This is a genomic window from Methanobrevibacter millerae, from assembly GCF_900103415.1.
Classification (GTDB): domain Archaea; phylum Methanobacteriota; class Methanobacteria; order Methanobacteriales; family Methanobacteriaceae; genus Methanocatella; species Methanocatella millerae.
Genome location: NZ_FMXB01000022.1, coordinates 1 through 50562, shown reverse-complemented (window position 1 = coordinate 50562; position 50562 = coordinate 1). Strand labels below are relative to the sequence as shown.

Annotated in this window: 53 protein-coding genes, 6 tRNA genes and 1 pseudogene; 36 read left to right on the top strand and 24 right to left on the bottom strand. The window is 39.5% G+C overall.

Annotated features, from left to right (window positions below; translation table 11 throughout):
- From F3G70_RS10580 to grpE, 5 genes and pseudogenes are all read right to left on the bottom strand, one after another.
- Positions 1 to 506: pseudogene (locus F3G70_RS10580) on the bottom strand (hypothetical protein); the annotation flags it as partial.
- A gap of 12 nt (positions 507 to 518) precedes the next feature.
- Positions 519 to 1334, bottom strand: a complete 816-nt coding sequence (locus F3G70_RS10575) for a tetratricopeptide repeat protein (protein WP_149732670.1) — start codon at positions 1332 to 1334, stop codon at positions 519 to 521.
- Positions 1335 to 1607: 273 nt separating this feature from the next.
- A complete protein-coding gene (dnaJ, locus tag F3G70_RS10570) occupies positions 1608 to 2753 on the bottom strand; it encodes a molecular chaperone DnaJ (RefSeq protein WP_149732669.1) in 1146 nt (381 codons plus the stop codon).
- A 131-nt stretch (positions 2754 to 2884) separates the two neighbouring features.
- Positions 2885 to 4768, bottom strand: coding sequence for a molecular chaperone DnaK (gene dnaK, locus F3G70_RS10565; protein WP_149732668.1), 1884 nt, complete (start codon positions 4766 to 4768; stop codon positions 2885 to 2887).
- Between the two features lie 46 nt (positions 4769 to 4814).
- Positions 4815 to 5366, bottom strand: coding sequence for a nucleotide exchange factor GrpE (gene grpE / locus F3G70_RS10560; protein ID WP_149732667.1), 552 nt, complete (start codon positions 5364 to 5366; stop codon positions 4815 to 4817).
- A gap of 291 nt (positions 5367 to 5657) precedes the next feature.
- Between grpE and F3G70_RS10555 the strand changes: the two genes are divergently transcribed.
- A complete protein-coding gene (locus F3G70_RS10555) occupies positions 5658 to 6230 on the top strand; it encodes an ArsR/SmtB family transcription factor (RefSeq protein ID WP_149732666.1) in 573 nt (190 codons plus the stop codon).
- Between the two features lie 20 nt (positions 6231 to 6250).
- On the opposite strand, the gene F3G70_RS10550 is transcribed toward F3G70_RS10555, so the two are convergent.
- Together F3G70_RS10550 and hypF are read right to left on the bottom strand one after the other, a co-directional pair.
- Positions 6251 to 6505, bottom strand: a complete 255-nt coding sequence (locus F3G70_RS10550) for a hypothetical protein (RefSeq protein WP_149732665.1) — start codon at positions 6503 to 6505, stop codon at positions 6251 to 6253.
- Between the two features lie 123 nt (positions 6506 to 6628).
- Positions 6629 to 8863, bottom strand: coding sequence for a carbamoyltransferase HypF (gene hypF, locus F3G70_RS10545; RefSeq protein ID WP_149732664.1), 2235 nt, complete (start codon positions 8861 to 8863; stop codon positions 6629 to 6631).
- A 74-nt stretch (positions 8864 to 8937) separates the two neighbouring features.
- Between hypF and larB the strand changes: the two genes are divergently transcribed.
- A complete protein-coding gene (gene larB, locus F3G70_RS10540) occupies positions 8938 to 9723 on the top strand; it encodes a nickel pincer cofactor biosynthesis protein LarB (RefSeq protein ID WP_149732663.1) in 786 nt (261 codons plus the stop codon).
- On the opposite strand, the gene F3G70_RS10535 is transcribed toward larB, so the two are convergent.
- From F3G70_RS10535 to gatB, 4 genes are read right to left on the bottom strand one after another with little or no spacing between them, the layout of a single operon-like run.
- On the bottom strand, positions 9698 to 12298 hold the full coding sequence (locus F3G70_RS10535; protein ID WP_149732662.1) for a bifunctional glycosyltransferase/CDP-glycerol:glycerophosphate glycerophosphotransferase: 2601 nt from the start codon (positions 12296 to 12298) through the stop codon (positions 9698 to 9700). The two genes, larB and F3G70_RS10535, sit on opposite strands and share 26 nt — an antisense overlap.
- 11 nt (positions 12299 to 12309) lie before the next feature.
- Positions 12310 to 12600: a phosphoribosyl-ATP diphosphatase gene (hisE, locus tag F3G70_RS10530; protein WP_149732661.1), complete on the bottom strand. Its 291-nt coding sequence runs from the start codon at positions 12598 to 12600 to the stop codon at positions 12310 to 12312.
- On the bottom strand, positions 12590 to 13393 hold the full coding sequence (locus tag F3G70_RS10525) for a CBS domain-containing ParB/RepB/Spo0J family partition protein (RefSeq protein WP_149732660.1): 804 nt from the start codon (positions 13391 to 13393) through the stop codon (positions 12590 to 12592). Before F3G70_RS10525 ends, hisE begins: the two co-directional genes overlap by 11 nt.
- A gap of 12 nt (positions 13394 to 13405) precedes the next feature.
- Positions 13406 to 14758, bottom strand: a complete 1353-nt coding sequence (gene gatB / locus F3G70_RS10520; protein ID WP_149732659.1) for an Asp-tRNA(Asn)/Glu-tRNA(Gln) amidotransferase subunit GatB — start codon at positions 14756 to 14758, stop codon at positions 13406 to 13408.
- 529 nt (positions 14759 to 15287) lie between these two features.
- Between gatB and F3G70_RS10515 the strand changes: the two genes are divergently transcribed.
- Positions 15288 to 16592 carry an AAA family ATPase gene (locus F3G70_RS10515; protein ID WP_188118165.1) on the top strand — a complete coding sequence of 435 codons (1305 nt, stop codon included), beginning with the start codon at positions 15288 to 15290 and terminating at the stop codon, positions 16590 to 16592.
- Between the two features lie 8 nt (positions 16593 to 16600).
- Positions 16601 to 17296 carry a hypothetical protein gene (locus F3G70_RS10510; RefSeq protein ID WP_149732657.1) on the top strand — a complete coding sequence of 232 codons (696 nt, stop codon included), beginning with the start codon at positions 16601 to 16603 and terminating at the stop codon, positions 17294 to 17296.
- A gap of 47 nt (positions 17297 to 17343) precedes the next feature.
- Here F3G70_RS10510 and F3G70_RS10505 read toward each other — a convergent pair whose 3' ends face one another.
- A complete protein-coding gene (locus tag F3G70_RS10505; protein WP_149732656.1) occupies positions 17344 to 18324 on the bottom strand; it encodes a radical SAM protein in 981 nt (326 codons plus the stop codon).
- A 197-nt stretch (positions 18325 to 18521) separates the two neighbouring features.
- Between F3G70_RS10505 and F3G70_RS10500 the strand changes: the two genes are divergently transcribed.
- From F3G70_RS10500 to F3G70_RS10465, 8 genes are all read left to right on the top strand, one after another.
- Positions 18522 to 18594, top strand: a tRNA-Asn gene (locus F3G70_RS10500).
- An 8-nt stretch (positions 18595 to 18602) separates the two neighbouring features.
- Positions 18603 to 18676, top strand: a tRNA-Ile gene (locus F3G70_RS10495).
- 23 nt (positions 18677 to 18699) lie between these two features.
- Positions 18700 to 18774 (top strand) — tRNA-Glu (locus F3G70_RS10490).
- Positions 18775 to 18833: 59 nt separating this feature from the next.
- Positions 18834 to 18916 (top strand) — tRNA-Leu (locus F3G70_RS10485).
- A 33-nt stretch (positions 18917 to 18949) separates the two neighbouring features.
- Positions 18950 to 19025, top strand: a tRNA-His gene (locus tag F3G70_RS10480).
- A gap of 28 nt (positions 19026 to 19053) precedes the next feature.
- Complete coding sequence (hjc, locus tag F3G70_RS10475) at positions 19054 to 19461, top strand: Holliday junction resolvase Hjc (RefSeq protein ID WP_149732655.1); 408 nt, start codon at positions 19054 to 19056, stop codon at positions 19459 to 19461.
- Between the two features lie 50 nt (positions 19462 to 19511).
- A tRNA-Trp gene (locus F3G70_RS10470) sits at positions 19512 to 19659 on the top strand.
- Between the two features lie 49 nt (positions 19660 to 19708).
- A complete protein-coding gene (locus F3G70_RS10465) occupies positions 19709 to 20317 on the top strand; it encodes an MBL fold metallo-hydrolase (protein WP_149732654.1) in 609 nt (202 codons plus the stop codon).
- Positions 20318 to 20319: 2 nt separating this feature from the next.
- Here F3G70_RS10465 and F3G70_RS10460 read toward each other — a convergent pair whose 3' ends face one another.
- Positions 20320 to 20970 (bottom strand): potassium channel family protein, encoded by a 651-nt coding sequence (locus F3G70_RS10460; protein ID WP_149732653.1) that lies wholly within the window; start codon positions 20968 to 20970, stop codon positions 20320 to 20322.
- Positions 20971 to 21026: 56 nt separating this feature from the next.
- Positions 21027 to 22460, bottom strand: coding sequence for a TrkH family potassium uptake protein (locus F3G70_RS10455; RefSeq protein ID WP_149732652.1), 1434 nt, complete (start codon positions 22458 to 22460; stop codon positions 21027 to 21029).
- Positions 22461 to 22543: 83 nt separating this feature from the next.
- On the opposite strand from F3G70_RS10455, the gene F3G70_RS10450 reads away from it, so the two are divergent.
- A complete protein-coding gene (locus F3G70_RS10450) occupies positions 22544 to 23596 on the top strand; it encodes a UPF0104 family protein (RefSeq protein ID WP_149732651.1) in 1053 nt (350 codons plus the stop codon).
- 81 nt (positions 23597 to 23677) lie between these two features.
- On the top strand, positions 23678 to 24562 hold the full coding sequence (gene fhcD / locus F3G70_RS10445) for a formylmethanofuran--tetrahydromethanopterin N-formyltransferase (RefSeq protein ID WP_149732650.1): 885 nt from the start codon (positions 23678 to 23680) through the stop codon (positions 24560 to 24562).
- 6 nt (positions 24563 to 24568) lie between these two features.
- Here fhcD and F3G70_RS10440 read toward each other — a convergent pair whose 3' ends face one another.
- A complete protein-coding gene (locus F3G70_RS10440) occupies positions 24569 to 25705 on the bottom strand; it encodes an NAD-binding protein (RefSeq protein ID WP_188118164.1) in 1137 nt (378 codons plus the stop codon).
- A 70-nt stretch (positions 25706 to 25775) separates the two neighbouring features.
- Between F3G70_RS10440 and F3G70_RS10435 the strand changes: the two genes are divergently transcribed.
- Both F3G70_RS10435 and sfsA read left to right on the top strand, forming a co-directional pair.
- On the top strand, positions 25776 to 27296 hold the full coding sequence (locus F3G70_RS10435) for an NAD(P)H-hydrate dehydratase (protein ID WP_149732648.1): 1521 nt from the start codon (positions 25776 to 25778) through the stop codon (positions 27294 to 27296).
- A complete protein-coding gene (gene sfsA, locus F3G70_RS10430; RefSeq protein ID WP_149732647.1) occupies positions 27283 to 28002 on the top strand; it encodes a DNA/RNA nuclease SfsA in 720 nt (239 codons plus the stop codon). Before F3G70_RS10435 ends, sfsA begins: the two co-directional genes overlap by 14 nt.
- On the opposite strand, the gene F3G70_RS10425 is transcribed toward sfsA, so the two are convergent.
- The 4 genes from F3G70_RS10425 to F3G70_RS10410 are packed head-to-tail and all read right to left on the bottom strand — an operon-like array spanning position 27997 to position 31111.
- Positions 27997 to 29481, bottom strand: coding sequence for a DEAD/DEAH box helicase (locus tag F3G70_RS10425; protein WP_149732646.1), 1485 nt, complete (start codon positions 29479 to 29481; stop codon positions 27997 to 27999). The two genes, sfsA and F3G70_RS10425, sit on opposite strands and share 6 nt — an antisense overlap.
- A gap of 3 nt (positions 29482 to 29484) precedes the next feature.
- Positions 29485 to 30195 (bottom strand): NAD-dependent protein deacylase, encoded by a 711-nt coding sequence (locus F3G70_RS10420; protein WP_149732645.1) that lies wholly within the window; start codon positions 30193 to 30195, stop codon positions 29485 to 29487.
- Between the two features lie 18 nt (positions 30196 to 30213).
- The gene (locus F3G70_RS10415; RefSeq protein WP_149732644.1) at positions 30214 to 30654 is read right to left on the bottom strand and encodes a hypothetical protein; all 441 of its coding nucleotides are present in this window, start codon (positions 30652 to 30654) and stop codon (positions 30214 to 30216) included.
- Positions 30647 to 31111 carry a DUF3990 domain-containing protein gene (locus F3G70_RS10410; RefSeq protein WP_223166076.1) on the bottom strand — a complete coding sequence of 155 codons (465 nt, stop codon included), beginning with the start codon at positions 31109 to 31111 and terminating at the stop codon, positions 30647 to 30649. The genes F3G70_RS10415 and F3G70_RS10410 overlap by 8 nt, the downstream gene beginning before the upstream one ends.
- Positions 31112 to 31222: 111 nt before the next feature.
- Between F3G70_RS10410 and F3G70_RS10405 the strand changes: the two genes are divergently transcribed.
- Positions 31223 to 32869 carry a helicase C-terminal domain-containing protein gene (locus F3G70_RS10405; RefSeq protein WP_149732643.1) on the top strand — a complete coding sequence of 549 codons (1647 nt, stop codon included), beginning with the start codon at positions 31223 to 31225 and terminating at the stop codon, positions 32867 to 32869.
- 13 nt (positions 32870 to 32882) lie between these two features.
- Here F3G70_RS10405 and F3G70_RS10400 read toward each other — a convergent pair whose 3' ends face one another.
- Both F3G70_RS10400 and F3G70_RS10395 read right to left on the bottom strand, forming a co-directional pair.
- Positions 32883 to 34058, bottom strand: a complete 1176-nt coding sequence (locus tag F3G70_RS10400) for an argininosuccinate synthase (RefSeq protein WP_149732642.1) — start codon at positions 34056 to 34058, stop codon at positions 32883 to 32885.
- A 72-nt stretch (positions 34059 to 34130) separates the two neighbouring features.
- Positions 34131 to 36047, bottom strand: a complete 1917-nt coding sequence (locus F3G70_RS10395) for an IGHMBP2 family helicase (RefSeq protein WP_149732641.1) — start codon at positions 36045 to 36047, stop codon at positions 34131 to 34133.
- Positions 36048 to 36098: 51 nt separating this feature from the next.
- Here F3G70_RS10395 and F3G70_RS10390 point away from each other — a divergent pair, with 51 nt between their 5' ends.
- Together F3G70_RS10390 and F3G70_RS10385 are read left to right on the top strand one after the other, a co-directional pair.
- On the top strand, positions 36099 to 36839 hold the full coding sequence (locus F3G70_RS10390) for a succinylglutamate desuccinylase/aspartoacylase family protein (protein ID WP_149732640.1): 741 nt from the start codon (positions 36099 to 36101) through the stop codon (positions 36837 to 36839).
- Between the two features lie 70 nt (positions 36840 to 36909).
- A complete protein-coding gene (locus tag F3G70_RS10385) occupies positions 36910 to 37611 on the top strand; it encodes a metal-dependent hydrolase (RefSeq protein ID WP_149732639.1) in 702 nt (233 codons plus the stop codon).
- A 475-nt stretch (positions 37612 to 38086) separates the two neighbouring features.
- On the opposite strand, the gene F3G70_RS10380 is transcribed toward F3G70_RS10385, so the two are convergent.
- From F3G70_RS10380 to F3G70_RS10370, 3 genes are all read right to left on the bottom strand, one after another.
- The gene (locus tag F3G70_RS10380) at positions 38087 to 38359 is read right to left on the bottom strand and encodes a hypothetical protein (protein WP_149732638.1); all 273 of its coding nucleotides are present in this window, start codon (positions 38357 to 38359) and stop codon (positions 38087 to 38089) included.
- A 91-nt stretch (positions 38360 to 38450) separates the two neighbouring features.
- Positions 38451 to 39413: an arsenic resistance protein gene (locus F3G70_RS10375; RefSeq protein ID WP_149732637.1), complete on the bottom strand. Its 963-nt coding sequence runs from the start codon at positions 39411 to 39413 to the stop codon at positions 38451 to 38453.
- 68 nt (positions 39414 to 39481) lie between these two features.
- Positions 39482 to 39775 carry a hypothetical protein gene (locus F3G70_RS10370; RefSeq protein WP_149732636.1) on the bottom strand — a complete coding sequence of 98 codons (294 nt, stop codon included), beginning with the start codon at positions 39773 to 39775 and terminating at the stop codon, positions 39482 to 39484.
- 587 nt (positions 39776 to 40362) lie between these two features.
- Here F3G70_RS10370 and F3G70_RS10365 point away from each other — a divergent pair.
- Genes F3G70_RS10365 through F3G70_RS10285 form a run of 17 tightly spaced genes read left to right on the top strand, consistent with a single transcriptional unit; the run spans position 40363 to position 50220 of the window.
- Positions 40363 to 40677 carry a monovalent cation/H+ antiporter subunit E gene (locus F3G70_RS10365; RefSeq protein ID WP_149732635.1) on the top strand — a complete coding sequence of 105 codons (315 nt, stop codon included), beginning with the start codon at positions 40363 to 40365 and terminating at the stop codon, positions 40675 to 40677.
- Positions 40678 to 40725: 48 nt separating this feature from the next.
- The gene (locus tag F3G70_RS10360; protein ID WP_149732634.1) at positions 40726 to 40989 is read left to right on the top strand and encodes a hypothetical protein; all 264 of its coding nucleotides are present in this window, start codon (positions 40726 to 40728) and stop codon (positions 40987 to 40989) included.
- Positions 40989 to 41411 (top strand): cation:proton antiporter, encoded by a 423-nt coding sequence (locus F3G70_RS10355; RefSeq protein WP_223166075.1) that lies wholly within the window; start codon positions 40989 to 40991, stop codon positions 41409 to 41411. Before F3G70_RS10360 ends, F3G70_RS10355 begins: the two co-directional genes overlap by 1 nt.
- A 1-nt stretch (position 41412) precedes the next feature.
- Complete coding sequence (locus F3G70_RS10350) at positions 41413 to 41646, top strand: hydrogenase subunit MbhD domain-containing protein (protein WP_149732632.1); 234 nt, start codon at positions 41413 to 41415, stop codon at positions 41644 to 41646.
- Complete coding sequence (locus tag F3G70_RS10345) at positions 41646 to 42032, top strand: cation:proton antiporter subunit C (protein WP_149732671.1); 387 nt, start codon at positions 41646 to 41648, stop codon at positions 42030 to 42032. Before F3G70_RS10350 ends, F3G70_RS10345 begins: the two co-directional genes overlap by 1 nt.
- Entirely contained in the window at positions 42025 to 43482 is a 1458-nt protein-coding gene (gene ehbF / locus F3G70_RS10340; RefSeq protein ID WP_149732631.1) for an energy conserving hydrogenase EhbF, read from the top strand. Before F3G70_RS10345 ends, ehbF begins: the two co-directional genes overlap by 8 nt.
- Positions 43479 to 43814, top strand: a complete 336-nt coding sequence (locus F3G70_RS10335) for a hydrogenase (protein WP_149732630.1) — start codon at positions 43479 to 43481, stop codon at positions 43812 to 43814. Before ehbF ends, F3G70_RS10335 begins: the two co-directional genes overlap by 4 nt.
- Positions 43807 to 44082 carry an EhbH gene (locus F3G70_RS10330; RefSeq protein ID WP_149732629.1) on the top strand — a complete coding sequence of 92 codons (276 nt, stop codon included), beginning with the start codon at positions 43807 to 43809 and terminating at the stop codon, positions 44080 to 44082. Before F3G70_RS10335 ends, F3G70_RS10330 begins: the two co-directional genes overlap by 8 nt.
- Positions 44079 to 44549: an MnhB domain-containing protein gene (locus tag F3G70_RS10325; protein ID WP_149732628.1), complete on the top strand. Its 471-nt coding sequence runs from the start codon at positions 44079 to 44081 to the stop codon at positions 44547 to 44549. Before F3G70_RS10330 ends, F3G70_RS10325 begins: the two co-directional genes overlap by 4 nt.
- On the top strand, positions 44550 to 44798 hold the full coding sequence (locus F3G70_RS10320; RefSeq protein WP_149732627.1) for an energy-converting hydrogenase B subunit J: 249 nt from the start codon (positions 44550 to 44552) through the stop codon (positions 44796 to 44798).
- 13 nt (positions 44799 to 44811) lie between these two features.
- Positions 44812 to 46212, top strand: a complete 1401-nt coding sequence (locus F3G70_RS10315; protein ID WP_149732626.1) for a 4Fe-4S binding protein — start codon at positions 44812 to 44814, stop codon at positions 46210 to 46212.
- Positions 46213 to 46704, top strand: a complete 492-nt coding sequence (locus F3G70_RS10310) for a 4Fe-4S binding protein (protein ID WP_149732625.1) — start codon at positions 46213 to 46215, stop codon at positions 46702 to 46704.
- A complete protein-coding gene (locus F3G70_RS10305) occupies positions 46705 to 47151 on the top strand; it encodes an NADH-quinone oxidoreductase subunit B family protein (RefSeq protein ID WP_149732624.1) in 447 nt (148 codons plus the stop codon).
- Between the two features lie 9 nt (positions 47152 to 47160).
- Complete coding sequence (locus tag F3G70_RS10300; protein ID WP_149732623.1) at positions 47161 to 48288, top strand: hydrogenase large subunit; 1128 nt, start codon at positions 47161 to 47163, stop codon at positions 48286 to 48288.
- Between the two features lie 4 nt (positions 48289 to 48292).
- Positions 48293 to 49291, top strand: a complete 999-nt coding sequence (locus F3G70_RS10295; protein WP_149732622.1) for a respiratory chain complex I subunit 1 family protein — start codon at positions 48293 to 48295, stop codon at positions 49289 to 49291.
- 13 nt (positions 49292 to 49304) lie between these two features.
- A complete protein-coding gene (locus F3G70_RS10290; protein WP_149732621.1) occupies positions 49305 to 49568 on the top strand; it encodes an energy-converting hydrogenase B subunit P in 264 nt (87 codons plus the stop codon).
- A complete protein-coding gene (locus F3G70_RS10285; RefSeq protein WP_149732620.1) occupies positions 49561 to 50220 on the top strand; it encodes a DUF5612 domain-containing protein in 660 nt (219 codons plus the stop codon). The genes F3G70_RS10290 and F3G70_RS10285 overlap by 8 nt, the downstream gene beginning before the upstream one ends.
- Positions 50221 to 50562: the final 342 nt, after the last annotated feature.

The window sequence follows — 50562 nt, the reverse complement described above, 5'->3', positions numbered from 1 at the left end:
AGCTCCAGTGATTCATTATTCATGTATCTTTGAAGCAATCCTAAAGTAACGCTGCCGATATTATGGTCTTCCCAGATATTTGTTCCCACAAGCTGTTCAAGTAAGCTGTAGGCGAATGAGCAGGTAAAACGGAATTTCCAAATGTCCTCAGCATTACCTGCTACAGTCATGCCCATGCTGTGGTCTGATTCGCCTGTAATGTATAAACAGTTATAATCATTGCATAATGAAAAGCCAACAGGTGAAGTTCTCTGCCAATTAACATTAAACGCTTCAGCTGCTAAATCAGCAACATAATCATGTTCATATAAAAAAATCAAATCTGTTAGGAAAGTTCCATATGCTGCTTTCATTAAGCCCGGTGCATAATCACTGCTTTTATTCAACCAATATTGCAAATCATCATCGCCAACTTTAGATGTTGCCAATGCAAAGCTTCTCATTCCTTCATAACCAATGCGTTGTTTTTCAGAAATTAAATTATAAGATAATGTAGTTGTTGACATAGTAAATAATCATTAATCTTTATTTTCTTCTTCTAAATGTTCTTTCAACATTTCTTTAATCCTTAAAAAGTCTTCATCATCCTCATATTCTTTTAAATTTTCTTCAATGAAATCATTTGCTTCACCATATCTTCCAAGACCTATTAAAGACAAAATCTTTCCCCTTACCGCATAGGCCAGCACTTCATCAAGCTCAGTTTCACATGCCTTTTCATAGTAGCACAATGATTTTTCATACTCTTCTTTATTCAAATAGATCGCACCAAGTTGTGCGTAAATAACGCTTTTGCTATGAGAATTTGACTCATATGTTAAGCATTTTTCGAGATTAAAAATTGCTTTTTCATATTCTTCAGTTTCAATAAAATTATGTCCATTAATTAGATATGACTGATAATAGCCCCCTAAATAATTTGTGCAGAAATTGCATAATTTTATCGAATAATCGTATTTTCCTTTTTCGGTTAAGAATTTTGCTATATTAACAATAATGTTTGGCAATAGGAACCATGATAAGAATATAAAAAAGCCCAAATCAACGATAAAACCAAAGACATTTTGAATCATTAGATAATTCCATATTCTAAAAAGCAATAATATCATAAATATGCAGGAAATTGCATATAATATCTTGTTGTCCCAGATTCCAGAAAAAATATAAAATAAAGTTATTATTACTCCGGATTGATATATTAGTTGAGACAGGAATTCATAATTAAATGGATATGAATAGATTTCAGGGTAATGTCCCTTAAAAGTTGAATAAGCTAGTATAAAATTGCCTATAAGGACTAAAACTAAAATAAAATATTTGTCTTTATTATCCATTTTTATCAAACATACTTTATTTTTTATCCGATAAATAATTAATGAATAATATCAAAAAGAGAGGGATATGGCTATTTATTTTTATTATCTTCAATTGTTTTGTTTTTGCGAACAACTGAAATTATTCCAATTATTCTTTTCAACTGTTCGGGATTTAATTTCATTTATTTTTAAAAACAGGATTTGAATAAATTATTTGAGTTGTCAAAATTTCTTTGACAACTGAATTTTAACTAAAAAAAGTGGGATAATTAGCTATAATGTGGAATATAGCTAATTGAATACTTCCTTGAATTTGTCTTTAAGGCCTTTGTCAACGCGCTTTATCTCTTCACCGCTGACTTCGGCAAATTGGGTTAACAGATCCTTCTGTTTTGAATTTAATTTTTTAGGAACGACAACTGTTACGGTAACGTAGAGGTTTCCTCTTGCTGAATGCCTTACGGAATTCATACCTTGGCCTCTCAGCTTAAACACTGTTCCGCTTTGCGTTCCGGGAGTGATTTTGAACTCTACCTGCTTGCCTTCGATGGTAGGTATGCTTATGACATCACCCAGCGCAGCCTGCGGGAAACTGATTTGCTGTTCGTAGTACAAATGATCTCCTTCACGTTCAAAGAGCTTATTTGCCTTGATGTGAACGGACACTATAAGGTCTCCTTCAAGACCCGGTGCCTCTCCGCAGTTTCCTTCGCCGGATACCCTTAAGTGATTGCCTTCGTCAACACCTTCAGGTATTTCAAGCTTGATTGTCTTGGTTTTCCTGACGTGTCCTTTTCCATGACACTTTTCACACGGATCGGTTATAATCTTTCCGGTTCCTCCGCACTGGCGGCATGGCCTTACGTTAACCATCTGGCCTAAAAAGGTATTGCTGACTTCCTTAATCTGGCCCGTACCGTTACAGGTAGGACAGGTTTCGGGGTCATGGCCCGGCTTTGACTTTGTGCCGTTACAGGTAGGACAGATTTCACTTCTCGTAATCTTGATTTCCTTTTCGCAGCCGTTGTATGCCTCTTCAAGGGTTATCTGAACTTCAGTGTAGATGTCTGAGCCCCTTTGCGGGCCTGCTCTTCCGCCTCTTGTGCGTGAGCCTCCGCCGAAACCGAACATGTCAAAGATATTTCCGATGTCGAATCCCTGGAAGATATCCTCGAAGTTCACGTTCTGATAGAAGTCTTCGGCGGTGAATCCTTCCATTCCGGCATGGCCGAACTGATCGTATCTCTGACGTTTTTCACTGTCGGATAATACTGCGTAAGCTTCACTTATTTCCTTGAATTTCTCTTCAGAGCCTTCCTCTTCACTTACATCCGGGTGGTATTTCATAGCTAGTTTACGATAAGCCTTTTTAATTTCCTTTTCATCGGCGCTCTTGTCGACTCCAAGGACTTCATAGTAATCTCGCTTGTCTGCCATTAACTCACCTTAATAATCATTTAAGAATAAATCAGATAAAAAAAATAAAAATGTTTCATCTCCGTTAGCTAACTTTTTGATTCTGATTTTTTTGATACCTACGCATGAGATAAAACATTTATTCAATAAATCTAATCATCCTTTACTTCGTAGTCCGCATCGATGGTATCGTCATCGGCACCTGGGTTGTTCTGAGCTCCTGCGTTAGGATCCTGGCCTGCAGCCTGCTGGGCCTGTGCTTCAGCCTGTGCCTGCTGATAGATTTTTGCGCCGATTTCCTGAACCACTTTTTCAAGCTCTTCGGTTTTTGACTTGATGGCGTCGATGTCGTCACCGGCTATGAGTTCCCTTAACTCGCCGACTAATTTTTCGACGTTGGACTTTTCTTCTTCGGAAACCTTGTCTCCAAGTTCCTCGATTGTCTTTTCGGATGTGTAAATCAGTGAGTCTGCGTTGTTTCTGATTTCGATTTCTTCCTGTTTCTTCTTGTCAGCTTCAGCGTTCATTTCAGCTTCCTTGATTTTCTGTTCGATTTCCTCATCGGACAGTTTGGTTGAGGAAGTAATCGTAATGGCCTGTTCCTTGCCGGTTCCCTTGTCCTTTGCGGTAACGTTGATGATACCGTTTGCGTCAATGTCGAAGGTAACCTCGATTTGAGGAACGCCTCTTGGTGCAGGTGGGATTCCGACTAACTGGAAACGTCCTAATGAAGTATTGTCTGCAGCCATTCTCCTTTCACCTTGTAAAACATTGATATCAACTGAAGGCTGGTTGTCTGCAGCGGTTGAAAATATCTGGCTTTTCTTTGTAGGAATCGTAGTGTTCCTTTCAATAAGAGTAGTTGAGACTCCGCCTAAGGTTTCGATACCTAATGATAAAGGAGTAACGTCTAAAAGAACTAAATCTTTAATTTCACCGGCCAGTACTCCACCCTGGATAGCTGCTCCCATGGATACACATTCCATTGGGTCGATTCCCCTTTCGACAGGTTTTCCGATGAACTTTTCAACGTAGGCCTGTACGCATGGCATTCTGGTAGGTCCTCCGACCAAAATGATTTTATCGATTTCGCTTTTGGACATTTTAGCGTCATCCAATGCCTGCTGCATAGGCTGGCCTGATTTCTGAACGATTGAATCGACAAGCTCTTCGAGTTTAGCCCTTGTCAAGCTGATGATTAAGTTTTTAGGGGTTCCGTCTGATCCCATTGCAATGAAAGGAAGGTTGACTTCAGTAGTTAATGTGGTGGACAATTCGATTTTTGCCTTTTCTGCAGCTTCCCTTAACCTTTGAACTGCCTGGTCGTTGTCCCTTAAGTCGATTCCTTCTTTTGCCTTGAACTCATCGGCCAAGTAATTTAATAAAACGTTATCCATATCGGTACCACCGAGCTGGGTGTCTCCGCTGGTTGATCTTACTTCAAAGACTCCTCCGCCGAACTCCATGATGGTTACATCCAGGGTACCTCCACCTAAATCGTATACCATAATATTAATGTCGTCTGCGTCCTGCTTGTCCAGTCCGTATGCAAGACTTGCTGCGGTCGGTTCGTTAACGAGCCTTACTACGTCAAGACCTGCAATTCTTCCTGCGTCTTTTGTAGCGGTCCTTTGGTTGTCGTCAAAGTAAGCAGGTACGGTAATAACTGCCTTTTCGATTGGTTCTCCGAGGAAAGACTCAGCATCCTTTTTGATTTTCTGCAAAATGAATGCGGAAATTTCCTGAGGAGTGTACTGTTTTCCGTTAGCGGTAACCTTTTTATCTGTACCCATAAGCCTTTTGATTGCGCTTATTGTGTTTTCAGGGTTGGTTACTGCCTGCCTTCTTGCAGGTTCACCGACCAGCATTTGTCCGTCTTCAGTAAATGCAACATAGCTTGGGAATGATTTACCGTACTGGCTGGCCCCTTCGGCTGAAGGGATAGTGCTTGGCTTTCCTCCCACAAGCACGGATGCTGCTGAGTTACTTGTACCTAAGTCAATACCGATTATTTTTTCTTTTTTATTATCTGACATAAATATCACCATTTTTTTTTATTTGAATAATTTATATAAACATGATTTATTTTTTACAGACAATTACTTTTGAATATTTAAGTACCTTGTCCTTGTATGTGTATCCTTTCATCAATTCTTCTATAATGTATCCGTTTTCAACGTCTTCGCTTTCCTGAACCATAAGTGCCTCATGTTTGTTGAGGTCGAACTTCTCGCCCTTGGCAGGAATCACTTCAACGCCTTCCTTGGCCAGGATGTCTGAAAACTTGTTGTATATGAGTTCAATGCCCTGCCTGAAATCCTTGTCATTTTCGATTGCAAGTGACCTTTCAATGTCTTCGTAGCAGTCAAGGAATTCCACTAAAAGATTTTCATTTGCAAATTTCACGATTTCAACATTTCTTTTGTCGGTAATCTTTTTGAAATTCTCGAAATCAGCCTGAAGTCTTTGGGACAGTGAAACGTATTCCTGAGTTTCGGCTTCCTGTTTTTCAAGATCTTCTGTAAGTGAAGATATCTCTTCATCCTTTGAAGCTAACTCCTCAAGCAGTTCATCGTATTTCTCTTGAAGATCTTTAATTTCTTCTTTTTCTTCTTCTTTTTTCTTTTTTGCCATTCACTCACCTTTTCACTTCTTAAAAACTCTTTGTAATAACTCTCCAGCAGAGAATCTTAATTGAAACTTTAAATATTTGGCCTTAAGGAATTTATGGACATATAGGAAAATGGTTCATCTTTCGGAGTTATTACTTCGAGTTTTCGAAACCAAATATTAAAGTAACAAAAAGTTATCTTTCTCCTACATTATTATAGTAACAAAAGGTTATATAAATGTTTCGATTATTTTCTTACAAATTGTAATAAAAATCAAATACTTTAAATATGCTTTCTGATATATTATATAATCATGACTGATACAAGCGATATTAAAAAAAATGCCAAATTCCAAAACAAAGGTAATTCCTCCAGCGAAAGCATAGAGCTGCGGGGATCTTACGGCGCTGATTTGGATGAAATAGATAAGGAAGACATCCTTGACGTAATGGGATGTAAAACGAGAAGAGACATAATCGACCTCTTAAGGCAGGAACCGATGTTCGTCAGTGAAATATCAAACGAGCTCAACGTCGGCCAGAAGGCAATCATCGCCCACCTGAGGGCCATGGAAGAAGTGGGAATACTCAATTCCTCCTACAAAAAGATCCTGAGGGGAAGGCCGAGAAAATACTACGACCTGCACAATGAAGTCAAAATCCAGATTACCATCAATAAGAATTCATTCGACGTAAACTTCCAGGACACCCGTGACACCCTGCAGCTGCCGTCCGGTGACGAATGGTCAAAGCTTTTGGATATTGAAAAAAGACTTGACAACGGCCAGATGGAAGCCTTGGAAGAGCTTAAAAATCAGATAAGGCTCTACGACAATTTAAAGGCAAGGGCGGAATATATCCTCGAGAGAACTTTAAAGAACAGGTAATCGCTGTTAGTTTGTATTAGTTATTCATTATCCTTTTTTTCAAGTATTTTTATTCTTTGATTTAGGATTTGTGATAGTTCTTCTGCTGTAATATCTGGATTTTTGTTAATGATGTCTTTGAGATATCGGATAGTTTTGAGTTTTCCTTTTTTATATCCTATTTTAAATCCTAATTCATATCCCATTTGATATGCTTTTTCCATTCCTTCGTTGTATTCAAGTTTTGCGCATTCTCTTATTATATCATCAGATTCTGATATGTATTCATCATTCATTTTATCACTGGTTAATGTTTTTTTGGTTAATTTGCGTGTAGTGTTTCATCTTATTGATTTTTCAATTATGTAATGAAACTTTCTTAAAGATTAAATGGTTAATTTCACAGGTTAATTAATTATCTAAACATTCCTGGTTTTTGCAACGATGGCCTGGCCTAAACTGACTGATCCGTCACCGCAGCAGGTATTTTTATGCTGAATGAAATTGTAGCCGTTTGATTCAATGCAGTTCTTAACGGAGTCCGTTATCGCCTCATTGTAAAAGACTCCCCCAGTTGCTCCAATGTCTTCAAGTGACTTCTTATCGGCTGATTTGATTGCAAGCTCACTCAAGCCTCTGGCAACGGTCTTTTGAGCGGCATTTGCAATGTCTGCCTTTTTATGGCCTTTCAGGTATAAATTGACAACCTCTTTTAGGATTTCAGTGGTATTCAGGGTATTGCCTTCAATTATCATAGGCAGTTCCAATTCATTCGTTGAATAATATGCGGCAGATTCAAGCTTCATTGAGGATTCTCCCTCATATGTTCTCTCGCTGCATATTTCCAAAGCCGCAGATACTGAATCGAGAACCCTTCCTGTACTTGTGGTAACGCCAACGTTAATGCCGGCTTCAAGCTGCCTGAAGATGTTTTTGATTTCGGTTTCGCCGTATTTGAAGTATTTGATGTAATTTTTAATCATTTCCTCATCGTTTAAGATGCTTAAAAGCATTCGAATCGGGTACCTGGTTGCAAGGTCTCCTCCGGGCATCTTCTGTCTTTCAAGATGAGCCATCCTTTCATAGCCTTTGATGTCGGTATAAAGGATTTCTCCTCCCCAGCTTGTATTGTCATCGCCGTAACCTGTTCCGTCGGCAGCTATAACAATCATTTCATCGATTTTATGGTCGTTTGCAAGGGCCACCGCATGTGCGTGGTGGTGCTGAACCGGTATCACGTCCACTCCGAATTCATATGCCATTTTCGTCGTGAAAAAATGTGGGTGTAAATCGCATGCAACTGCATCTATATCGCATATCTTGGTAATTCTTTTCATATGCTTAATCGATTCTTTAAGGAAATTAAGTGTCTTTACCTTATTTGTATTTCCGATATGCTGTGATGGGTATGCAATCGTATCAGTTGCAAGACAGAATGTAACATCAAGCTCGGGACCCAGTGACAGCACGTTCAATCCATTGACGTCATAATTAATCGTATATGGTTCCGGCGTATAGCCTCTTGACCTTCTGATGAATGACAGTTCATTGTTCCTGAAACGGATTACCGAATCGTCACACCTGTTAAGGATTTTTCGGTTGTGAACTAATGAATAGTCGCTGATGCCGTTAATTATCTCGGTGTTTTCAATCATCATTGGCTCTCCGGGGATATTTGCCGAAGTCATGACGTAAGTGTCGATATCTCCCTCATCGAAAAGCAGATAATGCATCGGTGAGTATGGAAGCATCACTCCGATGTTGTGAAGTCCTGGAGAGAGGCTTTCCGGGAAATTATAGTTATCATTTTTCTTTAAGATAACGATAGGTCTTTTGTTTGACGTTATCGTTTCGATTTCCCTTTCAGATAGCTTAGCATATCTTTTAACAGCATCCAAATCGCTGCTCATTACCGCAAATGCCTGATTCGGTCTGTTCAATCGGCGCCTCAATTCACTTACGGCACTGTCATTGTAGGCGTCAACGACAAGGTGGGTTCCGCCGATTCCCTTAATGGCTAGGATTTTGCCTTCTTTAAGCTTATCCGCACCTAATTTTATTGGATTGTCACATTCAATTAACTTATCCTTCTTATAAATTGCCATTTGAGGCCCGCATACGCTACAACAAATTGCTTCGCCGTGATATCGCCTGTCTAAAGGCTCTTTATATTCAACAAGGCAGTCGTCACATAATGGAAACTCATCCATTGACGTCTTGTCCCTGTCATATGGAACGGAGTCGATGACGGTAAATCTCGGACCGCAGTCGGTACAGGCATTGAAAGGGTATTTGTAGCGCCTGTCAGCCGGATTTCTAATCTCAGCTAAGCAGCTGTCACAAATTGCAATGTCTGGCGGAATTACGCTCAGCCCGGAATAAGAATCGGAACTTTCAATGATTTTAAACTCATCATAACCCTTTTCATCAATATCGATTACTTCAATTGAGTCAATTCTTGCAATCGGCGGCAGTTCGCTTTGAAGCCTTTTAATAAAAAGCTCAATATCGTCGCCTTCAATGATAATTTCCACAACATTGCCTAAATTTCTAACGTAGCCTGTTAAATCCAAGCTTGTGGCCAATCTGTATACGTAGGGCCTGAATCCGACACCCTGAACAATTCCTTGAGTTAAAATCTTTTTTGCGGTCATAAATATTATAGTATTTGGGCCTAATAATTAATAAACATAAGTTTTTTTAACATCTTCAATCTTAAATTACTATTATGAGGGAAATTCTTGAGAAACTGGTCAATAATGAAATAACTCTGGAAACTGCTGAAAATCTTTTAAAGTCAAAAAACATTCTGGAAGTTGATGAAATCGCCAAATTCGACGGCGAACGCCAGTCAAGAACAGGTTTTCCCGAAGCGGTTTTTGCTTTAGGAAAGGACTATGAGGATTTATTATTAATAATAAAAAAATATTTTGAAAGCGAAAACCCTCAAAATCTAATCATTACCAAATTATCAGATGAAACCTACAGCAATCTTTTAAATGATCTAGACTACCTTAAAAACGAAGGTTTCATTTTTGATTACAACAAAAAAGCTAATATATTAATCATAAGGGTTAATGAAAACAAAAGCGAGCCGATTGCAAAGATAGGCATCTTAACCGCCGGAACCTCAGACATTAACATCGCCGAAGAGGCAAGAGTCATTGTTGAGGAAGGGGGCTGCGAGGCGATATGCTCCTATGACATCGGAGTTGCCGGAATCCACAGGCTCTTCCCGCAAATCGCCTATATGGTAAAGGAAGGCGTAAAACTGTTCATAGTATGTGCAGGAATGGAAGGGGCTCTTCCTTCAGTCGTTGCAGGTCTTGTTGATGTTCCGGTTATTGCCGTTCCGACATCAGTGGGCTATGGCGTCGGCGAAGGCGGAAGGGTGGCACTGGATTCTATGCTTCAGTCATGTGCGCCCGGGATAGCTGTGGTTAACATTGACAACGGTTTTGGAGCTGGCGTTTTTGCCCTGACCATAGTTAGACTTTGCGGGGAAGCCTTCTAATCGCATTATATACTCTCATGCAGTTGTTTTTGTCGTTGAAAAGGAAGTAGGCTTTAACCCTGTTTTCATATATTTCCTTCATTTCGCATCCGTTTTTCATGTATTCGATAATGTAGTCGACCAGCTGGTCTTCAATGCGGCAGACCTCACCGAATCCCATGGTATCATAATCGAAATAGCTTTCGTTAATGTTGAAGTGATAGTCCCTGCTGTACTGGTAATAGAGCACGGGCTTTCTGAGGTAGGCAAAATCAAATGCAACGGAAGAGTAGTCCGTAATCAGCAGTGAGCCGTGATTGAAGGCTTTCTGATACTTTTCATGCTTATAGTCGATTTTGACGTAGTCGTTTCGGTCAAACAAATCAATGTATTCATAAACGTTTGGGTGGGGCTTGAAAATCAGCTCGTAATCGTATTTCTTTGCCGCCTCAATCAGCCTTTCATTGTTGATTAATGAATTGAACCTGTTGAAATGCTGTGAGTTTAAAATGTACTCGTTTGACTTGAACCTCAGATACCTTCTCCAGGACGGCATTATGAAAATCTGCCTTTTATCCTCTTTTCTCTCCAGGCTGTCGAATCTTGGAAATCCTAAAAGCTTTATCACTTCCCTTTTGTAGTTGTATGGGTATTCGAAAATTGACTTGTATTCATGCTTTGATGAGGTCAGAAACATCATCAGGTGCTTGTCGTATCCGTTAAGCCATGTGGAAACGTTGTCCTTTGTTATTCCGTGCTGCAGAAATATGGTTGAGGACTTTAAAAGCCCCGCAAAGAAAGGATAGTTTCCCCAGAACGGATAGATGATGTTGTTGTCGGGGTGTGACGTGATTATCTTTTCGGCATAAAGAGCCAGCACACGGTGCTTGATTGACTTGTACTGTATTACCTTGCCTATTCTTTTCATGTCATACCAGTCCTTGCTGTCCTTGTCTAAGGTGAAGTACTTTATGATGTTTTTATCCTGGTCCTGGGCATAGGTGAAAAGGTGCCTTGCATTGTCGTCTGCCATGTCCGGCAAATCCATGAACATCCAGATTCTCTTGTTTCTCATGAACGGATAAATCAGATGATAGATTATCCTGATTGGAACGCCGGTCTTGAATCCTTTCTTGTGCTCCTTAAGCATGCCGTAAAGGGTTTTTATTTCCCTTTTAATCCATTCGACGTTGTTTCTCCTTTTGATAACGATCTTGTCATCTTCCAGAAATGAGAGGTAATCTCTTGTTTTGGCATATCCTACGGTTTTTGAAAAGTTGCACGGCCTTGAAAAGTCAATATGGAGTTTTTCAAAAGTCTTGCTGTCGGATTTGAATTCGATTTCATATTCTTCGCCCCTTTTCAGGTCTATTTCAGCTTCAAAGGAGTAATTCGTTGAGTATTTGTGGCTCAATGAGTATTTGTCCCTTTGGGGGAACTTAATCTGCTTGGTTTTCACTTCCTTGCCGTTGACGAAAACCATGGCTTTCGTGCCGAACATCGTCGGCAGATCCGCCAGAATGTATAAAACGTCATCTATTATCTCATAAACGTCAAGATAAATCGTATTCAGATTCAGCCTTGATACGACTTTCCTTTGAACCTTCACGTATTCGTCGGTGTTTTCAAGGTTCTTGTACTTGAAAAATAAAATGTTTCCCTTAAGGATGTCGGGAATGTTTTTCTGTTTGAATATCACTTCATCGTCAATGTGCTGCAGGATGTCAAAAAGCTTTTTTCTAACGTCTATAAGCTCGTCACGGGTTAATATGTTGTTGACCGAGCTTATGTCAAAAAGCCACTGCAGGTCATACATTATCGTGTACTGGATAAATGAGGGCACCTCGCCGTACTCCTCAATGCTTCTGTCAATGAGGAACTTGAAATAGTGGTCGACCCTGTTTGTGAAATACTGCTTTTTAAAGGGTGAGCTGTCGATAAGTGATGAGCGCTCTTCCCTTTTTCTGTAGTAATACTTTCCGCCGCTGCAGAATCCGATTTTAGGGTTTTTTAAAAGCAGCTGGTTAATGAAAACCACGTCCTCCGAAACGGAAATGTTTTCATCGAATTTCAGGTCTTTTATTGCTTCGTGCCTGAAAAAGGATGATGCGCATGACAGCTGGATATGGTCCGGATGCTCAAACAAGTCAACGACACGGTTTTCGCCGTATTTGAAGTTGAGGATGTGCTCTCCCTCCTTATCGCCGAAGAAGTGTATCGGAATGGATACAATGTCTATTTCATCTCCATGCTGTGTAAAAAAGCTTGAAATGCTTCTGAAAGTCGGCTTTGAAATGTAATCGTCACTGTCAAGGAAATTGATGTATTTTCCCCTTGCCTGCTTGAGGCCAAGGTTTCTGCTTGCTGAAGGCCCCATATTCCTGTCATTGGTGATGATTTTAATGTTTCTAGGATATCTGGCCTTGTACTCCTGACAGATTCTGCCGGTATTGTCCGTACTTCCGTCGTTTACGATAATGACCTGGATGTTATCTTCAAAATCAAGGGTCTGATTAATGAGACTGTTTAATGTTTTTGAAATCCATAAATCTGAATTGTATGCTGCAATAATTACTGAAAATTTGAATTCATTCATGCAAACCAGTTTTATTTTCTTCTTCTTTCGAATTCCTCAAACAATTCGTCGATGTCGACGCCCTTATAGACAAGCAGGAGCATCGTGTGGAAAATAAGGTCAACTGATTCATAAACCAGATTTTCATCGTTTTTACTGGCAATCAACACTTCTCCGGCCTCTTCGGCAATCTTTTCAAGTATCTTGTCTTCGGCCTTCTTGTCGCTGTCCTGCATTATTTTTGAAGTGTATGAGTCAATGGGACTGTCCCTTCTCGTTTCAAGGACTTCCCACACCTGCCTTATTATCTTATCATTCGCCACGTGCTTCACTGTCCTGAATGCTTTCTGTTATTGCTATCAACGGATGCTTGTCGTCATCGATAATCTTGATGTCTTCGAATTTCCTGATTCCTGCCTTGTCGGCCGTCTTTTCCATACCGAGCTTGATGTCCCGGCCCAAATCGACAACGTATGAATCCACGGTCTCGCAGCCCATCTGCTTTGAGGCAACGGCTCTGTGGTGTCCGTCAACCAGTATCCATCTGTCTCCGGTCTTTACGACAATGGCAGGTTCAGCCAGTCCTTTTTTAAGCTCGTAGGTTCTTCCTTCAAGTTCGTCGGCGTAAACCCTGTCCTGGGTCGGTCTCAGCTTGTCCGTCGGCACCTTCATTCTTTTAAGCGTTGTCTTTATTCCATAGAGCTGTTCCATGGTGGTCTTGAAGTAATCAACCTTGTTCGGGGTTGACCTTTCGATGTGGGACCTTACCATATCCGTATTCGTGATGATTCCCACCAGATGGCCGTCCTCGTCAACGACAGGCATTCTGGAGATTCCCCTTCTAAACATTACCCTTGAGGCGTCGTTGATTGAGAGGTTTTCATTTGCCACAACCAGCTTTGTACTCATCATTCCGCTGACATGGTCACGCCAGTCCTTTGCGACAATATCGAATGCGGTTACCATTCCCACTAGCCTGTCGTCCTTAACGACCGGATAACTGTTGTGGTGTGATTCCTTCATTAATGTAATAATCTGTTCCGTTGGAGTGTCCGGAGAGACGCTGATAACATTCTTTGTCATGTAGTCCTTAACGAATGATTTTTTCTCTGCCATAGTGGAGTACCTCTATTCTATGTTTTCTCTTAAAAGCTTTACTGTTTCACCCGGATCGGCTTTTCCACGGGTTATTCTCATTACCTGACCGACAAGGAAGTTGATTGAAGCCTTCTGACCGTCAAGATAGTCCTGAACCGCCTTAGGGTTTTCGTCAATTGCCTGTTTTACTGCAGCCAGGACTTCATCGTCCTTGACTACACCCAAAAGACCCATCTCTTCTGCAATCTCTTTAGGTGACTTTTCATTGTTCGGCATCTGCTCGATGATTCTCTGACCGGCCTTGGTTGTGATTTCCTTGTTTAATAGCATGTTAAACAGTTCCACAAGGCTTTCAACGCCGATTCCACTTTCCGCAAAGTCAAGCTTGTTGTATGACAATACCCTTTTGAGCTCGTCTCTCATCCATTTGGCCGCAAATATCGGGTCGATTTCCTTAACGACCTCTTCATAAGCTATTGCCAAATCAAGCTCTGAAGTAAGTACCTTTGCTGATTCCTCGTCGATGCCGTAGTCCCTTACGAACCTGTCAACCTTGTGGTGAGGGGCTTCAGGCATGATTTCCTTTACCCTTTCGATTAATTCATCCGGAATTTCCATTGGAGGAAGGTCAGGATCTGGTATGAATCTGTAATCGTCAGCATCTTCCTTTAACCTCATTCTTGTTGTAATCATCTGGCTTTCGATATAGGCACGGGTTTCCTGCTGGATTTCAACGCCCCTTTTGATGAGGTTCTTTTGCCTTACTATCTCGAATTTCAAAGCCCTGTAGGCACCCTTGATTGAGTTAACGTTTTTCATCTCCACCCTGTTTCCGCCGTTTAAGGAGATGTTAACGTCTGCTTTCATTGAATTTTCTCCACGTGCGGCTCCGCTGTACTGCAGGACACGGATGATTTCTTTTAAAAAGTTTCTTGCCTCTTCAGGGGAGGTAATGTCCGGTTCGGTTACGATTTCAACCAAAGGAATTCCTGAACGGTTGAAGTTAACGATACCTCTGTCTGGCTTGTACTGGCCAGGGTCTTCCTCAATGTGGATTTCCCTGATTCTGATTCCGTTCAATTCTCCTTCATAACCGATAGGAACAGAAGTCCTCTGATATCCTGAAGACAAGTCCGGATAATCGTAATGCTTTCTCATGAAATAGGTAAATCCCTGATCAATCTTACAGTTCAGCATCAGTGAAATCATCAGCGCGTTTTCTATTGCGTGAATGTTGGTCGGATGCGGTTTGGCCCCCGGCTGATTTAAACAGACAGGACAGATGTTTTGGTTTATAGGTGCCTCATTAAAGTTAGTTGGGCAATCACAGAATAATTTTGAATCAGTTTCTAATTGTACGTGGATTTCAAGTCCACACATCATACTAAAATCGTCACTAATAATAATTCCTCCATTTGGAAATTTTTTTGATAATAATTTATATTATAATTATATATATAGCAGGGGACTTATAAAGATTGTCAAAAATAGGGTTTTTGGAATCTGTGGCTGTTGCCTGCTTTGAAGTTATTCTTCATTAATGATGGGAGGTTTTGCTGTTAATATTATTATGGAGAGAATACATTCATTATTAACGTCTTAAAAATCAAATCAGGTAATTTATAACGATTATTATTGAAAAGACGATTTCAAAGATTCAATCATCGCTTCACTTAAAAACTCCAATAAATCCCTTGCAACTGCTAACTGATTAATCAAACAGGATAACATTCACTATTTATAAAGCAAGAATATCGCTTCAATAGAAAAAAACACTCATAAAATCATTATTTCTACGGTTAAAGCAATATTGCTCTCATAATGTAAAAATTATCTCATTATAAACAAAAAATATTTAAATAAAGACCAACAAACTCTATTTTAACTTTTAAAAATGAAACTTGGTGAAAAAATGTCAGATTTAAACATTAATATCCATTGTTTCGGACCGATAAACCATGCCAATATTGAATTAAAAAAACTTAATGTCATTGCCGGAATCAATGGAAGCGGAAAAACAACTTCAAGTAAATTATTGTACTGTTTTTTGGAATCCAATTCAGGTAATGGAGATTATTTGGCTAAGGTGAGCATTAACAATAGGTTTGAAATGATGATAACTGCTTTAGAAAAGGAACTTCCACCAGATTCACAAAGCTTATTGGAAGTTGAGGAATTATCAGACAATCTTCCGGATTTAAACGATAACGGATTCAATGCAAAAATGAAAACAGCCATCAACAAACTGAAAATGATTGTGGACGATTCCCAGATTCCGAATAAGGATGAATACCTTAAAAAAATTACGGATATGGATGAATCTCTGGAATTAAGCAATGATGGATGCAGAATGTTTTTCGAGATCAGCAATGTATTATTAAGGTCAGAATTCAATATTGAAGATTTGAAAATTGATGAAAATACCGATGTTCAGTTCTATGCTGATAAAAACAATTGTAAATTTTCCTCTAAACTTGATTCAAACGGCTCCAAAATGGGATTTAAAATCAATGATGGAAATTTAAATTGTCTGGATAATAAAAATGTCCTCTATATTGATTTGGTATCTGCTTTTGACCTTAAAAACTTGTCTAGAACATACTTAAAAGATGCTCCATTTCATTTAAGAGTTTTATCTGAAAGCCTATATTCAACTAAAGATAACGGGGATGTTTTCGATCCGTTATTCAATCAAAAGGTTGATGAATGTTTGAATAAGGTTAATTCATTGCTTGGCGGTTATATCTATTATGATGTTGATGAAGGGGAATTCATATTCAAAAGAAACGGCGACGAATATCATATGAGAAATACCGCATTCGGAGTTAAGCAATTGGGAGTTGTGCAGGTATTGCTGTCAAATGGGATATTGAATGAAAATTCATTTTTAATAATGGATGAGCCTGAAACCCATCTTCATCCTGAATGGCAGGTGAAATTAGCGAAATTAATTATCCTGCTGATAAAAGAACTGAATATCTCAGTATTCATCAATTCGCATAGTCCTCATTTCATTGAAGCTTTAGAAGTTCTTTCCGGAAAATACGGGCTCGTAGAAGATTCCATGTTTTATTTGTCTGAAGAATCAGAAAATAACCTGTTTAACTTTAGAGAAATTGAAAGAAGAAATTTAAACGTATTGTATGATAATCTGGGAAATTCCTATGATGAAATTGATGAAATTAGAATAGAAAACGCATTCAACGGTATTGAATAGGTGATTAAATGCAGGATTTAAACAATTATCTGATGGAAAACTTTGGAAAACCTGCTGATGAAATATCAAAAACAGGCTATGATAACCCGGTAATTAATCATGATTTTGAGATGATTTCATTTGACGATGTTGCAGAAGACTTCAATAATAGAAATAAGGAGTTTAATGGTGAATTTGCAAGTGCTGATGGATTGCTCATTATTGAAAAAGAGAATAAAAACAGAATATTCTTTTTTGAATTCAAAAATATTGATTATTCAAAGGATGAGGATAGGCAAATGAGCATATACTATTTACACAGATATTTGGAGCTAATGAAAGAATGCGAACATGAATGTAAAGTATATGATAAAATTAATGCCATTTCCGAATATTTGGTTGACAGATCACATCTCTCATTAAGAAGCAAGCCTTCAGATTCCATTTCCCTTCTTTATCAGGTCATGAAAGATTTTTATGGGAAGGAAAATGGAGAAATCTGCATTAAGAAATTATTTGAAACAGAAAAATTTTTCTTTTTGGTTTCAAAAACGCAAGCGCAATACCTTCCATTCAAAAATAAAAGCAATAGGCTGAATAATATTATCAAACCCTTGGATTTTTTGAAAAGGTTTGTTCCATATCATTACAATATGGTGCTGGCCGTTAATGAAAATGGTTTTGATAGGTATTTCTATAAAAGAAATGAAGAATATTTCAACTAAATTCATTTCTTTTCCTTAAAATAAACCCTTGCGGCATTTAACAAGTTTCAGTACTTGTTTTTCAGGGATTCCTTGATATAGCGTTTAATGAATTTATCCAAATCCGGTGAAACTTCACTTTTAGGTTCTCCCAGCCGGCTTTTATCAGAGAATGTTCCTTTCAATCGGCGTCCTGCCCACTTGACTTCCTCTTCTACTCTAACGCCGTATTTTGTTGCGAACATTTTAAAAAGAGGGAATTTGGTGATTCCGTTGGCTCCGCTTAAAATCAGGATTCCTATGTTTGCCAGATTGTCAATCCACGTTCCGCATATGATTTCAATTTCCGGAAACTCCAGGCGTATCCTTGAGACGACCTCGGCATAGTAAAGTGATGCAGGCTGTGACTTGTCGGCGTAAATCGTTTCCTTGTGGGAATTTAGGGAGTAGAAAATAACTCTGTCAATATCGTGCTCTTTAATGTAGTCAATCACGTAATCGACGTCATCCAGGGTTTCTCCAAGCCCCAGTATTATCGTAATGGCTTTCTTAAAGCCCAGATCTCCTGCGGTATCGAGCATGTGGCCGATATCCTCCAGGCTTTTTGAGGGACAGACGTTATTGTGGATTTCGGGGTTTGCCACCTCAACGGCTCCGGTGATTCCTGTAATTTCAGATCCGTATTCTGACAGCTCATCGGTGATGCCGGTATTAAGCCAGACTCCGTCGCCCGTTATGTTTTTAATGGTGGAAGCAATCTCCTTGATTTCCGATGTTGTAAAGGATTTGTATCCTCCGGATAAAAACTCGATGTTCCATCCCAGACGCCTGCACATTTCAGCTTCGGCATAAATGTTGCTGACATTACGCCTTGCCTTTTTTGGATCTTTAATCTTGTCCTTTTGCGTGGACATGTAACAGAATGCGCAGTCCCCCTTGTCACACCACCATGATAAGAAAATGGCCCTTTCAAGAGTAACCTCATCGCCGTGATTTTTCAAAGTCACTTCATTGGCATTTTTTATCATGTCAAAAAATTCGGAATTCATCGTATAAACTTTGTTTGATTAAATTTATATACTTGTTCGTACCAATTATTTATTAGCATTTTTTCATATTTTTTCGTAAAATGTGGGAAAAATCATAATGTTTATATACTAGTAAAAATAAATAAAAAAATACTGTTTAAAGTCTTTTGATTTTTAAACATGGGTTTTATTTGGTTAAGATAGTGGGTTATTAACATGCCGTCGTAGCTCAGTAGGTAGAGCGTTCGGCTGTTAACCGATTGGTCACAGGTTCGAGCCCTGTCGACGGCGCTTTTAAAGGGCCCATAGCTTAGCCAGGTAGAGCGTCCGGCTCATAACCGGAAGGCCATGGGTTCAAACCCCATTGGGCCCATGTTACTTAAACTTTTATCATTTGCTCCGGTGGTGTAGTCCGGCCAATCATTTCGGCCTTTCGAGCCGAAGACTCGGGTTCAAATCCCGGCCGGAGCACTTTAAAAAAAACTTGTTAAGATTTTTAATGGTTTCTAGTTTCACTTTCGTTTTCATAAGCGGGGGTGCCCGAGAGGCCAAAGGGGACAGGCTTAGGACCTGTTGACACAGGTCTTCCAGGGTTCGAATCCCTGCTCCCGCATCTAACAATTTTTTTTGACTTTTATTCATTTCTGCCGGGGTAGGGTAGGTGGTCATCCTCCGGGACTGTGGATCCCGGGACTCGGGTTCAAATCTCGGCCCCGGCCCCATTTATAAACTATTTTTTTGGTGTTATTCTTGGCTAAGAAAGGTTCTGCTGAAGAAAGAGATTTAGTGCATAAGCTGTGGGAGAGAGATTTTGCAGCTATGAGGGCTCCCGCTTCAGGTGGAGCTACCAAAAGACCGTTACCGGATGTTGTTGCAGGAAATTCCAAACTGTATTTGGCCATTGAAGTAAAGACTACAACCAAGGACAAGGTCTACATCGACACCGAACAGATTGACGCACTTCTTGAGTTTTCCAGGATATTCGGCGCTAAGGCCTATATCGGCGTGAAATTCAAATATACCAAATGGCTGTTTCTTGAGCCGGATAAAGCCGAACGTACAAGAAATGGTAATTATAAGGTCGAAAAAGATTATATCTTGGAGAAAGGCCTGGAAATCGATGAAATTACAGGCATCGACAGACAAATGAAATTTTAACAATAAACTTTATATATTAATAAAGATATAATAATTATAGTATGTTATGTGGGGTTATAGTGTAACCAGGCATCATCTGGGACTCCAGTTGTCTTTGAAGAACTATACGCGTAACTGAACAGTACCTGTTGTGATGATCAATTGGAGTACTGAGGCAAGAGACATCCCAGGATCGGGGTTCAAATCCCTGTGACCCCATTTACTTTTCAAAAAACTTTTTTTACTACTTTTAACCATAATTAATTTCATGAGTTCCAATAGCATTTTATTTATTCCGGGTTACAACATGGATTCCAACTGTTATCTGATTGACGACATGCTTGTCGATACCGGAACGGGTTTGAACGCAGAGAATCTCCTTTCACGCATTGAAAGCCACGGCGTTAAAAGGGAGGATATTTCATTAATAGTCAACACGCACTGTCACTTTGACCATATCGGCGGCAATTACCTTTTTGAGGACGCAGATATTGCCGTTCATGAAATTGATGCAATGTCCATGAGAAACAGGGACGATTTGGGCACTTCAATGAACGCCTTTGAAAATCCCTTAAACTCAAGGGTTGACATTGACTTGAAAGATGGTGATACCCTAAGAGGATTTAAGGTCATTCACACTCCCGGCCATACCGGCGGAGGGATATGCCTGTGGGACGGTGTTAACTTGATTTCAGGCGATACGGTCTTTTCCCATGGCGGAGTCGGAAGATGGGATATCGGCGGAAATTTCGACGATTTGAAAAATTCGGTTTATAAGTTGACTCAGCTTGATGTGGTTAATCTCTTTCCGGGACACGGCCCTATAGTTGAAGGAAATGGGAAAGAACACATTAAAGCGTCTTACTCCCAATTTTAATATTATTTTTCAAGTTTTTTAGCTACTTTGGAAAATGATCCTCTTTTTACAAGAACGGTTACCTTTTCGCCACGGGCAAGGACATTGTCCTTTTGAGGCACTACAAGCTTTCCGTTAGGGTAAGTAGCTATTATGATATAGTCTTTGGTTGGTGAAATGTCTTCAATACGTTTTCCAACTACCTTATCGTTTGTAATGGTCATATCAAAGATTTCAGCATCCCCTTCACCGAGCTGAATCAAATCGGCTACGTTTGGCCTTGTAACCAGCTTTTCCAGAAATCCTGCAGCGGTAATTTCAGGGCTTATTACGTTATCGATTCCGACTTCCTTGAAGGCTTCCTCGTGGTCGGGATTGCTCACTCTCGCAATGATGTTTGGAACGTTGTACTTTCTCACCAGAATACAGGACAGGAGATTTGCCTCGTCGTTTCCTGTTGCTGCAATGAAAAAGTCTGCGTCTTCAATGTTTGATTCTTCAAGCAATTTTGAATTGGTTCCGTTTCCACAGATTACCAGTGTATCAAGCTCTGCTGCAGCTTCGGAGCATAGTGCTTCATTGTCATCGATTAATGTGAGGTCATATCCGTCGTCTATCAGCAGACTTGCAAGGGACAGGCCTACACGTCCAAGACCCATTATCACAACATACATCAAATCACATCCAAAAAGTTTTAATAATCAATATTGTATTTTTGATAAATATAAATCTATCTTTTGAATACTTCGAAAATTGCCCTGAAGGTAATCAGAACCGGGAATATTTCAAGCCTTCCAGTCCACATGTTGAATATGCTTATCAGCTTTAAAGGCGTTTCCGTGGTGTGTGCAATCTCACCAAGCCCCAAACCGACATTACCTTGTATGGACATTGTATCGAAAAGGCTTCTGAATGGGTCGTGGCCAAACAGACAGAATAGGAGCCATGTAAAGAGTATGCAAATCATATAGAGGGTTATGTAGTTTCCACTTTGTGAAACGGCTTTTTCAGGTATTTTCTGTCCTGAAATCTGGAGTGGAATTACCCGGCCTTCGGGAGACATGATTTCACGGATGTATCTGTAAACTCCTTTGGTGAATGTAATCACCCTCATTAATTTGAGTGCACCTACGGTTGAGCCGCTTGAACCGCCTATTGTCATCAGTGCCATTAAAATGATAAGTACAAATGACGGCCATGCTGCCATTGCTTCCGGGCCCTGAACGCTTGCTCCGGTTGTGGTAACCGCCGAAACGACGGTAAACAAGAGCTCAATCGGAACGATATTTGAAACGAAATACAAAACGATAGTTGAAATGGCTATTAAACTGATCATCACTTTAAATTGCAAATCATGAATAAGCGACTTTCCTTTTGTCTTGATGACCTTGTAATGGACCAGAAAGCTCGTTGCTCCAAGAATCATCAATATTATCGAAATGAAATAGATGACATCATTGTGATAGTATCCCATATTCGCATTCTTTATGCCCATTCCTCCCGTTGAAATGATGCTGAATGTATTACACACTGAATCGAAAACTGGCATTCCCGCAAGGAGATACAAAACAATTCCTGCGGCGGTATAAATCAGATAAATCTTGATGGTCTGCTTGATTGTGGCTTTTGTTGATGGCTTGATACGCTCTTCACGGGCTTCTGACTGGTATAGTTTTGCGGATGTGGTTCCTGGCTTTGTTAAAATGGCCAGTATCATCACGACAACCCCCAGGCCTCCTACCCACTGCTGGATGGATCTGAAAAATAAAACGCTCTGCGGCAGGATTTCAACGTCTGGAAATAGCGTGATTCCGCTTCCGGTCAAAGCGGACATGCTTTCAAAAACGCAGTCTATAAAGCCGACATGGGTAATGAGCATCATTGCAAGCCCGCAGATGATTGCGGCCCACAGCCACGCAACTGATGATATAATCATTCCATGCTTTAAACGCATCTTGTTTGATGAGTACTTCTCAAAGCCCTTGATGCATAAAAAACCAACGCCAATTGATATTAACGCAGGTATAAGAAAATAAAGTGCATTGAACTCGAAATATATTAAATCGACAATAATCGGAACCAGGCACATCGCTCCAATCCCAACCATCAGCATACCAGAATTTCTGGCCACTATAAACAAGTCTGTCTTATTAATATACCTCATCTCAATCCCACAAATAAATTTTGAACAAATAAATATATAAATTTTTAACCCAAATATAATAAATTAACTACTAGAGGTTTTCCATGGATAAAAAAACTGTAATTTTTCTCGGTATCAGCATTCTCATATTGCTGGTAATGCTTTATTTTGTAGGTATAGATGACGTTATAAAGTCATTGCAATTTGCCGATTTGCGCATAATAGCTTTGGCAGTTTTACTTCAGGTTTTCACATATTATTTATACACTTTAAGGTGGAAAATACTCAACAATATTGCAGATATGGACTCAAGCATCACCAAGCTTCTGCCAATGGTTCTTGTGGGCCTTGCGGTCAACAACATCACTCCGTCCGGTAGGGGTGGGGGAGAGCCTGTAAGGGCATACATCTTATCCAGAGAGGAAGGCTATCCCATGGAAGAGACATTTGCCGCAGTCGTTGCAGACAGGGCATTGGACACCTTCCCGTTTGTCGTTCTGGCGATAATAACAATCATTGCCATGACATTCTACTTCGACTTTCCGGTTTGGCTCATTGTCGTCATGACCACTGCGGTAATAGCTATCGTCATCATTTTAATCGCTCTCATTTACATGTCAATCAATCCGGATTTCGGAGAGAGGGTTGACGGATGGATTATCGGTTTGGTGAGAAGATTCTACAAGAAAAACTCTGAGGAACTTGAAGATAAAATCCACAGCGCAATCAGGGGTTTTCAGGACACCATGAACCTCGTAATCCACAACAGGAAAGTGATGTATTATGCCCTTCCGTTATCATTCATAATCTGGATATTTGAAATATTCAGGGTCTATCTGGTCTTTCTGGCCTTCGGAGCCAGCGTTAATGTCATTTTAATCGGAGAGGTCTTTATCGTGGCCAGTCTTGTGGGCATGATTCCGCTTCTTCCGGGAGGCCTCGGTGCCGTCGACGGAATAATGATTGTTTTCTATTCGGCTGCAGGGGTAACGGCTTCCGTTTCAGCAGCAGCTACGGTTGTTGAAAGGCTGATTTCATTCTGGATGGCCACAATTATAGGTTTGGTCATTTTACCTTATTACGGTTCATCAGTTCTTGATAGGATTTCCACAGGTTCGGATTCCGAAGAAATTTCAGATGAAAGTGAAGATGACTAAATAGAAAACTTTATTTTATTTTTTTTTAATATATTCTAATAGCAAAAAATTAATTTTTTGTACTATATAATTGGTGAAATTATGGAAATTAATGGTGTAAAAATACAAGATACCTTTGCTGAAGGTTTCGGAATTAAAGTATCTAGATTAATTATTACTGCAGCTACTAAACATTTAGCTAAAATTGCAGCTACTGAAGCTACTGGATTTGCTACTTCAGTTATCGGATGTCCTGCAGAAGCAGGTATTGACCAATATATTCCTCCAACTGAATCCCCAGATGGAAGACCTGGTTATGCAATCATGATTTGTCACATGGCTAAAAAAGCTCTAGGTGAACAGATTATGGATAGGATTGGACAATGTGTTTTAACTGCTCCTACTGCAGCAGCATTTAATGCTCTTGAAAGTGAAGAATCCTTCCCAACCGGAAAGCAACTCAAGTTCTTCGGTGACGGATTTGAAACTGAAAAAGATGTAAATGGTAAAAAAATGCATGTAATTCCTATTATGTCTGGTGACTTCTTAGTGGAAGATGAAATGGGATGGAAAGATGGTGTAGCAGGTGGAAATTTCTTCATCATGGGTGACAGTCAAATGACTTCTATTGTTGCAGCTGAAGCTGCTGTTGATGCTATTCATGCTATTCCTGGTGTAATCACTCCTTTCTCTGGTGGTATGGTCGCTTCTGGTTCAAAAACAGGTTCCAAATACTCTTTCATGAGTGCATCTACCAACGAAAAAGAATGCGTAACTTTAAAAGATCAAGTAGAAACTGAATTACCGGAAAATGTATTCGGTAATATGGAAATCGTTATTGATGGTGTGGATGAAGAATCCGTTAAAGCTGCTATGAAAGCAGGTATTGAAGCTGCTTGTCAAGTGCCTGGAGTTATTGAAATTGGTGCAGGTAACTATGGCGGAAGTTTAGGTCCTTACCAAATTCACTTACAAGAATTATTCTAGAGAGATTTACTCTCTACTATTTTCTTTTTTTGTTATTTCAGCTATTTCCTCATTTGTGAGGTTTTTACCGATAATCTTTTCATGTTCTTCCAGGTCTCTCACCAGATTTTTAAGTATTTTCCTGTTCGGACCTGAAATCCAGTGGGAATGGATATTGTTGACGCCGTTGTAGAGGTTTTCAAGAGCTTCCTTTGCATCCTTATTGCGCTTTAGATAATCATCGTATTTTGTTCCGTCCTTAAAGTCGCTTGACTGAAGCTTTCGGCTCAGCGGTGTTTTTATTCCTGGAATGTGGTAGTCGACGTTTTCAAGCGTGCAGCCGTGTTTGGTGATGACTTCAAATTCGCTTAAAATCTCGTCTGGGCCGTGCTGGACGGTTAATCTTAGGAGGTGGGGCATTGCGGATTCAAGATATAAATCTTTTCCTCCGATGAGTTCCGGTGAAACGAGCTTGTCCGCTCCGGCCTTTCTGAGGCGACTGAAGTTTTCGGCCTTGCTTACTCTTGAAACGATCCATGCGTCGGGATTGCTTTCCCTTATCGTCAGGACAATAAAGAGGTTGGTAACGTCATCTCCGGTACTTATGATTACGCTTTTGCACTTTTCACTGGCCAATTCAGCTATCGTACTGTCTTCGGTAGCATCCTTATTTAAAACCACAGTAGAGTGGTTTTCCTTAATGTCTTCGCTTATCTCCTCATTCTTTTCAAAAATAATCACGTTCTGCTGTCTTTTGTTAAGCTCATCATAAACCACTTTTCCAACTCTTCCATAACCGCAAAGGATATAATAATCGTCCATTTCGTCAATCGCTCTCATTCGTCTAGCCCCTTTTGAATATTTACTCATTCGCTCCTGAAAACTCGTTAAAATAATATTGAATACGTAAGCAAGCAGCGCAACTCCTCCCAATGCGAGGGTCGTTGCAAATATCTTTTCGATTCCGGTTTTGGGAACGTAATCTCCATAACCGACCGTTGCCATAGTACTGACTGAATAATAAACAGAATCGACAAAATTCAAGCCCATAATGAAATAGGAACCGATAATTCCATATGCAAAAAGCAGTGCAATTAGTATTATTCCGTTTGTCACGTGTCTCGTGGGCATTTTTGTCAATAGTTTGAATGTTATTTTTCTCATATGCTTTTTCCTTAAATTGGGATAATTATATTTATTTATAACTATCATATTAAAATTTAGGTGAATTAATATGGATCCGATTGATATGATGGTTACCGATGCAAACTGCGAATACCTGGGATTGTCAAGGCTGTGCCTGATGGAATCCGCCGGAAAGTCATTGGGCGATGAAGTGGCTAAAATAGCCGTGTTTACTTTCTCAAAGCCCGTAAAGGTAGTGATGTTTACGGGTTCCGGTGGAAACGGCGGAGACGCATTCGTTGCAGCACGATATCTGTTGAACAGGGGCTATGACGTTGACATTTACATGCTTAAAAGCAATATACATTCCAAAGAGGCAAGGATAAACTATGAACTGTTGGTAAACATGAAGCCGAGACTTTCAAGGTTAACCATTCATGATTTGAGCAATGTTGGAGACTTTAGGCTTGAAAGCGATGAGGACTTCATAATCGTTGACGGCATTCTTGGTACAGGAATCAAGGGAAATCTTCAGGAAAATGTCAGGAAGGCCATTGAGGTAATTAACGAGTCCCGAGGCCTTAAGATAAGCATTGACGTGCCGTCAGGAATGGATCCACTTACCGGCGATATTAATGACGTGGCGGTTGTGCCTGACTATACCATAAGCTTTCACAAAATCAAGACTGGCGTTCGCGATGCCGATGAGGAGCTTGTCGGTGGACTTGTTACCGCAGACATCGGAATTCCTTTGGAGGCGGAATATTTCATTAATTACGGTGATTTTTTAAGGCTTAAAAAGAGAAGCGATTCATCACACAAGGGAAACAACGGTTCCATATTGATTATCGGCGGAAGCGCGGACTATCACGGAGCACCTGCGCTTGCGGGAATGGCAGCTTTTAAAAGTGGAGTCGATTTGGTTTACGTTGCAACGCCTGAAAGCGCTTCAACCGCAGTCAAGTCAGCCTCTCCCGATTTGATAGTCAAGGCTTTAGATGGAGATTATTTAAGCTTAAGCCATCTGGATGATATTTTGGAGTTAACGGATAAGGTCGATGCGGTATTGATAGGTCCGGGCTCAGCCATTAACGATGAAACATCAAAACTGTTTAATGTTTTAGTTACTAAAATCAAAAAGCCTATAGTTCTTGATGCGGACGGATTGAAGCAGGTTGACTTGTCACTGATTAAAAATAAGGATAACATCGTACTGACGCCTCATCTGGCCGAATTCAATAAATTCTTTAAAACGAATTTAAAGCTGGATTTGGACAGCTATGACTTCAATAAGGTTAATGACAATATAACTGAATTTCAAAGGGTCATTAAAGAAATTAACGGCTGCGTGGTCGTTAAGGGAAAGAATGATTTGATTTTATCAGGCAATAAATTCAGAATCAATCGCTCTGGAAATGCCGGAATGACCGTTGGGGGAACCGGAGATGTTCTTGCAGGCATTATCACGGCATTAATGTCTAAAGACTTGACTCCTTTTGACAGCGCATGCCTCGGAGTCTTCATTAACGGCCTTGCAGGTGAAGAGGCCTATAAAAATAATGGAAACGGCTTTTCAGCAAGCGACCTTGTTTCATACATCGGATTTGTGATTAAAAATGGAATGCGTTAAGGGAATATTTAAAAGAAGACCGAACCGCTTCATAGCTGAAGTTGAAGTTGACGGAAAGCTTGAAATAGCTCACGTTCCAAACACAGGACGTTGCAAGGAGCTTTTGGTGGAAGATGCGGTGGTCTGGCTTGAGCCTTCAGACAATCCGAAAAGAAAGACGAAGTTTTCACTTCACTTCGTTGAAAACCGTGGTGAGCTCGTATCAATTTACTCGCAGGAAGCCAACAGCATTGTATATGATGCAATTAAAAGTGGTAAAATAAAGGAGCTTTCAGGCTATTCATATCATCAAAGGGAAAAGACAATCGGAAATTCACGCATAGATATATACTTGGCAAACGAAGTTGACGACTGCTGCGGAATGAGCTTTTTAGAAGAGCCGTGCTTCGTTGAAGTAAAGGGAGTGACATTAGTTGTCGGTCGTGAAGCGAGATTTCCCGATGCTCCAACAGAAAGAGGAACAAAGCACCTTAAAGAATTGATAAAATTAAAAAAGGACGGTTTCAGGGCAGTCGTGTTTTTCCTGATTCAGCATCCTCTGGCAACGTCATTCAGGCCCAACTGGGAAAACGACCCTGTATTTTCAAAAACGCTTAACGAAGCCTATGAAAACGGCGTTGAAATACTCGTTTACACATGTGAAAACTCCATTGATGAGATTAAGCTAGTGCCTCAACCCATCGACTTTGACCTGTCCGAATTATAGTCTAAGCCTTAATATTTCTTTCAGTTCTTCATTGGACAGTTCGGTGATGAAGGTCTTGTCGGTGCTTATTGCCTTTTCGGCCAGATCTTTTTTATTTTTAATTATTTCGTCAATGTTTTCCTCAAGTGTTCCCTTTGTAATGAAGCGGTATACCATAACGTCATTTTCCTGTCCTATTCTGTGCACCCTGTCAGTTGCCTGATTTTCAATGGCCGGATTCCACCACAAATCGTAGTGAATGACATTCTGCGCCGCCGTCAAGTTCAAACCCGTACCGCCGGTTTTAAGCGTTGCAACCAGTATCTTATAGTTGGGATTTTCCTGGAATGTATCGATAACCTCTGATTTTTCATTAAGTGACTGCGATCCGTGAAGGAACAGCACTTCTGTTTTCAATTTCTGTGAAACAAGTTTTTGAATGATTTTTCCCATCTCAACGTATTGGGTGAAAATCAGTACCTTTTCATCGGCACTCAAGATATTTTCCAGAATGTCAATGAGAAGCTCCATTTTCCCGGATTCCCTGATTTTAGGATTGTCGCTTTTTAGGAATTGCGCAGGATGATTACATGTCTGTTTAAGGGAAGTCAGTATCTTTAGGATAGTCGCCCTTCTTTCAATGCCGTCCTTATATGACAAGTCTTCAAATATCCCGTCCAGTATGGCGTTATAGAGTTTAATCTGCTTTTTTGTAAGCCCGCAGTAGATGTCATTGATGATCTTTTCGGGAAGTTCCTTTTTAATCTCCTCATCGGTTTTCAGTCTTCTTAAAACAAAGGGCTTGGCCATGGTCTTAAGCTTTTCTAATACGCTTTCATCACCCATCCTTTCAATAGGCATTATGAAATTGGTTTTAAAGTCATTAAGGGTTGAAAGATAGCCTTTATTGACAAAGTCAAAAATAGACCAGTAATCCGTCAGACGGTTTTCGATTGGCGTACCGGTAAGGGCAATCTTGTTGAAGGCGTTAATTGTCTTTATTGCCTTTGTCTGCTGCGTTGATGGATTTTTAATGTTTTGGGCTTCATCGATCACGCAGATGAACCATTTTCTGTCCAGAAACATTTCCAAATCAAGGCGGACGACGCTGTAGGATGTTAAAAGGATATCATGATCGTCTATTGGGAAAATCCTGTTTGAGCCGTGATAAATGTAGTATGAGAGTTCGGGAGTGAACTTGTTGATTTCCTGCTCCCAGTTTGAAATTAATGTCGGGGGAACGATTATCAGTGCCGGTTCAGTTTCTAAAAGATTTTTCTCCTTAAAATAAAGAATGGTCGTTAAAACCTGAATTGTCTTTCCCAGACCCATATCGTCGGCTAAAATGCTTCCGAAGCCATTTTTAATGTTTTGAACCAGCCATGAATAGCCAATCTTTTGATAAGGCCTTAATTCACCAGTCAGTGATTTGGGAACATCATAGATTTCCGATTTATTTGCTAAATCCTTCAGTTTCTTCTTTTCTGACTTAAATCCCATAGTCTACCTTATATCAATTTTTGAGAAAACCTCGCCTATGGCGTCATTAATGACTAAAGTGGCCAAATTGTCATAAGGCGTTGGGCTTTTGTTAATCAATACCAGATTTTTCCCGCCGAAATAATTGATTAGGCCAGCTGCCGGATAAACCACAAGTGACGTGCCTCCGATGATTAACGTTTCGGCGTTTTGAATGTAATTTATTGAAAAATTCAAAACGGCGTTGTTTAAAGGCTCTTCGTATAATACGACGTCCGGCTTGATGATGCCTCCGCAGACGCATTTGGGAATTCCTTCGCTTTTTAAAATGTAGTCAACGTCATAGCTTTCATCGCAGACCTGGCAGAAATTCCTGTGAACGCTTCCGTGAAGCTCCATGACGTTTTTAGAGCCTGCCTTCTGGTGAAGCCCGTCAATGTTTTGGGTAATTACCGCTTTCAGTTTTCCTTTCTTTTCAAGCTCTGCCAGCTTGTAATGGGCAGGATTCGGCTTGGCATCCTTGAAGATTAGATTTTCCTTGTAAAACTCAAAAAACTCTTCGGTATGTTCCATATAGTAAGTATGGGAGACTAATTCCTCAGGACTTTTGGAATAGATTCCGTCGGCGCTTCTGAAGTCGGGAATTCCGCTTTCAGTTGACACTCCAGCTCCTCCGAAAAAGACGATGTTGTCTGAGGAATCAATAATTTCCTGTAATTGGCTGATTTTTGTCATATGATTATATATTTGTGATTATGATACAATAATTTTTCCAGTTTTAAAGCATTCGGCCAAATATTCCCGTGACTGATAATACAAGTCAGAATTGAAATTCAGAATTTTTTCCGCTAGCCATGAAGAGTATACTTCAACGATTCCTTTAAAAACATCTTTTTCATCATAAATATCTTCAATGAGCCTTTCAAATACTTCTCCAATTTCCCAATAGTCCGGAACATTGTATTTGCATGTTGAAATGTTATCAAATTCTCCATCAGGAATACTGTTCCTATTTATAAAATCATCGGCCACTTTCTCAATAGGTTCGCAATGAAAAACATCTTCATAATCATAAATTCTTTTTAAATCTTCACCCAAATATGAAACAATATCCTTTCTATTATTTTTTGTTTGTCTTGAGATGAATTCAATTAAACTGCAGGTATAAAATAGTGAATTGTTATTCTTATCCATGAACTTCCCTCGATTCAATGAATTTTATCGTTTTAAGCGCGTTTTCAGTGTTAAAACAAATTTGGTGTGTCGGGTATCTGAATTTTACCAATGCCCAGAATGCTTCTCTTGAAATTTTACCGTCTTTAAATTCCTGAATATAGTTATAAATGGTATCATCAGCCATTGGGCCTTCAACAATATCCCAATCATGAGGGGTACCGCTTCTACAGGCTATGATAAAATCAAGCCATTCTTCAGTCATCTTTTCAAATTTGAGAATTTTTAATGAATCATCAGGCTCATATTCATATACATTAACAATTCCATTTCCAAATCTTGTTGCCCAACGGATGGCCTGTTCTTCCATTATTGTACAGTAAAAACCAAAATAGAAGTCTTTATTGAATTTTTCAATCCGGATTTCAGGTTTTTTTACAGTTACTGTACTTCCATGATAGATTTTCATTAATATCATGCCTCAAAATTTTGATTTCTTATATTGATATTTATTTTTAAATTTTATAAACTTTTAAATATTTTAGGATACAAAATGCTAATTGTGAATATCTTGTGAGTAGGGATTAACTTGAAAAAAGAGAATAGCAATTCAAATCTGGACTGGATGATTCACTGGTCATTAACCGCACACCATCCGAGAAACACCCAAATAAAGCTGATTAACAAAATTAACTTCGCAATCGGCGAAGGCTATAAAAACATCATTCTCGAAGCAGGAACGGGCATAGGAAAATCCGCAATCGCAACAACCCTTGCCAACATGTATGAGGATTCCTATATATTAACCATGACAAAGCAGCTTCAGGAGCAATACTTATATGATTTTGAAGATATGCTGGTTGAAATTAAGGGAAAGGGCAACTATCCGTGCAACTATAAGGGAACCTGTGACTTCTGCATCAAATCGGAGTACAATCTGGCAAAATGCGGGGACTGTCCCTTTCAGGTCGCTTTTAGAGAAGCCAAAAAGTCAAAAAACGTCATCACCAACTATGATTTCCTCTATAGGGTAGGCGTGGACAATGGAATGCTTGATCCCAGAGAATTGCTGATTTTAGATGAGGCCCACAACCTTGAGCGAAAAATGCTGATGCTTTCTTCCCATATCCTGAATCGTGAACACATTTCAACAAAATTCGGAATAGATATTTTTGAAGAGCTAATGAATGGGGAAAAGTCCTATTCAATCGTTAAAAGCAGTTCCGAGCACTGGATTGAAGTGTGCAAAAAGCTCGTGAGTGAATGCAGCGAGCAGATTAAAAAGATTGAAGGAACAGGAAAGGACGTTCAGGTAACTCTGGATGAGTTTGAAAGCGACCCTTCAAAGTATTCAAGCAACGATTTCATCGAAAAGCAAAAGCTTGAAAGCGACATGAAGGATTTCAACTCAATAATGCTTGGACTGGAAAGCGGTGATTTAATCATTGATCTGCCCGAATACAAGTTAATTAAGACCAATAAGATGGATATTTCAGCTGAATTCAAGCCCTATTCGGTTTCAGACGCCACGCAGAATCTCTTGAGCTTCGGTAATATCAGGATATTTTTAACCGGAACGCTGGGGGACATGCACAAGTTCTGCCAATGGAACAACATCAATCCGGATAATACCTATTATATCTATGAAAAAAGTCCCTTTGAAGTTTCAAACAGGCCGATTTACATTGATTTTGTTGCCAACATGAGCGGAAAGCTCAGGGGAACTCCAAGATGGAAAAACGAAAAGGCGATTTCTAAAATCAGGGAAATAATCGATAAGTATCCCAATCAGAAGGGGGCGATTCACACCTCGTCAAACGAGCAGGCATTCTGGATAATGGATAACTTAAGGCAATATAATCTTGTATTCGTCGGCGGAGAGTCAAGAAACGAAGTGTTAAGGGAATTCAACGAAAGCAATGATGATGAAATACTGATAGGAGCTTCAATCAAGGATGGAGTCGACCTGAAGGGAGACCTGTGCAGGTTCCAGATAATATTCAAGGTTCCCTATCCTCAGCTTAATGAGCAGGTAAAATACAGAAAATCTTTAGACAATTCATGGTATTACTATCAGGCGGTAATGGCTATAATGCAGGCTTACGGCAGAGGCATCAGGGATAAGGACGATTACTGTGACATGTACATTATCGATGCCGATTTTAAAAAACTGTTTTATAGAAATAGAAAATTCTTCAACGAATACTTCGCCGAAGCAATAAAAATAAGAAGATGATAGCTCATTAAAGCTATCTGTTTAATTTTTGATAATTTGCGGCCTGAAGACCGTGGTATTTGATCATACCTTCAACTTCTCTCTGGTCAGTGTCCTTGTCTTCAAAGGTAATCTGTTCGATGCTGTGGAGGCTGAAAGGTGATTTTCTGATTAACGGCTGGATTGAGCCCTTAAAGAGTTTCATAGTGACTTCACCGCTGACCCTTTGCTGCATGCTGTCAAAGGCCTGGTCCAGGTCTTCCCTTAAAGGTTCCTGCCATAATGCTCTGTATACCAAGTCAGCGTAAAGGGTAGACATGTATTCTGCGAACCTTAACTCGTCAGTAGTTAAAACAAGCTCTTCCAAGGCCTGGTGAGCTGCAATTAATAATTTTGCTCCAGGAACTTCGTAGTTTTCACGGCTTTTAAGTCCGATCATCCTGTTTTCGATGGTGTCGACTCTTCCGATTCCGTTGTCTCCAGCTATTTCATTAGCTTTCTTGATTAAATCGATTAATGGCATCATTTCACCGTCAATAGCTACAGGAATACCTTCCTCGAACTCGATGGTGACCTTTTGAGGTTCATCGTTAGCTTCCTCCCAGGATTTGGTCCATTCGTAGATGTCTTCAGGAGGTTCGTTTGCAGGGTCTTCGAGGTTTCCTCCTTCGATGGATCTTCCCCAGATGTTTTCATCGATACTGTAAATCTTTTCGTAGTTTAATTTGATGCCTTTTTCTTCAGCATAAGCCTGCTCTTCAGTTCTTGTAAGGTTCAATTCCCTGATTGGAGCAATGATGTCCAAATCGGACATTGCAAGGATTACGGCTTCAAACCTGAATTGGTCGTTTCCTTTTCCGGTACATCCGTGTGCAATTGCGGTTGCGCCTTCCTTTTCAGCCACTTCAATGATTTTTTGAGCTATTAAAGGTCTTGCAAGCGCAGTACTTAACGGATATCCTTCATATTCGGCGTTTGCCTTAATTCCTCTTGCTATATATTCATTTGCAAATTCTTCTTTAGCGTCAATTGTGTAGTGTTTTCCGGTTCCAATGGTGGCAGCCATTTTTTCTGCTTTTTCAATCTCTTCATCGCCTTGTCCTACATCTACACAAGCAGTAATTACTTCTACATCATATTTTTCTTCTAATAATTTAACGCAGACAGAGGTGTCCAATCCACCGCTGAATGCCAAGACTACTTTGTCCATATAATCACCATAAAAATGAATTAACATAATGAATTATGTCTTTAATAGTATATAATATGTTGCGAATTAGGACTAAATAATAACTCTCAAATCCTTTGCTTCGACAAAATCAATGAGGCGTTCGTATGTCGCATTGGATTTTAGCGTATTGCTGTTTCCTATAATGATTAATTTACGTTTTGCACGTGTTATTGCAACGTTCAAACGTCTCAAGTCCTTTAAAAATCCGATTTGCCCATAGTCATTGCTTCTAACAGTTGAAATAATAATGATTTCCTTTTCCCGTCCCTGAAAACCGTCAACCGTCTTGACTTCGATATCGGTCTTTTCGGATATTAACTTGACCTGATCTGCATATGGGCTTATAATTCCAATATCCTTTTCATCAATGCCCGCATTAACGTAATCGTTCGCCACCTTAAGGGCGATTCTTGCCTCAACGTGATTGACGATTGACTTTGAATCCTTTAAGTGCTTTTCGTGAGTGTCCAAGTCGCAGGTGTCAATGAACAGTAACGCATCGTCATCCTCGACGTCTGAAATGTCTTTTAAGTTAATGTTGTCAACGTTTGAATCGCTTTTAAGCTTGTTTGCGTAAAACTCGGAGTTTGGAAACTCCATCAATACTTTGTTCATGCGGTACTGAACGTTTAAAAGCTGTGACTTCTGCGGATACTTTTCAATCAATGACTCGAATAAGGTGTCTTCCAGCTCATGGGCCTTGTCGCTTATTATCGTCGGCGGAAGCTGCTTGTGGTCTCCTGCCAGTATGAACCTGCGTGCTTTAGCTATTGGTATTAATACACTTGGAATCGTTGCCTGTGAAGCCTCATCAATGATTACCACATCGAACTTGGTCTGGGAAATGCTTTCAAGAGCCGCTGATGAATTCGTGGATAGGATGACATTGCTTTCCTCGATGATGTCTTTAATCATCTTGTTTTCAATCCTTTTTATTTCATCATGCAATTCATCGATTTCCAGGTTGTAATCAAGCCAGTTAGCCATTGATTTCATTTTATCAGGGCTTATTCCACGTCCGCCCTTTCCCTTGGAGGCATAGTATAAAATGTCATGGTCTGAAAAGCCTCTCCTGTACTGGGGGGTAGGCTTGGTAAAGCCGCTTCTCTTTTCAATCAGTTTATCAATCTTTTTATGTATTCTTTTGATTTTATCGTTTAAATCATGATTTTCAACTTTATAGGCTAACGTATATTTGATATTGTCCTTCGATACTCTTTGCGGATGGCCTAATCGTGTAATTTTTAACTTTTCATTCAAAACAAGCCTTTCGACGATATTGTCAACGGCCGCATTGCTTTCGGCGGTTGCAAGGACTTTTCTTTTTTGCCTAACTTCCTGTGAAATCAGCTCAACCAAAGTCCTGGTTTTTCCCGTTCCGAAAGGACCGTGTATCAAAAAGAAGTTCTGGCTTGAAAGACTCTCCTTAATGGCCTTTTTCTGGGATTTGTTCAATGACTGGTCGATAAAGTCAATGTAAATGTTATCTTTATTGTGCTTCGGATCCCTTTTGTTTAAGCTGTATTCCAAAGCATTCTTTCCTTTCAGGCTTAAATGATTCAGATTGTCCTCCATTCTTCTGAAAGTGATGTCGTTTGCATATAAATCAAGTCTTACCTTTTTCTTCAATGCCCATTTGGGAACGCGATGGTCAAATGCGACCTTTATGTATCTTGCTCCCTTTTCTGTAACCGTTCCGGTCAAGTCGCTTCTTAAGGGATTGCCTGTGCTTACTAAAATCATGTCTCCGACGCTTATTTCGGTATCGATGATTTCCCTTCTTCCGAATTGAACGATGTTTAAGCCCAGTTCCTTTCCCAGATACTTTCCTTTGACTTTATTAATGGCTCTGCCCAATTCTTCCCTTTTTTCACCGGACATCTTTTCTATTTCCGAAACCATTAACTCTATTTCGGCTTCCCGTTCATAATTAACAAATTTTATCAGTTTTTTAATGTATTTTTTCAATTTTATCACGAACTAAAAATATTAAATAAGACTTTGATTCAATTAGTAAATATGGATTTCGATATGCTTGAAGATTTTGACAATGTTGAGATGAGTTACGTTACTTTCTTATCAAAAGGATATGTTTCAAGAAACAAACATATCTTTGACGAGATGGAACTGACTCCGCTGACCAAATTCGTTCTGCAGTCATGTGTTTACGGAACTCCAATCTTTAAATTGGGCAATTCAGGAAAAAAGCTGCTTATTTTATCCGGAATCCATGGAAACGAATTGCCTCCCCAAAAGGCATGTCTGACATTATTCAATGAACTGATTGAAGTCGATTTGAATAATACGGTCTATTTCATTCCTATTGCCTCTCCAAAGTCAACAATGAACAATGAAAGAACATTCAATTCCGTTGATTTAAACCGGGCCGCACATATGGCCAATTCATTAAGCAACAAGATAATTAACGTCATTGAAGAGCTCAAAATCGACTTTGTAGCTGACTTTCACTCAACTGCATACAACAGCAATCCGGGCTTTGAAGCGGTATTTTCATCTAAAAATCCTTCTCCTGAAAGTTTTTTGATGGCCAACTATATTTCGGATGAGGTCGGAAGCGAAATCATTTCCTTTGACGTTGCAGGCTCCCAGTATAAGGGTGCGGTTGAAGACGTATGCAACTTAAGGGGAATACCGGCCATTACTTGTGAAGTGGTCTCTCCTTTCGCATCAATCGGAAAGGGAAGCTTTGAGAAATCATTAGAACAGATGAAGAGTTTTCTCGCTTATTTCGGCTTCTGAATACTTATCACGCGCTACCACAATTTACTTATTAATATATTTATAAGTTAATATCTATAAGGTGATAAAATTGTCTTCATACAAAGGTCATACTCTGTTTGCATTAATTCTGGCATTGCTATTTTCTTTTAATCCTCTAATAATTGCTTTAACAGTGATTGGTGCAAATATACCTGATTTCGACCATAAGGTCAGGGTAGAGAATGCCTATAAGATGATAATTTTGGGATTGCTGGTGTTTATATCACTGTATATCCTAAAATTACCTTATTATTTAGGTCTGATAATTGTATTTCTAGGCGTAACCTTTTATTTCTCTGAACACAGAAGTTTTACCCATTCTATCCCTGGAATATTAATATTGACTTCAGCCGTTTCATTAATACTGATATGGGCATGGGAACTGTTAATTAATGTGACAGTTCTTCCAAACAACTACCTGATTGCGATTCTCATTGCCCTTTTAAGCTTTTTATTTTTGAATAAAAGGTTATTGCCTATATTCATACCATTGTTTTTCATTTCAGTGGTTGTCCTGCAGACATTTGAGATTTCATATGTTCAGATAGTATTGGCATTGTTTTTAGGCATCTTTTCACACAGCGTTCTTGATGCGACAACGCCTGCAGGAGTTAAGCTCTTTGCTCCGATATCCCAAAATGACTATCATAAGAACTTTGCAATGGTGTCAATATTCGTTTTGATTGTTTTGGCGGTTTTCGTCAGGGCACCGATGCTATTTTCATTGTTTGAAAATTATGTTCGGATTTAATTAACGGTTGTAAAAAAAAGATAAATGGAGAAAAATGTGATAAAATTAAAAAAAGCTTATACAAAGCCCAATGCATTATCAACTTCTTTTAAAAACTTTTCAGAGTGGACTTTGTTGAATACTTCTTCATCAAAATTATCATCAATTTAACCTCGGTTAATATATCCCCATATTAGCTCATCAACGCTCACATTAAGTTCTTGAGCTTTTTTTCTGCCATTTTTTTAAGTTTTTTATCTTCAATTTTGTATTCTAAAGTCATATCAGTATCTCCTAAACACTAGAAATCACGTTAAATGAGTTTATTTTTTTAAAATCACTATCAAATGATACAATCTGTCTAATTCCTATGTTCATCATCGTATTGATGATTGTGCAATCTCCATAGTTAATAGAATTTAATCATGGTGATGAATATCTTTCTTGCCAATTAATCTTTGAAATAATCTGTATCAAGAAAATCATAAAATCGTCATTAATCATCAAATTTGTTCCATCTACCAACAAAAACATCAAAATTATGCTTTTTTGGTTGAATCCCTCTTTTCTTATCTTTTTCTACTTCTTTCCTGCTAATTTCTAACAGTTCTTCTCTGGAAAGTTTTGGAGGTTCATAATAATCGTCCATATACAAACCTCGTTTAATGTATCTGTTGATTAATTCGGATATTGTGATGTTTAATTTATTGGATTTTACTTTTAATTGTGTTTCTATCATTTCATCATGAATTATTGTTTTTTCAGACACAAATTGTAACACTCCATTAACAAATATGTAATTCAAGGATTATTAATTTTGCGAATTAATAATTTCAGATATTACTTAAATTTCCTCAGGTTTAGAGTCTGCAGACGAAAAACAATCCTGAGTTTTTAATGTACAATACAAATCTTGAAACAATATAAAGAACAGGCAGTTCAATCAGAGGCCCTATTACAAGGGCAATGGCTATTAATTCACGTCCTGGAAATGAATTTATTGCAATTGCCAGAGCCAACGGTGAATTCCGGGCTAGAGTGGTCATGGTCAGGCTTGCATATTCCTCATAGGTGAAATGGATCTGCTCGGATAAGAGCAAGTCAATTATGGTGTTTGAGGCAAAAAATGCGATTAACGGAATAAATATTGTTAAAAGGGAATTCAGGTTTTCAAATAAGAGATTTCCCTGACTGTTGAATATTGCAAAGACAGCCAAAGCTAAAAACAGAATTTGATATTTTGAAAAGAATCCGGTGGCTTTTTGCTTTAAATCATTGTTCAATATTAATTTGGTAATCTGGGCTAACATAAATGGAATCACGATTACTATCACTAATGAATAGACCAGATCAGAATAATTGATTGAATTTCCGCTTGAGAAAAAGAGTATAAGATAAACGGGAAGCAGTATTATTTGCAGGATTAAATTAATCGGAAGTATTGAAAGGCTTAAGTTAAGGTCTCCTTTGGCCATTTTGGTAAATACCAGATACCAGTCGGTACATGGGGTCAGTATGAGCATAAAAAATCCGATGAAAATGTCAACGTTTCCGTTAATGAAGAGATTTCCTAAAAAATAACCGAATAGCGGCGTCCAGATAAAGTTAATTATAAGGCTTGTAAGTGTGAATTTAACGTTTTTAAAGCTTTTTTTCAGGTCTTTAAGGGGAACTTCCAAAAAGAGCCCGTATAGCATCAGGCACAGGAACAGATTAATTAAATTTCCGGTATTGTCTGCTAAAAAATCCACATTGCTTAAAATCAATCCAATGGCTATTGCAGACAATAATATTACCGGTTCTAATTTCTCTATTAATTCCATTCCAACACCTTTAATTTAGGTATAACTAAATTTGTCTGGAATGGTATATAATAGTTTTTGGCAGAGAATTATTTCTTCTCTCCATGTATGATGAATACTGGGCTCACCGGCTTGTTGAATGCCTGTGACAGTTCTTCCCAATATTCGGAATAGTTTATCAGTTCTTCTGCGGTAGGGCGAAACTCATGGATCCTGCAATCAATTATTACTCCCTTTTCATCCTCATAGACCTTTTCAAATACGTCATTTCTGTATTTGCTTTTAAAGTCTTTTACAGAACCGATTTCATGCAGTTCAGGCTCTTGTCCATTTAAAGACATCATACATTTTATTGTTGTTTTTTCGCCATATCCATCATTCATAATCTTAGTTATTTGCTTTATCATTATGTTTTTTTCAGTGTTCATGCTTGATTGTCCGATTTCATCATATATAAACTAGTCAGTTATTTTTCAGAGCAATTTCACATCCCTAGAGCAATATTACCCTCATCTGAGAATTTTTTTATTTCACTTTCCGGGCATTAATAATCATTCTAAGGCTGAATGGGTGATGGAAAACACTTTTTTAAAATCCGCTTTTACGGACTTATTTCATGAAAATAAACATTAATACTATTCCATTCACGCATTAATTTTACCTGGTGTTTATAATATTGCCTTAAGCAGGTAATTCAAACGTTTGAAAAAAGGAATTTTTATTTTTACCTTTTTCATAATTTCATTAGTAATACCTTTTTCAAATTACTTATTAAGAATTTTTTAACATCAAATAATTTTTTCGGATAATTTAACAGTGTTATTTGAATTTTACTTCATTTTAATGAAATTTTTCAATAGATTTTCATGACAAAAGCATACATTTATAATAAATAATCATGATAAATAATACTGTATATTTATATAGTCAATTTTTTGACTTAAAAATCAAATGAAATGGAGCTTGTTTAATGTTTTTGACTAGAATCGGTTATGGAATTATTTATTTCTTAGACCTTATTTACGAAATTATTAAATCAACGATTGACGTCGTTTTTAATAAGATTATGAGAAGAGATATTAATCCTGTAGTTATCGATGTTGAAACAGTTTTAGAGAGACCTGTTTCCCAGACCATTTTGGCCAACAGTATTTCTTTAACTCCAGGAACATTATCTGTTGATTTAGACTCTGAAAATCAAATTATTAAAGTAGCTGCTATTTCTCCAAGAAGTAAAGAGGATATCATTCCTTTTGAACCATATATTAAGAAGATGTTAGAATAGCTAAGTAATGACTCTTCTTTTATTTAAATTAATACGAGTGGGATACTAATGGACATATTGATTATTTCAAAATATATTTTAATCATTGCAATCATTGTAATAATGCTTGCAGCTCTAAGGGCAAGCGCTTACAAGGGCGCTGCAATGGGATTGCTTGGCAGTTCCGTGGTAGTTGTAGCCTTTGCCATGGTTTTGCTTGTCGGAGGAGATTTGTATAATCTCGCTTTTTATAGGGATATATCATTAGCTTTAATATTCTTTGGATTTGTAGGTACTGTTGCTTTTGCCATTGTTGCGGGAGGCGATAATTGATGATTGTTGAGTATATACAATCTGCACTCCTTATTATCGCAGCCTTCCTGATGATAGTGGCTGCCGTTGGTATGGTAAGTCTTCCAAAAGATATGAAAAACGTTGTTTATGGTAGAATTCATATTGTAGGTGTTTTTGATATTGCCTGCGTCATAGCAATGATCGGATTAGGACAATACCTGCTTGCCGGAATTTACTTTGTTCTGGCACCATTTACAGCCCACGCAATCGCTAATGCATTTTATAAAAGTGAGGATGTTGAAAATAACGCCAAATTAGGCGAAGTTGAAGAGGAAATTGATGATGCAAATCCTTTCGTTCATCACAAGTCCAAGATTCAGGAACTGGAAAGCGAAGACTCTGAAAAACTAAAAGCCGATGAACGTTTCACTTTTTCAACTTTAGAGATTGAGGAGGAGTAAGATGTTAGAGATTATATTGATGATTATAATTATTATAAGTGCAATTCTTGCTCTTGTTCAGAAAGATCTGCTTAAGGCAGCAATACTGACAGGATTTTCCGGAGGAGCAATGGCGGTTCTCTTCCAGGTACTGCTTGCGCCGGATGTTGCCCTGACCCAGGCCATTGTATGTGCGGTCATCATTCCTGTATTTTTAGCTTTGGCGGTTAAGAAAACCCAGAGGAGTGATGCATGATGGCGGACATTCAGCTAATCATATTGTTAACGTCAGTTGCTCTGGTTGTAATCGGCCTTTATGCAGCTATCTTTGTGGATAACATTATCAAGAAAATTATCGGTATCAGCTTCATTGAAGAGGGAGCTAACCTGTTCATAGTTGGAATAGGCTATAAGGCGGGCGGAATCGTTCCTATTATCCTGCCGGATATGAACGCAACATGGTTTGCACAGAATGCGTCCTATCCTCTTCCTTACGGTCTGGTTCTTACCAGCATCGTTATCGGAGCTTCTACCTTGGCGGTTATGCTTGCCCTGGTCATGGTTCTATACAGAAAATACGGAACCTTAAGCACCAGTGTAATGCTGGCTGACACATCAAAACAGGAGGAATACGATGAATGAATTAATTCCATTGATGGTTATTGTTCCTATGATGGCAGCCTTGCTTTTAAGCGCATTTTCAAAATACGACAAGCTCATTAAGGCTTTGGCATTTGTCGTTGCACTCTGTCTGCCTTTAATTCCGTTGCTGTCAAACTACGGACTGCATTACTTCGGAGGATATGAGCCGATTGTTGACAATATCACAAACATCGTCTATCATCCGGCAATCACGTATTCCTTTGACTTCCTGCAGCAGATATTCATAGGAGCTGTTGGAATTCTGACTTTCCTGGTTGTATTTATCTATTTAACCAAATATAAGAAAGTTTCAGGACCATATCTCTTCCTGCTGTTCATGGGTACGGCTGCAGTAACGGCATTAATGCTTACAGACGACATTTTCCACATGTTCGTATTCTTTGAAATACTTGCTCTGGCTCAGGTGGGTATTGTAGCTGCCTCATCAATAGATTACAGTTATGAAATGGCTTTAAAGTACATGATTTTAGGATCAATCGGAAGCCCTATGATGCTTTTGGGTATCGGATTCCTGCTTGCAATGACCGGTACCGTTAACGTGACAGACATCGTAGCAATAGTCCATGGAGGACTTTTAAATGTGGCATCTCCGGTGTTCCTGGCAGCTTTAGGCCTTATCTTCTTCGGATGGCTCTACGCATCAGGTCTGCCTCCGTTCCACACAATCAAATCAGGAATCTACAGTAAGGCGGAACCTCACGGAGCGGCTCTGCTTCAGTCATTTACGGTCATTTCAATGATTTCAATAGTAATGATAATGTTCAGGATATTCTCATCATTGCCTATATTTGAAGTTCTCATCGTACTGTTTTCAGTTCTTGCAATGATTTTGGGCGTATCCCTTGCGCTGATGCAGACCGACTTCAGGCGTATGATTGGATTTCTGGCTGTCGGAGAGCTCGGTTTTATCGGATTGGGTATAGGTCTTGGAACCCAGTTTGCCCTGACCGCAGGTCTTTTCCAGGCATTGAACGAAATAGTGATTACCGCATTATTATTCATAGGATTCGGAGCTATAGTAAACGCCACCAACGAGGTGGACACCCGTAAATTGGGAGGCCTTTTGGCATATCACCCTAAAGTGGGCATAATGCTTTTAATCGGCGGTCTTGCAATGGCTGGTGTACCTCCGCTAAGCGGTTTCCAGTCAAAATTAATGCTTGTTCAGGCTTCCTTAAGCTGCGGCTATCCGGAACTGTCCATTCTGGCAATCATGGTCAGCATCGCAACATTTGTGGTATTCGTAAAAACCTTCTATGTGATGTTTTTAAGGCCAAAGCCACACGATCTGGAAGTAGTTGACAAGGAAGTTCCAAAGGCAATGGTATTTGCAATGGCAGTTTTATTAATTATTATCCTGGCATTGGGTATATTCCCAGATATCGTAACGAGCGGAATTTCCAATTACGTTGGAGGTATGTTACTATGAAGCTTTACGATCAAATCTTTTATGTAGTCAAGAAGTTTAAGGAACTCTTCTCTCCGGGCCCTGTAACGAATGCTGACGTTTCAGGAAGCATTACTGCAGAAATATTTCTTATAGTTTCACTGGTAATAGCTTCACTTCTGCTCAGGCACATTAACGTCCTGCTTGCAGGCTTCGTTACATTAATACTGGCTATCGTATTGATATGCAACATTCCTCTAATTCCTAAATTCAAAATTGAACAGGAGGATTCGCTGGAGAAGATGTTATTCTATGCAATTATTACCTTAGGATTAATTGTAATATTCCTGTACTGGGGTGGTGTCCTTGTCTAATAATGTTAGAAACTTATTCGCTGCGGTAATAACTGCAGTATTGTCAGTTACGTTGTTTGACGCCGTTTATCACATAAGCGACATGATCACTCCCGGTGTAAGCAATATCTATAACGCTTTGGGAACTCAGGTCACGCCGAACATGGTAACGATGGTAATTTTCGATTTCAGGGGCTATGATACCCTTGGTGAATCAATCATTCTGTTAAGTGCCGGTCTGGTAGTATTGCTGGTATTCGGCAGAGGAAAATTGGGGGGCAAACAATGAGTCAGATTCTTAAGTTAATAGCTTTGCCTATTTCAATCATTTTAATTTGTTTAGGTATAATGACGATTCTCGGAGGACATATAACTCCTGGAGGAGGTTTCCAGGGAGGAGCAATGATTGCCTCAGGAGTAATATTCTCACTTCTCGTTTACGGGCTGGGAAATTCTCCAATGGAATTTTCACATACCTATATAGAAATATTCGAATCAGTCGGCGCATTAGGCTACATCGTTTTGGGACTTGTCGGATTATTTGCAGGAGGATTCTTCCTCTACAATGTCGGAGCCGATGTCTTCAACATCATTCCGGCTTCAATCCAAAGCATTTTCCACTATCCCGACACTACAAATGCAGGTATCATTCCTTACCTCAACATATTTGTAGGTTTGAAGGTGTTTGCCGGTTTAAGCGCAATAGCTATTGCATTTGCCGGATTTAAGAAATTAACTGAGGAGGATGTGGATTAGATGATATACGGACCAATGATTTTCGGTTTGCTCTTTGGAATGGTCGTAGGATCCCAGATAAAAACCGGAAACATAAAGGATACGAAGTTCACCGCAGCCTCTTACGTAATAATAATTATTGCCGGACTGATTGTAGCATGGCAATTGGGCGAATTCCCGTTTTATGATAAATTGCCTGTAGCAAGAGGATTTGTATTTGCCCTGATTGGTATATTGTTGTCGAAATTAATATTTGCAAGGAGCAGCTAAAGGAGGGTCATGAATGTTTTTATCAACTAATGCATGTGAAGGAAAAGGAGAATGTATTAAGCAATGTCCTACAAAAGCTATCCGTTTAATCAATGGAAAAGCGTTCAGCTGTCTTACTTGCGGAATATGCTTCAAGAACTGTCCTAACGACGCCATTTTCCAAAATATTTATGGAGGATACGTTGTGGACAGGGCCAAATGTAACGGCTGCGGAATGTGCATGTACAACTGTCCTACAAACAACATTCACATTGATGACGGCGTTGTTTACGGAATATGTTCACGCTGCGGCGTTTGCAGTGAAGTCTGCCCTTCAAGAGTTGACGGAGCTGAATTCACCCGCGAAAAGCAAATCAATTTCATAGAATCAATGAACATTCTGCTTCCAAGCTATGACGACATTCCCAAAAAGTCAAATAAGATTAAAGAGGTTACAAGAGCCTATTTCGGAACGGACTTCGACAAGTGTATTTTCTGCGGAAGATGCTCAGAGCACTGTCCTGTCAACGCCATTGATGTTGTCCTGGACAGAGATGAAGGAATCTGCAGCGAATGCAGAATCTGCAGTGACGTCTGTCCGAACGGTTCCATGAACAAGAACCAGATTGTCAACAAGTCAACCTGTACCCTTTGTCTCAACTGTATGAAGGCCTGTCCTAACAACGCCATATCCGTGGACGACTTCGAACTGATTGTAAACAAGATTAATCAGAAGCCGAATGGATACCTGGTTTCATGCCTTAACTGCGGATTGTGCGCAGACCTATGTGAAAACGGCTCATTAGTTAAAGTTGACGGCAGGTTAAGATACGATCCGACAAAGGACGTGGATTCAACCCATGATACAGCTATCGACCACTGTCCTGTAACTTCTCTTCATGAGGACGAGGAGATGTTCGTTTACGACGAGTTCGATGAAACAGAGTTTCCAGCCCTTGCCGGGTTCTGCGTAAGCTGCGGAAAGTGTGTCCAGGTCTGTGACGTTGCAAAGGCAAGGTCATACATGGTTGCAAGCTGGGACGGAACTGTATCAGAGGACTGCATTTCATGCGGAATATGCTGTGAAGTTTGTCAGGAAGACGCAATCACCTTGAACAGGGGCACGATTTCAGTGGATCTTGAAAAATGTATATTATGTGAAAACTGTGCAGTTCACTGTCCTGTTAATGCGATTCCTAAAACCACGATGTATAAGGCAAAAATCGATGGAGGATTCAACTTCATCGAACAGAAACTGTGCATGCATTGCGGTTTGTGTCATAAAGTCTGTCCTTATGAGGCAATTGATGAAATTGACGGTAATTATGTAGTTAATGAAGAAAAATGTGAATATTGTGGAGCATGTAAAAACAGCTGTCCTGCAAACGCATTTTTATTCGAGAGAAACTTTAAAGATTCAATAGAGGGTATTTAAATGAGAAGTATGTTAAAAGTAGCTTTGGAAGGAGCATTTACTAACTTTAAAAGAATCTTTTTCGCCGCAGACAGGGTAACCGATATGGAAATGAGAAATCAGATTGCTACCCTTTCTGTTGAAGTGGATGACAGAGTGGACGAGACTGCATGCATAGGATGTGCAGGATGTTCCAATGCCTGTCCTACCCATGCCATTGAGATGAAGAATCTGGCAGCGCCGGTTAAGATAACCGACGATTGGGTAAAGACTCAAGTACCTGAAATTAATCTTGAAAAATGCATAGTCTGTTATTATTGTCATGATTTCTGTCCTATATATTCACTTTACGGTGAAAAGGGAACGATTCATCCGGCTTGTGTTGGAGACCAGGAAGTCAACGTCAGCGAACTGATGGCACAGCCGTTTAAAATTTCAGAAGACAAACTTAAAGTTATTTCTGCTTATCTTTCAGACAAGACAGTAATTAAAAATAGAGAGGATGGTGAATAAATGAGTATTAAATCTTTTTCAAGAGCAAGAGCAATTCATATCATGCTGGTTTATACGGGCGGATGCAATGGCTGCGATATTGAAATTGTAAATTCAGTATTGTCTCCGAGATTTGATATTGAGCAGTATAAGGTTTTCCTGACCTGGAATCCTCGTGAAGCCGACGTTCTGGTTGTAACGGGACCGGTCACCCACTTGAACAGGAAACCTCTGGAAGCCATTTATGAAGCCATTCCAGAACCGAAACTGGTTGTTGCCGCCGGAAGCTGTGCGCTTATGGGCGGCGTGTACAAGAACATCCATGGAGACATTCCATCGGAGGAAATTGAAGGGCCGGTTGAAAACGTCATACCTGTCACTGCAAAAATCCCAGGATGTGCAGTAAGGCCTCAAGACGTTTTAGCCGGAGTGGTATCATTGTTACCGATATTATTGGATGCGGATTAGGTGAGTTAAATGGAGGAAAAAGTACCAAGAAGCAATATTATAGAAACTGAAATTCCATTGGGTACGGTTCACCCGGCCGCATTGGAACCCTATAGGGTAAGGCTTTTTGTAGAAGACGAAATCGTCCAGGAAGCCGAAATAACCATAGGGGTTAATCACAGAGGTATCGAAAGGATAATGGAAGGGCTACCTGTTGAAAAGGGAAACGCCCTTACCGAAAAGATCTGCGGGATCTGCTCAAATTCACACGTATGGAATTCATGCAGAACCGCCGAGATAGGCCTTGACATCGAACTTCCCGAAAGGGCAACCTATATCAGGGTCATAATGGGAGAGCTTGAAAGGCTGCACTCACATTTCCTTTATCTGGCTCACGGATGCGAAACGGTAGCTCACGAAACCTTTTCCATGAGGGTATTCTACTTAAGGGAAATCGTAATGGAGCTTCTCGCAATGATTGGAGGAAACAGGGTCCAGTACGGATGTCCTATTATCGGCGGAGTAAGGCCAAGATGCGATTTGAACGAAGCCAAGCTGCAGAGACTCAAGGATGACATGGACAAACTCGAGGAAGGCCTCACAGGATTTGCCGAAAGGTTTTTGGCCGATTCAATACTGATATCAAGAATCACTGGTGTTGGTGTATTGCCTACAAAACAGGCTATCAAACTGGCCGTTACAGGCCCTACATTAAGGGCAACGGGCGTTGCAAGGGACTTGAGAACCAATATGTACGAATACGATGACTTTGACTTTAATGTTGTCACGCAACCTGATGGTGACGTTAAGTCAAACCTGCTGATGAGGGTTTTAGAATCTTTCGAATCAATAAAAATCATCCGTCAGGCGGTTGCAAACATCCCTGAAGGCAAGGTTGTAAACAGGGACTGGGAAATGTTCGATACAGATTTGATTGAAAGTTATATTGAAGTTCCAAGGGGAACTCTTTATCATTCATATGCATTGGAAAGCGGAAGAATAAGGCATTGCATTATAAGAACCCCATCAATGGCAAACATTGGTGCAATGCAGTACGCATGTATAGGCGATCACATTACTGATGCGCAGTTGAGCATCGTTCAGTGTGACCCGTGCTTTACGTGTACTGACAGGGCAATAGAAATAATAAGGAGATAGAATAATGTTTGAAACTACTGTAATCTATTCAATTTTGGCAGTCATAGCTACTGTCATTGTATGCTTTGTGATTTCTACATTATTGCCGGGAATTGAAAGAAAATATATTCACGCAAGGATTCAGCAAAGGATAGGGCCTCCGGTAACGAGTCCGGGAATCATGGCGCCGATTAAGTTCCTCTATAAGGAAAACGTCGAACCTTCTTCACCGGTTCCTGCGTTATACAAGATTCTGCCGATACTGTGTTTCCTTGTGGTATTGTTCCTGCTGATTGCAATTACTCCTTATGCGTTTGCAATTCCTGCTCTGGCAAGTCTCGTTGCAGTTGTAGGGCTTTTGAAAGTTGAAGAAATTTGTTATGTGCTGATGGGTGCGCTGTCAAAATCAGTAATGTCAGTAAGGATGCCATTCCCCGACAGGGTTAAGGGTGCAGCTCATCGGAACACTACCCGTTCATTCATTGAAGACATCAGTGCAAGAAGATCACTTAGAATGATTACCTACGGTTCATTCCCGTTCTATCTGGCACTGTTCGCTCCGGTAACTCAGGCAAGAAGCATTTTCCTTCAGGACATTGTTGCATACCAGCAGGTTCACGGACCGTTTCTCTTCACTGTTTCCGGTGCGATAGCCGCAATAGTATTTTTCATCGGCTACATGATTTTACTGAATGAATATCCGTTTTCAATCATAAAAGCGAAATGTGACGTTATTGAAGGACCGTACATGGAATACGCATCAAAATACCGTTCAATTGTATTCATTACAAGAGGATTCATGATGTTAACTCTGGGAGTATTATTCTCAGTTCTCTTCATCGGAATTCCGCCAACGGTATTGTCTCCAACGATATTGATTAATATCTTTGTTGTTCTGGTGTTCGTGTTCATGATGGGAATATTTTCAGCCTTTACTCCGGTATTTACAAACAGGCAGCTATTGCCGTCAATTTTAGGAGCCACATTGCTTGGAATATTGGCTATAGTTCTTGGATTATTATAAAGAGGTGATTATTATGAAATTTGTTATGAGACCATATCACATGGTAAGTCTTGGAGGCTATATTGTTGAATGGGATTTTCCTTACAGGAATCTCATAGTCGTAAATAAAACCTCTGAACCGATTAAAGTGGAAATACCGGTTTTCCATGAGGAATGGATTAGGGAGCATCGTGAACTGGGCCTTGACGTTATTCCAGTCACTCGTGACGATAATTATTTGCGCATGTGGAAAAAGGCACACGCCGAATTAGATAAAGTTAGGCCAGAAAATGACTGATTATAGCATAACTATAAAATCCGCTGAAAGAAAGGGAGTATTAAAGGATATTACTGACGTTACAACTAATCACGGCACGAATATCTCATACACTCACCTTTACGTCGAAAAGGACAATACGGGCATAATCAATCTGGAGCTTGAGCATGTCGATGATATCGATTCATTAATGGCTGATTTGAAGGCTATTTCCGAAGTGAAGTCAGTTGAGCTTCACGGCTCACAGTCAGACATTTACGGAAAGCGTATCATCATTGTCGGAGGCGGAGCCCAGGTTTCCCAGGTCGCATTGGGGGCAATCACCGAAGCGGACAGGCACAACATACGAGGTGAGCGTATCAGTATCGATACCATTCCTTTAGTCGGCGAAAGAAATCTTGCAGAAGCCGTTGATGCCATTTCAAGGCTGCCTCGTGTAAGCGCGCTGGTTCTTGCAGGTTCCCTTATGGGGGGAGCAATTACCGAAGCCGTCAAAAAGGTCAAGCAGGAAAACGACCTGGTTGTAATCTGTCTTAACATGCCCGGAAGCGTCACTCAGTATGCGGATTTAATAATTACTGATCCGATTCAGGCTGGTGTTATTGCGGTAATGTCCATTGCAGATACGGCAGTGTTTGACATCTCACGTCTGGGCGATAAAATCAAATATTGATTTTTCTCTTTTTTTAATAACTTTTTTATCATAATATTGCAAGAATACCCCAACCTCTTCTAGGTTGGGGATGAATTGCACAATGGGGGGGGGTGTTTTTTTTTATAATGTGTTAGTATTGGTATACGTTTGTAATAAACGGTTTAAATACGTTTTTGATTATATGAATTATTTTGATTAATTATTTGAGTAGGAATCAACATTCAGTATACAAATTAACTTTTCATTTTTGGTGTTGGTTTATATAAAATAATCGTAGGAAAGTGATTAATCACGATATTTTTTTTTGATTATTTTTTTGATGGAATATTTTTTTTTATTAATAAAATTGGTCAGATTTAT

Excerpts from the sequence above, each read along its gene's own strand:
- F3G70_RS10575 (WP_149732670.1), bottom strand. The coding sequence starts at position 1,334 with ATGGATAATAAAGACAAATATTTTATTTTAGTTTTAGTCCTTATAGGC.
- dnaJ (WP_149732669.1), bottom strand. The coding sequence starts at position 2,753 with ATGGCAGACAAGCGAGATTACTATGAAGTCCTTGGAGTCGACAAGAGC.
- dnaK (WP_149732668.1), bottom strand. The coding sequence starts at position 4,768 with ATGTCAGATAATAAAAAAGAAAAAATAATCGGTATTGACTTAGGTACA.
- grpE (WP_149732667.1), bottom strand. The coding sequence starts at position 5,366 with ATGGCAAAAAAGAAAAAAGAAGAAGAAAAAGAAGAAATTAAAGATCTT.
- F3G70_RS10555 (WP_149732666.1), top strand. The coding sequence starts at position 5,658 with ATGACTGATACAAGCGATATTAAAAAAAATGCCAAATTCCAAAACAAA.
- F3G70_RS10550 (WP_149732665.1), bottom strand. The coding sequence starts at position 6,505 with ATGAATGATGAATACATATCAGAATCTGATGATATAATAAGAGAATGC.
- hypF (WP_149732664.1), bottom strand. The coding sequence starts at position 8,863 with ATGACCGCAAAAAAGATTTTAACTCAAGGAATTGTTCAGGGTGTCGGA.
- larB (WP_149732663.1), top strand. The coding sequence starts at position 8,938 with ATGAGGGAAATTCTTGAGAAACTGGTCAATAATGAAATAACTCTGGAA.
- F3G70_RS10535 (WP_149732662.1), bottom strand. The coding sequence starts at position 12,298 with ATGAATGAATTCAAATTTTCAGTAATTATTGCAGCATACAATTCAGAT.
- F3G70_RS10525 (WP_149732660.1), bottom strand. The coding sequence starts at position 13,393 with ATGGCAGAGAAAAAATCATTCGTTAAGGACTACATGACAAAGAATGTT.
- gatB (WP_149732659.1), bottom strand. The coding sequence starts at position 14,758 with ATGATGTGTGGACTTGAAATCCACGTACAATTAGAAACTGATTCAAAA.
- F3G70_RS10515 (WP_188118165.1), top strand. The coding sequence starts at position 15,288 with ATGTCAGATTTAAACATTAATATCCATTGTTTCGGACCGATAAACCAT.
- F3G70_RS10510 (WP_149732657.1), top strand. The coding sequence starts at position 16,601 with ATGCAGGATTTAAACAATTATCTGATGGAAAACTTTGGAAAACCTGCT.
- F3G70_RS10505 (WP_149732656.1), bottom strand. The coding sequence starts at position 18,324 with ATGAATTCCGAATTTTTTGACATGATAAAAAATGCCAATGAAGTGACT.
- F3G70_RS10465 (WP_149732654.1), top strand. The coding sequence starts at position 19,709 with ATGAGTTCCAATAGCATTTTATTTATTCCGGGTTACAACATGGATTCC.
- F3G70_RS10460 (WP_149732653.1), bottom strand. The coding sequence starts at position 20,970 with ATGTATGTTGTGATAATGGGTCTTGGACGTGTAGGCCTGTCCCTTGCA.
- F3G70_RS10455 (WP_149732652.1), bottom strand. The coding sequence starts at position 22,460 with ATGAGGTATATTAATAAGACAGACTTGTTTATAGTGGCCAGAAATTCT.
- F3G70_RS10450 (WP_149732651.1), top strand. The coding sequence starts at position 22,544 with ATGGATAAAAAAACTGTAATTTTTCTCGGTATCAGCATTCTCATATTG.
- fhcD (WP_149732650.1), top strand. The coding sequence starts at position 23,678 with ATGGAAATTAATGGTGTAAAAATACAAGATACCTTTGCTGAAGGTTTC.
- F3G70_RS10440 (WP_188118164.1), bottom strand. The coding sequence starts at position 25,705 with ATGAGAAAAATAACATTCAAACTATTGACAAAAATGCCCACGAGACAC.
- F3G70_RS10435 (WP_149732648.1), top strand. The coding sequence starts at position 25,776 with ATGGATCCGATTGATATGATGGTTACCGATGCAAACTGCGAATACCTG.
- sfsA (WP_149732647.1), top strand. The coding sequence starts at position 27,283 with ATGGAATGCGTTAAGGGAATATTTAAAAGAAGACCGAACCGCTTCATA.
- F3G70_RS10425 (WP_149732646.1), bottom strand. The coding sequence starts at position 29,481 with ATGGGATTTAAGTCAGAAAAGAAGAAACTGAAGGATTTAGCAAATAAA.
- F3G70_RS10420 (WP_149732645.1), bottom strand. The coding sequence starts at position 30,195 with ATGACAAAAATCAGCCAATTACAGGAAATTATTGATTCCTCAGACAAC.
- F3G70_RS10415 (WP_149732644.1), bottom strand. The coding sequence starts at position 30,654 with ATGGATAAGAATAACAATTCACTATTTTATACCTGCAGTTTAATTGAA.
- F3G70_RS10410 (WP_223166076.1), bottom strand. The coding sequence starts at position 31,111 with ATGATATTAATGAAAATCTATCATGGAAGTACAGTAACTGTAAAAAAA.
- F3G70_RS10400 (WP_149732642.1), bottom strand. The coding sequence starts at position 34,058 with ATGGACAAAGTAGTCTTGGCATTCAGCGGTGGATTGGACACCTCTGTC.
- F3G70_RS10390 (WP_149732640.1), top strand. The coding sequence starts at position 36,099 with ATGGATTTCGATATGCTTGAAGATTTTGACAATGTTGAGATGAGTTAC.
- F3G70_RS10375 (WP_149732637.1), bottom strand. The coding sequence starts at position 39,413 with ATGGAATTAATAGAGAAATTAGAACCGGTAATATTATTGTCTGCAATA.
- F3G70_RS10370 (WP_149732636.1), bottom strand. The coding sequence starts at position 39,775 with ATGAATGATGGATATGGCGAAAAAACAACAATAAAATGTATGATGTCT.
- F3G70_RS10365 (WP_149732635.1), top strand. The coding sequence starts at position 40,363 with ATGTTTTTGACTAGAATCGGTTATGGAATTATTTATTTCTTAGACCTT.
- F3G70_RS10360 (WP_149732634.1), top strand. The coding sequence starts at position 40,726 with ATGGACATATTGATTATTTCAAAATATATTTTAATCATTGCAATCATT.
- F3G70_RS10355 (WP_223166075.1), top strand. The coding sequence starts at position 40,989 with ATGATTGTTGAGTATATACAATCTGCACTCCTTATTATCGCAGCCTTC.
- F3G70_RS10350 (WP_149732632.1), top strand. The coding sequence starts at position 41,413 with ATGTTAGAGATTATATTGATGATTATAATTATTATAAGTGCAATTCTT.
- F3G70_RS10345 (WP_149732671.1), top strand. The coding sequence starts at position 41,646 with ATGGCGGACATTCAGCTAATCATATTGTTAACGTCAGTTGCTCTGGTT.
- ehbF (WP_149732631.1), top strand. The coding sequence starts at position 42,025 with ATGAATGAATTAATTCCATTGATGGTTATTGTTCCTATGATGGCAGCC.
- F3G70_RS10335 (WP_149732630.1), top strand. The coding sequence starts at position 43,479 with ATGAAGCTTTACGATCAAATCTTTTATGTAGTCAAGAAGTTTAAGGAA.
- F3G70_RS10325 (WP_149732628.1), top strand. The coding sequence starts at position 44,079 with ATGAGTCAGATTCTTAAGTTAATAGCTTTGCCTATTTCAATCATTTTA.
- F3G70_RS10320 (WP_149732627.1), top strand. The coding sequence starts at position 44,550 with ATGATATACGGACCAATGATTTTCGGTTTGCTCTTTGGAATGGTCGTA.
- F3G70_RS10315 (WP_149732626.1), top strand. The coding sequence starts at position 44,812 with ATGTTTTTATCAACTAATGCATGTGAAGGAAAAGGAGAATGTATTAAG.
- F3G70_RS10310 (WP_149732625.1), top strand. The coding sequence starts at position 46,213 with ATGAGAAGTATGTTAAAAGTAGCTTTGGAAGGAGCATTTACTAACTTT.
- F3G70_RS10305 (WP_149732624.1), top strand. The coding sequence starts at position 46,705 with ATGAGTATTAAATCTTTTTCAAGAGCAAGAGCAATTCATATCATGCTG.
- F3G70_RS10300 (WP_149732623.1), top strand. The coding sequence starts at position 47,161 with ATGGAGGAAAAAGTACCAAGAAGCAATATTATAGAAACTGAAATTCCA.
- F3G70_RS10295 (WP_149732622.1), top strand. The coding sequence starts at position 48,293 with ATGTTTGAAACTACTGTAATCTATTCAATTTTGGCAGTCATAGCTACT.
- F3G70_RS10290 (WP_149732621.1), top strand. The coding sequence starts at position 49,305 with ATGAAATTTGTTATGAGACCATATCACATGGTAAGTCTTGGAGGCTAT.
- F3G70_RS10285 (WP_149732620.1), top strand. The coding sequence starts at position 49,561 with ATGACTGATTATAGCATAACTATAAAATCCGCTGAAAGAAAGGGAGTA.